Below are 57,149 nucleotides of genomic sequence, written 5' to 3'. Positions count from 1 at the left end.
GCATGAAGTGGAAGTCGCCGTACCTCGTCGAACCGCACGAAAAGCTGCGCCTCGCCCACCGCGAGACCTCCGGCCTGTCAAACTCGCCGTTCGTCTCCAAGAGCGGCGTTCACACGCCGGAGACAGCCGCACCCGTACTGGTCAAGCATCGCGACCGTCTGGCGAAGTTGCAGGAGGTGCTCTACGCCTCGCAGACGCACTCCGTGCTGATCGTCCTGCAGGGCATGGACACCGCCGGCAAGGACGGGACGATCTCGCACATCTTCTCGGGCATCAACCCGCAGGGATGCGACGTGGCCAGCTTCAAGGTGCCCACCCCGCTCGAGGCGCGGCACGACTTCCTCTGGCGCGTCCACGAGAAGACCCCGCCGCGCGGTCAGATCGTCATCTTCAACCGCTCGCACTATGAAGACGTGCTCTCACCGCGCGTGCATAAGCTGATCGACGGGAAGACCGTGAAGACCCGGCTGGATCAGATCAACGCCTTCGAGGAGAGTCTGCACGACAACGGCACGCTGATTCTAAAGTTCTTCCTGCACATCTCGCACGATGAGCAGACGCGCCGCCTGCAGGCCCGCATCGACGACCCGGAGAAGCACTGGAAGCTGTCCGACGCCGACTTCAAGGAGCGTCAGTTCTGGCCGCAGTATCAGGACGCCTACGAAGAAGCCATCAGCCGCACCAGCAGGAAGCACGCTCCGTGGTTCGTCATTCCGGCCAACCACAAGTGGTACCGCAACCTCGCAATCTCGGAGATTCTGGTCGAGGGCATGAAGTCGCTGAAGCTCGAATACCCCAAGCCCACCATGGACGCCAGCAAGATCAAGCTGTAGATCACTGCCTGACCGGATCACTGCCTGACCAGACATCTACCTGATCCAAAAGTTGTCATCCTGAGCGCCGCGAAGGATCTGCTTTTCGACCGGACCAGCATGGCTACCCGTGCGAGACACACTCCTTTTGCTCCGCTCACGATGACAAACTCCTGTGGCAGCCTTACAGCGTAATCAAAACCACGGCGCCAGCCGCCACAGCCATCCCCAGACCCTGCCGCCGCGTCGGCCGTTCCTTCAACGTCCAGGCGGCCAGCAGGATGGTCAGCGCCGGGTAGAGGGACGCCAGCACCGCCGCTACGTCCAGCCGTCCCGCGCGCGAGGCCGCCACGAACATCAGGTTGCCCGTCGTGTCCAGCACCGCCGTCGCGAGCGCCCAGAGCAGCACGCCGCGGTTGATCGTCACCTGCTCCTGGCGCTTCGAGAAGATGGCTAAGGCCAATGTAATCAGCGTGCATATCGTCAGGCTGCCCATGCGCGAGTTAGCCATCGGCCACACGACGCCCGCTTCTCCAGCAAACTTCAATGCGATAAAGTAAACGCCGAAGCCTGCCCCGGCGATCGCCGCCAGCCAGATGGTCCCGGCGGATCCTTCCTCGTCGCCGCCCGCCGCGATCAGCCAGATGGCGACCCCAGCGATCAGGAATCCGCAGACATGCTTTGCGCTCGGGCGGCCATCGGTCCAGATCGAAACCACCGCCGGAAGAGCCGCCGCCAGCAGCCCGCTGAGCGCGGCTGGTATACCCATCGCGCCCCGGTTGAGCGCCACGTAGAACGCAACCAGCGAAGCACCCGCCGATACGCCCGCAGCAAGCCCCCAGTAAAGCGGCGCGCCATGTGGAAAGGGGTCGCCCTCCCAAGCGGCGAAGCCCATCAGTACGCAGAGGCTCACGGCGTGGCTGATCAGAATAACGCGCAAGGCGGCGCTCACCGAACCGCCGGCGCGCTTCACGCCCATGCCGCCCAGAAAGTCGCCGCCTCCCCAGAACCCCGCCGACAGCAGCGCCAGCAGGGCGTTTCCGTGCATCGCCCCGTTCATTTACGGCTGCGGCGTCGTGGCCGGGGTCGCCGGATCCTGCAGATTCCCCCGCACATGAATCTCGGACGAGCTTGGGTAGTAGCCTTCCTTCGCGATCACCTGCAGGTTCGGGCGCAGCACCTTGACTTCGATCTTGCGCATCTTCGTCTCGCCCAGCCCGAACGCAGTGGTGTTGTAGCCGACCGTGTACTGCGTGCGCACCTCTTTGGTGATCTCCGCGAAGCTGTTCTCGATCTCCTTCTGGCGATACGAGGCCACAATCTCGCCGCCGGTCGCATTCGCGTAGACGGGCAGGATGTTGTCGCGCATCATCAGCGGCAGGTGCAGCTTCTCGACGAAGCCCAGACCGGTGACGCTCGAATCGCCCACCAGCGTGGCGTATACGGCGATCTTGTTTGTCTGCAGATACTTGATGACATCCTTCGACTTCGCGACGCTGCCATATTCCTTGCCGTCCGAGATCACGTAGACGACGCGGCGGCGTCCCTTGCCCGCCTTCACGACCGCCTGCGCGGCCGCGAGAATCGCGTCGTTCAGCGGGTGGACCTCGCGCGGCACATTCTGCTGGCCGGATACGCCACCCTGGCCGTGGTTCCCGTTCACCAGAGGATTCGTGTGGGAATCGGCGCCGTTATTGATCATGATGTTCTGGCTCATCGCCGAACCCGCGTCATAGAACATCTGGTCGCGCCCGCTGGTCTTCGACTGCTCCACCACCGCGCTCAACCGCGCGCTCTGTCCGGCGGTAAAGTCCGTCTGCTTCTTCGGCGTGTTGTTGTAGGTGAAGACCGCGACCTCGTCATAGGCCGTGAAAGCGCCCTGCAGCGCGCCTAGCGAGTTGTTCACCTTGTTCATATCGGAGTTCGACATGCTCTGGTCGATCACCAGCGCGACCGAGAGCGGGAACGGGTCAGAGGTGAAGACCAGCATCTTCTGCCGGACGTTGTTCTCATAGATGCGGACATCGCGCCAGGTCAGCCCCGGAACCAGCTTGCCCTTGTTGTCCTTCACCGTGAACGGAACTTCCACGAAGTTGACGGTGCTGCGAATAAAGTACGGCTTGAAGTCGCTATCGGGCTCCGGCTGATCGCCCGGCTGAGCAGCCGGGGATGGCGTCTGCACCGGCGCGGGACTCGACGGCAGTGCGCTGCCCACGGGCGGCTGAAAGGCGTCCGCGGCCGGTGTGGCCGCTGGAGCGGTCGCCGAAGTGGAAGGAGCGGTCGTTCCCGATCCCGGCACAACCGTGTTCAATGCCGGCACCTGCGGCTTCGGCGCGTCCGGAATCGCCTGTTCCTGCTGCGAAACCGCCATCCGGCTCGATAGAACCAGCGCAATCGCCCCTGCCCATACTCTCCGCTTCACGAAAACCCCCACAAGATAAGTCCAACCATCAGACTAGCAGCCTTCTGTTTCTATATCCATTGGACGCACGACTTCGAAATCCGGGTGCCCCACGATCGGCGCTGTCCGATCGCGCCGATCGTGGGGTGTGTCGCTACCCGCCTCCTGTCGCCAAAACGCATGATTCCGTCGTCTAATACAGATATGCGCCTCTCCGCCGTACACGTAGCCGCAGCCCTGCTCGCCGTCTCCCTTGCACCCTGCCTGCACGCGCAGGAGGCTCCTTCGCCCGGCGGCCCGCCCCCGGCCAGCGACGCGCCCAACCTGCAGGTCGAGCACCAGGACGACATCCAGACCATCAAGACCGGCACGACGCTGGTGAATATGTACTTCTCCGTCCGTGACAAGCAGGGCTTCATCACCAACCTGCACAAAGACGACTGCGACCTCTACGAGAACAAAGACCTGCAGACGATCAAGAACTTCACGCAGGAGAAAAATCTGCCGCTGACGATCGGTATCCTCCTCGACACCAGCGGCAGCCAGCAGAACGTACTGCCGCTCGAACAGGAGTCCGGCGCGACCTTTCTGAAGGAGGTGCTGACCCCCAAGGACGAGGCCTTCCTCATCTCGTTCGACATCAACGTCGACCTGCTTTCGGACTACACCAGCAGCCCGCGCGAGCTGAAGCGCGCCATCGACAAGGCGCAGATCAACACCGGCGCCGGAACCGGCTCCATGACCGGCCACGGCCAGGCCCGCGGTACGCTGCTGTTCGACGCCGTCTATCTGGCCGCGCACGACAAGCTGCGCCAGGAGGCCGGCCGCAAGATCCTCGTCCTCTTGACCGACGGCGGCGACCAGGGTTCGCAGGAGACGCTCAAAACCGCGACCGAGGCCGCCCAGAAGGCCAACGCCATCATCTACGTCATCCTCATCGCCGACCGCGGCTTCTACGGCGGCATGAGCATCGGCTACTCCGGCGACCGCGACATGGAGAAGCTCGCCACCGACACCGGAGGCCGCGTCATCAACGTCGGCAACAACGGCAAGAAGCTCGAAGACGCCTTCGCCCAGATTCAGGACGAGCTGCGCACGCAATACCTGCTCAGCTACACCCCAACGAACCTGAAGCTCGACGGCACCTTCCGCACGTTGAACCTGTCGTGCGGCAAGGGATACAAGGTCCAGACGCGCAAGGGCTACTACGCCATCGCAGGCGACGACAACCAGAACTAAGCGGACTCTCGCAAGCCGCCATGCCCCGCCCAGAACGCTTGTCATCCTGAGCGAAGCGAAGGACCTGCTTTTGCCTTTGCTGTTGTTCGTTCTTGCCCGGCGGCTGCAACCCACCCGCTCCTGACAGCTACTTGCAGGTTAGCTGCGCGGTGGCGGTCGTCCTCGCGCTCGAGAGCGTGACCGCGCCACTCGTCGCTCCAACGCAGGTCGCCAGCCCCGTATCGTCCACGGTGACGTGGATCGGGTCGGAGCTGGTCAGCGGCCCTTCGACGGCGATCTGCGGGATCGCACACGTGCCGCCGCCGTAAGCCTCGTAGAACTGCTGCTGATTGCCTGGCGCCGCAGCCAAGTGGTCGGCGGTGGCGGTCGTGGGATTGATCAGAAGGACGGCGGGGATGCAGCCGGAGCTGCCTGCGGGCGCGTTGCCGCAGCCAGTCAGCGCCAATGCAAGAACGATCGCCGCGATCCCCAAGACTTTCATGCACCGAATTCTAGCTTGCGTCGTGTTGGCAGGCAAGAGAAAGTGCGCCCGGCCTAAGCCTCCATCGCTCCGGAATAGACCGCCATCCCCGCCACGGCATCCACGCCCATCGCGTCGAGCTCGTCGATCTCGCGCCGCTCCTTGATGCCGCCCGCGACGATCAACTGCTTCGCCGTACACGCCCGCAGAATCGCCGCGACATCGATCGGAAAGCCGGTCATCGTGCCCTCGGTATCCACATGCGTGTAAAGGAACGACGCGCAGCAGTCCTCCAGCCAAGTCACCGCCTCCTCCGGCGTCAGGTCGACCGAATCCTTCCAGCCCTTCACAGCAACCTTACCCGCCTTGGTGTCGACCGAGAAGCACAGAGCCTCCTCGCCCAGCGCCCTGGTCAGGGACTCGGCAAACTCCAGTTTGATGACCTTGTGCCGCCGCTTTTCGCTCGGGTCTTCCGCGAGACCGAACAGGGAAGACCCATAGATCACGCGCTTCGCCCCGGCGTCCAGCAACGCCTGCCCATCGGCCGCCGTCTTCAACCCGCCGCCCACCTGGCACGGCAGACGCTTGCAGATCATCTCGATCAGCGAGCGGTTGTCGCCCTGCCGCATGGCCGCGTCCAGGTCGATCAGCTGCACCAGCGGATACTTCGAAAACCGCTCGATCCAGTACTCGAAGTCGTCGAACGCGAGCTTCAGCCTCTCGCCCTGCACGAGCTGCACGATGCGCCCGCCCATCAGATCAATCGAAGGTATCAACATCTAGATTTGCTCTCCTGGAATTACCCACCCAGCATGTCATCGTACCGACCCAGCATGTCATCCTGAGCGCAGCGAAGGACCTGCGTCTGTCTTTGTCGTTGCTTTTTTGCTTGTCATTCCCGAAGGGAATCTGCTTTTGTCTTGTTCGCTAACACGGCAGCCTCACACTCACACCAGCCCGCTGCAACTCACCCTTCAAAGCCCGCGAATCCGTAACGCCGAAGTGAAAGATGCTCGCAGCCAAAGCAGCATCCGCCCGCCCATGCCCAAACACATCCACAAAGTGAGCCGCCGTCCCAGCCCCACCCGAGGCGATCACCGGAATCTGCACCGCCGCACTCACCGCCGCGGTCAACTCGCAGTCGAAGCCATTGCGCATGCCGTCGGTATTCATCGAGGTCAGCAGAATCTCGCCCGCGCCACGCTGCTCCGCCTCGCGCGCCCAGTCGACGACCCGCAGCCCCGTAGCCTTGCGCCCGCCGGAGACATATACCTCCGCATCCTCGACACCCAAAGGCCCACGCCGAGCATCGATGGCGACGATCACCGCCTGCGCCCCGAAGCTCGAGCCGATCTCGCCGATCAACTCCGGCCGCGCGATGGCCGCGGAGTTGATGCTCACCTTGTCCGCGCCCGCATTGAAGACCGCCGCCGCATCGTCGGCCGAACGCACGCCGCCGCCTACGGTGAACGGCACAAACAGGGAAGCAGCCGTCCGCTTCACCGTATCGATCAGCGTGCCGCGCCCTTCATGCGTCGCCGTGATGTCGAGCAGCACGATCTCATCCGCGCCCGCCGCCGCGTGACGATGCGCCAGCTCCGCCGGATCGCCCGCATCGATGATATCTACGAACTGAATGCCCTTGACGACGCGGCCACCGCGCACATCGAGACAGGCGATAATTCTCTTGGTCAGCATCTATCCCAGCCTCATCGGTTCCGCATCCGCCACATCCACGCGCTCGCCCTCGCACACCACGCGCGCAATCGGGTCGCCCCGCTCGACGATCGCGCCATGCTCGACGAACCACTCAACCAGCAGGCCCTGACGCGGCGCGGGCACATGAAACTCCATCGCCCCATCGGTCAGTGTAGCCATCGCCTGACCCGTGCCGACCAGCGTGCCCACGGGTACGAGCTGCTGGACGAATGTGTAAGCAGGCTCATCGCCCGTAACCTTCAACTCATAAAGAAAGGGCATCGCTACAACTCCACAAAGTTCTTCAACACCTGCAGCCCGACCGTGCTCGACTTCTCCGGATGGAACTGCACGCCCATCACATTGTCGCGCTCGACGACGCCCGTAAACGCGCCGCCATATTCTGTAACCGAAGCGGTTGCAGACACCAGCGGCGCCCGCCACGAATGCGTGTAATAAACATAGCCGCCGTTGGCCACGCCACGCAGCAGACGCGAGTCCTCGCGGATGCCCTCGAGCGAGTTCCAGCCCACATGCGGCGACTTCAGCTCCGCGCCATTGTGCGTCGCAGGGAAGCGCTCGCAACGGCCCGCGAAATGTCCCAGGCCAGCCGTCTCCGGAGCTTCCGTCGAGCCTTCGAACAACCACTGCAGGCCGACGCAGACGCCAAGGAACAACGTGCCGCCAGCAACGGCCTCGCGCACCGCGCTGGTGATGCCAAGGTCGGCCAGCAACTGCGTCGCCTGAAAGTGCCCAACGCCCGGCAGCACGATCTTCGAGGCCTTGCGCACGACATTTGGATCTTGTGTGACGAGCGTCTCCGCGCCAAGATAATGCAACGCCTTCACGACGCTCGTCAGATTGCCGGCCTTGTAATCGATAACCGCGATCATAGCTCCACCAGGGGCTGCAGATGCGCCATTGCGCGCACGAACAGCCATGTTCCGTTACGACATTCGAGCACGTTCAGACGCCGTAGCGCGAAGTGTTCGATCTCCGTTCCACGATGCGGTTGCAGCGTCATCCACTCGCGCATGAAGACCACGGCCAGCGTGCCGCATACGCGCAGATCCTCGATCTTGAAGCTCAGGCCGAAGACTGCCTCGGCATAGATCGAGCGATACATCTCCATCACGGCCTCGCGTCCAATCAATGTCGGCGCGTCGCCCAGCACAAGCTCATACTCCTCCGCGCACATCTGCATCGACGCTACGAGGTCGCCCTTGACGAGCAGCTCGCAACGCCGTGTCATCAGCGCCTCGATCTCGGCCTTTGCGCTCGCGTGGTCTTCCATGGGTTAGAGCAGTCCCTTCGTGCTCGGCAACATCTCGCGCATGCGTTCGTCGCGACTGCATGCGCCACGCATGGCGCGCGCAAACGCCTTGAAGATCGCCTCGATCTTATGATGGTTGCTGCGCCCATACATCGTCTTCACATGCACGTTCGACTTGGCGCCGCGCGCGAAGCCTTCGAAGAAGTCGGTGAGCAGCTCGGTCTGAAAGTCGCCGACCAAGGGCACATCGACCAGGTCCTCGACCGCGTACGCAGTGCGTCCGCTCAGGTCGACGGCCGCGACCGCGAGCGTCTCGTCCATCGGCATCACGAAGTAGCCAGCGCGCATGATGCCGCGCTTGTCGCCGAGTGCAAGCAGGAACGCCTCGCCCAGCGCGATGCCTACATCCTCGACCGTGTGATGCTGATCGACGTCGAGGTCGCCCGTACACTTCAGTTGCAGGTCGAAGCCGCCATGCCGCGTAAAGAGTTCCAGCATGTGATCGAAGAAGCGTATACCGGTCGAGACCGTGTACGAGCCCTGACCGTCGATGGTCAGCGTCAATGCAATCTGTGTCTCGGTCGTGTCGCGCTTGATCGTGCCTACCCGTACTGCGTCGGTTACCGCGTCCATGCCATCTCCTTCAATACCTCGCGCAAGGCTGCGATGCCGCGCGTTACATGCTCTTCAATGCCGATCGTGATGCGTACAAAGCCGTCGCATCCAGGGTCGCTTGAACGGTCGCGCAGCAGCACGCCCTTCTCGCGCATGCGCGCCACCAGCTCCTTGTGGCGCGGGCCAATCTCGAACAGTACGAAGTTCGCCGCGCTCTTCCAGTAACGTACTCCCAACTCGTCGAGCGCAGCCATCACACGCTCGCGTCCAGCATGAACCTGCGCGATATACCAGTCAAGGTAGGCCTGGTCGCGCAGCGCCTCCGGCAGGCACGCGAGCGCGACACCGTTGACGTTATAGGGCGAGGCCGCCTTGCGGATGTAGCCGATAAGCTCCGCATCGCCGGCGAGCAGACCCAGCCGCAGATTCGCCAGTCCATAGGCCTTCGAAAAGGTGCGGCCGACGACGAGGTTCTTCACGCGGCCGACATCCTGCATCATGCTCTCGCCGTGGAAGTGATAGTAAGCCTCATCCACGAAGACCACGGCCCGCGGCGCCGCTGCGCAGAGAGCCAGCAGGTCCGCGCGGTCGACCGTCGCGCCCGTCGGGTTGTTGGGCGAGGCGACGAGGATGAGCTTCGTCTTAGACGTGATCGCGGCCATGAAGCGCGCCCGCGGAAATGCAAGCGTCTCATCCGACTGCACACGGATCAGGCTGCTCGTCATCAGGCCTACGCTCACGTCGTACATGAAGAAGCTCGGCGTGGCGATCAGCGCCTCATCGCCCTCTTCGAGGAACGTGGTGCAGAGCAGGTGGATGGCCTCATCGACGCCATTGGTCAGCAGCACCTGCGCGGAGTCGAGGCCGAGGTATGCAGCCGTATCGATCTCCGCATGCTCGCGCTCGGGATAGATGGTCAGGCCTTCGGCCGTGATCTGCCGCAGCTTCCCCAGCACCTTCGGAGATGGCGCAAAGGTGTTCTCGTTGAAGTCCAGCCGCAGCATGTCGCGTGCTGCGAGCGGCGGATGATACTCGGGCATCGCCTTCACGCGTGCGCGCGGCTGCGGCGCCGTGGCCGTCGCTTCTATCGGAGCGGATGCCCGCTCCAGCTCGATGTCGACATTGGTCTCATCCACAAAGATGCTCATCGCCTGGCTCCCATCTTGACCCTTACGCTCTCGGCGTGGCCGACAAGACCTTCAGCCTCGGCCAGCGCAATCGCATGCGGCCCCAGCGCCTTCAGGCCCGCGCGGGTGTAGGTCTGCACTGTGATCAGCTTCACATAGTCCATCACGCTCAACCCGCCGCGCACGCGCCCCACGCGGCCCGTGGGCAATACGTGGTTCGGGCCGGAGACATAGTCGCCCATCGACTGCGGGGCATACGGCCCAACGAAGACGGAGCCCGCGTTGCGGACCCACTTCAGATCCTTCACCGAATCGACCGAAAGATGCTCGGGCGCCAGGCGGTTCGTCAGCTCCTGGGCCTCTGTAACCGTGGCGGTTACAAAAATACAACCGCGTGCGCGGATCGAGATCTTCGCCAGCTTGTTCGCCTTGGCTTGGAGCTTCACTTCGTTCGCCACGGCCTGACCCAGCGCGGCGTTACTGGTGATGAGCACCGCCAGCGTCTCCGGATCGTGCTCTGCCTGCGCGACGAGATCGGCGGCAATGCCCGCTGCATGGCCCGTCTCGCTGGTCACGACGATCTCCGTCGGACCCGCGGGCATGTCGATGCCGCACTCGCTCGACAGCATGATCTTCGCGGCGGTGACGTACAGATTGCCCGGCCCGACGATCTTGTCCACTCGTCCGACGGTCGCCGTGCCCAGCGCCATCGCGGCGATGGCCTGCGCGCCGCCCACGCGATAGAACTCCGTCACACCCGCCAGCCACGCGGCTGCAAGCGTCTCCTTCGCGGGCTTGGGCGAGCAGACGACGATGCGCTCGACACCCGCCACCTGCGCGGGCGTGGTCGTCATCAGCAACGTCGAAGGCAGGGGATAGCGCCCGCCAGGAACATAGCAGCCCACGCTTGCGAGCGGTCGTACGATCTGCCCGGTCTTGACGCCGACGGCCGCATCGAGCGTCCACTCCGCGGGCATCTGCGCCTCGGCGAAGGCGCGAATGTTGGCCTGCGCGGTCTGCATGGCAAGCTGCAACTCTGGCGCGGTCTCGTCCCATGCGGCCTGCATCTCCTCGCGCGAGACGAGCAGCGCGTCCTTCGGCCCGAGGCCGTCGAACTTCGCGGCATACCTGCGCAGGCCGGCATCGCCGCCCTTGCGCACATCGGCCACGATCTTCCGTACGACCGGTTCCACTGATGCCGTGCTCACCGCGCCGCGCTGCTCGAGCGACTCGATCAACGCGGCAGCGGTCTTCGCACTTCGTCCAAACGTTCTTACCAGTTTCATCTGTGCCCTTTGCAGTTACAAAACTAAAGAACGACCTTGCTCAGCGGATACTCAACGATGCCGGTCGCGCCCGCGGCCTTCAGCTTGGGGATCACCTCGCGCACCACGCGCTCGTCGAGGATCGTGCTCAGCGCGAAGCCCTCGCCGTTGCTCAACTGCGAGACCGTCGGCGAGCTCAACGCCGGCAGCTCCGCCGTCACGGCGTCCAGAAGGCCGGTGGCGACGTTCAGCAGCAGGCCCACACGGCCCTGCGCTGCGATGGCGGCGTTTAGCATCAGCGAGATGTTGTTGATCTTCTCGCGCTTCCATGCGTCGGCGTAGGCGGTCTTGTTCGCGATCAACTGCGTCTCGGACTCCATCAACACTTCGATGATGCGCAGGCGATTGGCCTTCAAGGACGAGCCGGTCTCGGTCACTTCGACGATCGCGTCGGCCAGCGTCGGCGGTTTCACTTCCGTAGCGCCCCAACTGAACTCGACCGTCACCGGGATGTTCTTCGAGGCGAAGTAGCGCTTCGAAAATTCGACCAGCTCCGTCGCGATGATCTTGCCCGCCAGGTCTTCGGGCTTGTAGTAGGGCGAGTCCTCGGGCACGGCCAGCACCCACTTCACGGTCTGGCGGCTCTGCTTGCTATAGGTCAGGCTTGTGATGCGCTCGACGTCGGACTGGTTCTCCAGCACCCAGTCGTTGCCCGTCAGGCCGGCATCCAGCGCGCCATGCTCGACGTACCGCGCCATCTCCTGCGCGCGCACCAGCATGCACTCGATCTCGACGTCGTCGATCGTGGGGAAGTAGCTGCGGCCATTGGCGAAGATGCGCCAGCCCGCGCGTTCAAACAGGGCAAGGGTTGCGTCCTGCAGACTGCCCTTCGGAATTCCCAGCTTCAGCTTATTTGCCACCTGCGGCCTCCACGGTAATCGGTTTGGTGAAGCAGGAGACAGTGCCCTCGTGGCAGACCAGGCCATCGCCTTCGACCTGCACCTTGAAGAGCAGCGCATCGTTGTCGCAGTCGGTTGCCGCGCTGACGATCTTCAGCCGGTTGCCGCTCGTCTCGCCCTTCATCCACAGCTTCTGGCGGCTGCGGCTCCAGAAGGTTACATAGCCGCTCTCAAGCGTCTTGCGGTAGCTCGTCTCATTCAGAAAGCCGAGCATCAGGATCTCGCCTGTCGCCGCGTCCTGCACGATGCCCGCGACCAGGCCGTCCGTCTTGCCGAAGTCGATCGTCGCATTCCTTACATCCGTCGCATCAGATACCGCATTCATGCTTCCGTCTCCAGACTTGGTTTTACACAGCAAAAAAGGCCCGCTCGCGAGATGCGCGTCAGCGGGCCTTTCGAATCCTGATCGTGCGTTGCTTAGTTCACCGCACAGGACACAGCCGCCAACACGCTCGTCGCATGATGATGGTGGTGGCCACGGTGGTGAAGGCGAACGCTCATTACTTTCAAGGCTAGCCGCGACCCCTGCGCTTGTCAACCTTCCGCCGCTTCGAGGCGGTCGATTCACTGGAAATTTTCATCGAAAATCGGGCGCGGAATCCGGTATCCTGAGTCGCCACAAGTCTCGCCGTTTCATACAAACTCCAGGAGATCGACCCGAAATGCGTATTCTGCGCCGCCTGCTTGCACCCGCCCTCTTGTTCGCTCTTGGAACCTCGTTCGCCGTCGCCCAGGCCGCTGCTCCCGCTCCAGCCGCGCCGGCAAAGCCCACCGTCTCGCAGAAGATCGCCGCCGATAAGGACAAGCTCGACATCAACACCGCCACCGTCGACCAGTTGAAGGCGCTGCCCGGCGTGGGCGATGCCTACTCCAAGCGCATCATCGACGGCCGCCCGTACACCGCGAAGAATCAGCTGACCCAGAAGGGCATCGTGCCGCAGGCGACCTACGACAAGATCAAGGACCTGATCATCGCGAAGCATGTCGCGGCGCCGGCCAAGAAGTAGCCGGTCTTCATCCGGCGCTGGGCCTATCCGGCGCCGGTCAGGGCTTTTGGGGATCGTCGATGGTCACCCGCGTCTCGGAGTCTTCGACCATAACCAGCTCGAACTCCCTGCTGTGCGGGGTGCGGATCATCCAGAACTCGTTGGTGTAGCACTGCAGGCTCTTGCGGCTGTACGGCTCGACCACGCCGAAGTCCTGCGGCTGGCCGGTTCGATCCACGAAGTAGATGTACCGGCGGCCGGCGGTGTTGTTGATGAACAACAACTCCGCCACGTCCGCAGTGGGGTAGACGCCGGTCCCGGCCGTCTTCACGACACGCGCCTCGCGCATGTGGATCACCTTCGGCTGCTTCTGGCCGGAGTAGAACCGGTCAGCCAACGCGTACGCCTCCGGATCGTAGGCCTTCAGCCCCTCCGGGCCGGGCGCGGGATGCGGCGTCTCCATATGGGAGACGTTGCCCTGTGCTCCGAAGTAAGCCGTTGAGATCTCCGCCCAGAACTCGTGCTCATTCGTCGCCGCATAGGCGCCTTTCCACAGACCCTTCGTCATCGACGACTTGTAGACGCGTTCGATCTGCGCCCGCATGCCGGCGTCGAAGCCCGTTCCCATCACGTCGTGCGCAAACTCATGCACGCAGACCTCGGCCTTCGGTCCAAAGCCATCGCCCGGCAGGTGCAGCACATTGCTCTCCGGGCAGGTGCTGTAGATGCCGCCCAGGGCCGCCGCGTAGGAGTCGATATCGACCTTTTCGGCGACGCCCGCCTGCTCGCCGGGATGCGTAAACTTGCGTTCGCCGCGCTCGTCGCGGTACTCCGGCAGGTCGGAGATGATCTGGTACGAGCCTGTGATGTGCATCTCGGCGCCGCGCGCAACCATGTTCGCCCGCACGTTCGGAATATGCGCGAGCATCGTGCGAATATGCGCGCACGTGGCGGGCAGCGCGGCAGGGTCCACCACCGCCGCTGCGCGTACCGGGATGCCGTCGCAGTCCAGATGGCGCGCGTAGAAGTTGAAGTGCGGCGGCGAATCGACCACCACGCCGGGCGGAGACGGAGCTTGTGTATTCGCCCAGAGGCGCTGCACGGCTGCGTCCGGGGCCGCGAGCTGATGGTCGAGATCGAGTTGCTTCTGTGCGTCGGCGAACAGGCCTGCCGTCGATTCGATCCGCCACGCATCGTAGTGCGCTCGCTCTTCGCAGGGGTCCAGCTTGATGGAGCGATTGATCGCTTCGATGGCGTGAGAGAGCTCGCCGTTGCGGTAGAGGACGCGCCCCAGAAGATCCTGCAGGCTGGCGTCCTCGGGATGCGCGGCGGCCTCGGCCTTGATCGTCGCGAGCGCTTGATCGATCGGCCCGCGAGACGCGATGCGCAACTGCTGGAGGTGCGCTTCGGCTGCAGGATCGGCCGCCGCAGTCTTCCGCGCGAGGCATTCGGCGATCGTCGGCGTGGTCTGAGCGTATGCCACCGCCGGACCGGCGAGGGCGCTCCAGAGGACGAGTTGACGAAGAGGCCGCATGGATGGGTGCGAGCAGCATACCGCAAAGGTAACCTTTCGGTGGCGAACTACGGTCTGCAATCGGAACCACACCCGGAACGTTCGATTTCGAACGCGTTTTCCTCGTTCGAAAATGCACCGAAATCGGTTAGAGTGAAGGCTGGCCAGAATAATTTCAAGTTGCTCAGGCCGTCTCGGGAGCCTATGTCCGTCACGCATCTCCATCTCGCGAAGCAAAGTGCGCGTCTCGCCGTTCTCGGGCTGGTGCTGGGCGCGTTGCCGGGCTGCCAGAGCATTGCCGGAAACGCGGTCGTCTCGCAGGTCCGGATCATCGATACCAGCCCGGATGCGCCCGGTCTCGACATCTACGAGGGCTCCGGCGTTCTCGCCTACAATCTCGGATTCGGCACGGCAACGTCCTATGTGCCGATCACACCGGGCAGCTATGCGATCTCCGCCGACGTGGCGAACAGCAAGCAGCAGCTCATCAGCGCGCGCGGCTCGTTCAATGTGAATAACGAATACACCGTGTTGATCGGCAACTACGTGGCCGGTCTTACGGAGACCGTGCTGCAGGATCAGAGCACGCCGGCGCCCAGCGGACAGGTGGCGCTGCGCTTCCTCGACCAGTCGCCGGCGGCGGGCACGCTGGACCTCTACCTCGTCTCGTCGAGCGGCACGCTGCTGACCAGCAAGCCGGTGCTGTATAACGTGGCCTTCGGTTCAAACTCAGGCTATGTGAATGTTTCCGCAGGTACTTACACGCTCGTCGCATTGCCGGCCGGTACGGTCGCCACCTCGACGACGGTCGCCACCTATCTGGGCACGGCGGTCACATACACGGGCGGTTCGGTGCGTACACTGGTGCTCATCAATCAGCCGCTGGCGACCACCCCGGGCCTGCAGGTGATTACAGCTGCGGACTACGATTCGGCTGGCGCAACCTAAATTTCGGTGAAAGCATGGGGTTCCGGCCTCGGAACTCCCCACAAACGGCAACGCCCCAGCCATCGGCCGGGGCGTTGCCGTCTGGCGGTTTAGTAGCGGTAGTGGTCAGCCTTGTACGGACCCTCGACCGGCACGTTCAGGTAACCAGCCTGCTTCTCCGAGAGCGTGGTCAGCTTGACCCCGATCTTCTCCAGGTGCAGGCGGGCGACCTCTTCATCCAGCTTCTTGGGCAGGATGTAGATCCCAACCTTGTAGACGTCCTTGTTGGCCCAGAGGTCGAGCTGCGCCAGCGTCTGGTTGGCGAAGCTGGCCGACATCACGAAGCTGGGGTGGCCGGTGGCGCAGCCCAGGTTCACCAGGCGGCCTTCGGCGAGGATGAAGATGCTGTTGCCGGTATCGAAGGTGTACTTGTCGACCTGCGGCTTGATATTCAGGCGGGAGACCGTCTTGTCGGCGTTCAACGGCTCCATCTGGATCTCGTTGTCGAAGTGGCCGATGTTGCAGACGATGGCCTGATCCTTCATCAGCTTCATGTGCTCCAGCGTGATGATGTCGACGTTCCCGGTGCAGGTGACGTAGATATCGCCGCGTCCGAGCGTCTCTTCGATGGTGGTGACCTCGTAGCCTTCGATGGCCGCCTGCAGCGCGTTGATGGGGTCGATCTCGGTGACGATGACGCGTGCGCCCAGCCCGCGCAGCGACGCCGCGGAGCCCTTGCCCACATCGCCGAAGCCGCAGACGACCGCAACCTTGCCCGCGATCATGACGTCGGTCGCGCGCTTGATGCCGTCGACCAGCGACTCCCGGCAGCCGTAGAGGTTGTCGAACTTCGACTTGGTGACGGAGTCGTTGACGTTGATGGCGGGTACGAGCAGCGTGCCCTTCTCGGCCATCTTGTAGAGCCGGTGCACGCCGGTGGTGGTCTCTTCCGAGACGCCGCGCCACTTGGCCGCGACATCGGTCCAGCGCGTCGGGTATTCGGCGTGAACGTCCTTCAGGAGCTTCTTGATGACCGACTCTTCGAGCGAGCCGGATGCGGAGTTGACCCAGCCATCGCCCTTCTCCATCTCGACGCCCTTGTGGATCAGCAGGGTAACGTCGCCGCCGTCGTCGATGACGAGTTCGGGGCCGAGCAAGCCGCCTTTGCCGTCGGGGAAGGCGAGCGCCTGGTTCGTGCACCACCAGAACTCTTCGAGGGTCTCGCCTTTCCAGGCGAAGACCGGAACGCCAGCGGCGGCGATGGCGGCGGCGGCGTGGTCCTGGGTGGAGAAGATATTACAGCTCGCCCAGCGCACATCGGCGCCGAGGTCGACCATGGTCTCGATGAGCACGGCGGTCTGGATCGTCATGTGCAGCGAACCGGTGACGCGCACGCCCTGCAGCGGCTTGCCTGCGGCGTACTTGCGCCGGATGGACATCAGGCCGGGCATCTCCTGCTCGGCGATATCGATCTCCTTGCGTCCAAAGGCCGCGAGGGAGATGTCGGCAACCTTATACTCGGCTGCGATCCCGGCGGGAATCGCTGTTTCAACTGCTGCTGTGCTCATTCGAAACTCCTCATTGCTTCATCAGTAAACGGTCCAAGAATATCATTCTGGGCTGGGGATTGGACGCTTTGTGTGGCGTTTGGGTGGTGCTGCGAAATCCGCGAGAGTAGCTTGTTGGTGGAATAGAGGTCTTGAACCGAGCCGGCGACGACAAGAGCGCAGTGCGGTGATCTCCACTGCGCTGCGCTCCGGTCGAAACTGCGATCCTGGCTGGCGTTCGACTTCTATCCCAGATGCGACCATCCGCCGACGTCCCCGGCGAGCACTTTCGCCTCCTCCGGCCCACCGCTTCCCGGCTTATAGGGGTGAACGGGCACGGAGCCGTTCAGGATCGGGGCGAGCAGTTGCCAGGACGCTTCCACGTAGTCCTGACGGGCGAAGCGCCGCTGGTTGCCGATCATGGCGTCTTCGAAGAGCTCCTCGTAGGGCAGGGTGTCGTCGGCGCCGGGCAGGGTGGCGGCGAGCAGCTCCACCGGGTGACCGTTCCAGCCGGATCCGAAGTTCTTCTCGGACGCGCCCAGGGCGATCTTCATCTCCGGGCTGACCTGAAAGCGGATGTAGTTCTGTGGCGGAATCTGGTCGGAGAAGATGGCCGGAGCCTCGCACATCTTGGCGACGATCTGCGTCGTGGTGGTCTCGAGCGACTTGCCGGCGCGGATGAGGAATGGCACGCCCTTCCAGCGCCAGGAGTTGATATAGAGGCGCAGCGCGACGAAGGTCTCGACCTTCGAACCCGCAGCGACGCCGGGCTCGTCCAGGTAGCCCTCGAACTGGCCGAAGATCACATCCTCGGGTTTGATGGGCTGGATGCTGCGCAGCACCTTCACGCGCTCGTCGCGGACCAGCTCCATCTCGATGCCCGGCGGCGGCTCCATGGCGATGTTGCTGAGCAGTTGCATGATGTGGTTCTGGACGACGTCGCGGACCGCGCCGACGGCGTCGTAGAACGATCCGCGGCCCTGCACGCCGAACTTCTCGGCCATCGTGATCTCGACCGACTCGATGTACTGGCGGTTCCAGATCGGCTCGAGAAAAGAGTTGGCGAAGCGGAAGTAAAGGATATTCTGCACGGCGTTCTTGCCGAGGTAGTGGTCGATGCGGAAGACGTCGGCCTCGGAGAAGGTGCTCTTGACGATCTCGTCGAGCGCGACGGCGGAGTCGTAATCGCGGCCGAAGGGCTTTTCGACCAACACGCGCGCGCCCTCGGACAGACCGGCCTGCTTCAGTTGCTCCATGACGCGGCCGAAGAGGCTGGGCGGAATGGCGAGGTAGTGGATGGGGTGCTTCGCGCCCGCCAGCTTTTCGCTGAGTTGCTGAAAGGTCTCCGGCGCGGCGTAGTCGCCGTCCACATACTGCAGGACGTTCATCAGCTTCTCGAAGCCGACAGGGTCCAGGCCGCCATGCTCTTCGACGCTCTTGCGCGCGCGGGCCTTCAGGTCGTCGAGGGTCCAGCCGGACTTCGCGACGCCGATAACCGGTATGTTCAGCAGATCGCGTTTGGCGAGGCGTTGCAGGGAGGGGAAGATCTGTTTGTAGGCCAGGTCGCCGGTGGCTCCGAAGAACACCAGTGCATCCGATTTCACTTTATCCACGTTCGAACTCCTTCGCGCATCTATCGATTTGATGCAGGGCTACGCTCAAAGAGTCTATCTGAAGTGTGTTGCGAGGCTAGCCAATTTGGCGGATGCGGGTCGAGATCGCCGGGTCTAGCGGTGCGCGGCTACGCCGTCGTACTCGAACAGATCCTGATGGACGAGTGCGCGCAGCTTGGGGTGCTGCCGGTCGAGGAGCGCGCGGCCAATGGCGAGAACGAATTCCACGCCGGGGTCGAGCAGGGCACTCGCACAGAACGCCCTGCCGGATGCGTCGAAGAGGTTGACCTTCCTGTTTGCGTCTACTTAGGGGCCAGAACTGCCTGCCCGAGGTGGAAGGAGGTGTGGTTCGTGCGGTTGAGCAGGATGGCCAGGCGGTTGCGGTGCGGCTCGCGGGCGAAATCCTCCGGCGAGACGTCGGCGTGGCGCTCCAGCCACTGGGCCGGGGTGAGGCTGTCGAAGCCGGCGAGCAGCGCGGCGTTCACGCCCGCCCAGGCGGAGGTCAGGTCGGCGGTGGAAGGGAGCTCGGCGACGGTCTTATCGGGCGCGGTCAGAAAGATGGCGTCCAGCTCCGGATGCAGGCGCGGACCGAGGCCGAGCAAAGGCAGCATGCGGTCGTGGACGGCGGTGAGGTGTCCCCATAGATAGATGAGGCGATTCTTGCCGGGCGCGAGTTCGGTGTAGAGCCGCTCTTCGCTGGCGCCGGCGAAGAGCTTGTCGGCGCGGCCGGTGACGAGCTTCCAGGTTCCGATGGCGGCAGTCAGCATGCCCGCCTCCGTGGTCGATAGGGTGGTCTGTTCGAGAGGCATAGGCTTTGGATGTGCGGCGGCCAACGGCGACGCACATTTTCCGTGCGGCCGAAATCCATGCCGTGGCCGTGTGGGGAAAGGCGTCATCCGAAGGCGTTGACGCCGCTGACGGCGAACTTATGCCCTGTCACAAGGAGTGCCCAGGGCTGAAGCCCCATAAATCCACCGAAAACCCTACTCCGCCGGATCGTAGTTCAGGTTTGGCCCAAGCCAGCGCTCTACCTCGGCGACGGTCATGCCTTTCCGCGTGTGGTAGTCGGCGACCTGGTCGCGATCGATCTTGCCCAGCGAAAAGTAGCGCGACTCCGGGTGCGCGAAGTAGATGCCGCTGACGCTCGATCCGGGCCACATTGCGTAGGACTCGGTGATCTGCATGCCGGTGTTGGCGCTGACGTCGAGCAGGTTCCACAGCGTGCCCTTCTCGGTGTGGTCGGGGCATGCGGGGTAGCCGGGCGCGGGTCGGATGCCGCGATACTTCTCCTCGATCATCTCGGCGGGGGTGTAGGTCTCGGCGCGGCCATATCCCCACTCGTCGCGCACGCGCTTGTGCAGGCACTCGGCGAAGGCCTCGGCGAGCCGGTCGGCGAGCGCCTCGGTCATGATGGCGTTGTAGTCGTCGTTGTCCGCGCGGAAGCTGTCGCAGAGTTCCTTGACGCCGATGCCGGCGGTGACGGCGAAGGCGCCGATATAGTCCGCGAGGCCGGTCTCACATGGGGCGATGAAGTCCGCGAGCGAGCGGCAGGGCTCGCTGCCTTCGCGGTTCGCCTGCTGGCGTAGAAAGTGGAAGCGGGTCAGCTCTTCGGTGCGTTGGCAGTCGGTGTAGAGAGCGACATCGTCGCCGATGGCCGAGGCGGGGAAGAAGCCATAGACGCCGCGCGCGGTGATGAGCTTTTCGGCGATGATGCGGTCGAGCAGGAGGTTGCCGTCCTCGAAGATCTGTCGCGCCTGTTCGCCGTTGTTCTCGTTCTCGAAGATGCGGGGGTAGATGCCTTTGAGACCCCAGGTGTGAAAGAAAGGCGACCAGTCGATGTACTCGCGCAGCGTGGCGAGGGGGAAGTGGTCGAGCACGCGGGTGCCGGTGAACTCGGGCTGGGCGAGGTCTTCGGCGCGCCATTCGATGGGCGTGCGGCGCACGCGAGCGGCGGCGAGTGGGACGACCTGCTGCTTCGGCGCGGAGTGCTGTTTGCGGATGGCCTCGTACTCGGCGCGGTGCTTCGCGACGAACTCTTCCTTGCCGTCTTCGCTCAGCAGGCTGGTAGTCACCGGCACGGCGCGGCTGGCGTCGAGCACATGCACGACGGGCTGGCTGTAGTGCGGGGCGATCTTGACCGCGGTGTGCGCGCGGCTGGTGGTGGCGCCGCCGACCAGCAGCGGCAGCGTGAAGCCCTGGCGCTCCATCTCCTTCGCGACGTGGACCATCTCGTCGAGCGACGGCGTGATGAGGCCGCTGAGGCCGATCAGGTCGGCCTTCTCGTCCTTCGCGCGCTGAAGGATTTTTTCGGACGAGACCATCACGCCCATGTCGATGACCTCGTAGTTATTGCAGGCCAGCACCACGCCGACGATGTTCTTGCCGATGTCGTGAACGTCTCCCTTGACGGTCGCGAGTACGATCTTGCCCTGCGCCTTGACGATCAGCCCGGCGGCCTCCATCGCGGCCTTCTCGGCCTCCATGAACGGCGTGAGATGGGCGACGGCCTTCTTCATCACGCGCGCGGATTTGACCACCTGCGGCAGAAACATCTTGCCCGCGCCGAAGAGGTCGCCGACGACGCTCATGCCGTCCATCAGCGGGCCTTCGATGACCAGCAGCGGACGGCCCAGCTTCACGCGCGCTTCCTCGGCATCGATCTCGATGTAGCTGTCGATGCCCTTCACCAGCGCGTGCGAAAGCCGCTCCTCGACCGACCCGTTGCGCCACTCTTCCGTCTTCTTCTCTTCGACGGCCGTGCCCGTGCCTTTGAGCTTTTCGCCGAACTCGACCAGCCGCTCGGTCGCATCGGGCCGGCGATTGAGCAGCACATCTTCGACCAGAACCTTCAGCTCCGGCTCGATCTCTTCGTAGACCTCGAGCATGCCGGCGTTGACGATGCCCATGTCCATGCCCGCCTGGATCGCATGGTAGAGAAAGGCCGAGTGCATCGCCTCGCGGACCTTGTTGTTGCCGCGAAAGCTGAAGGAGATGTTCGAGACGCCGCCCGAGACCTTGGCATGCGGCAGATTCTGCTTGATCCAGCGCGTGGCCTCGATGAAGTCGACCGCGTAGTTGTTGTGCTCCTCCATGCCGGTCGCGACGGTAAGGATGTTGGGGTCGAAGATGATGTCCTCGGGCGGCAGGCCGACCTCGTCGACGAGGATGCGGTACGCGCGCTCGCAGATGCGAATCTTCTCGGCGTATGTGGCTGCCTGGCCGTTCTCGTCGAAGGCCATGACGACCACGGCCGCGCCGTATTTCAGAATCTTAGCCGCATTCTCGCGGAACTTCTCCTCGCCCTCCTTGAGCGAGATGGAGTTGACGATGCCCTTGCCCTGCAGACACTTCAGGCCCGCCTCGATGACCTCCCACTTCGAGGAGTCGACCATGAAGGGAGCCTTCGCGACCTCGGGTTCGCTCGCGAGCAACTGCAGGTAGCGCGTCATCGCGGCGACGCCGTCGATCATGCCCTCATCCATGCAGATGTCGATGACGTTGGCGCCGTTCTCCACCTGCTGGCGCGCGATCGCGACGGCCTCTTCGTACTTGCCCTCTTTGATCAGCTTCGCGAACTTCGGCGAACCGGCGACGTTGGTGCGTTCGCCGATCATCATGTAGACGCCGGGCTGCTGGGTGAAGGGCTGCGAACCGGAGAGACGCAACGGTTTGGATTCGATACTCATTTGGTGACAATCTTTCGCGGCGCCTTGCCTTCGAGCGCCTTCGCAATGGCGGCGATGTGTTCGGGCGTGTTGCCGCAGCAGCCGCCGGCGATGTTGATGAGGCCGTCCTTTGCGAAGCCGCCGAGATAGCGAGCCATGTCGGGCGGGCCGAGATCGAAGCCGGTCTCGGACAGCGGATTGGGCAGGCCCGCATTGGGATAGGCGGAGATGGCGACGTCGGCCTTCTCCGAAAGTTCGCTGAGGAACGGGTACATCAGGTCCGGCCCGAGCGAGCAGTTGAGGCCGATCGAGAGCGGCTTCACATGCTTCACGGCGTTCCAGAAGGCCTCGGTCGTCTGGGCGGAGATGAGCGTCTCGCCGCCGCGACCGACGGCTGCCGAGATCATGATCGGCAGTGTGACCTTATCCGCGTCGAAGACCTCTCGAATCGCGACCAGCGCGGCCTTGGCGTTGAGCGAATCGAAGATCGTCTCGACCAGAAGCAGGTCCGACCCGCCGGCGATCAGCGCACGAATCTGGTGGATATAAGCGTCCTTCACCTGGTCGAAGGTCACGACGCGAAAGCCTGCGTCGTCCGCGTCGGGCGAGTTTGAAAGCGAGACCGTCAACGGGCCGATGGCCCCGGCGACGAAGCGCTGCCGGCCGGTCTCGTTCGACACGCGGTCGGCCCACTGGCGGCACTGCTGCGCGGAGGTGTAGTTGATGTCCCAGGCGAGTTGGTTCAGCGAGGCGTCTTCGACGATCTTCTGATAGAACTCCGGGTCTTTGCGGCCGCCATGCTCGCGCGGGTCGTCGACGAAGAACTCGCTCTGCGTGATGCTGGTCGCGCCGAAGGTGTTGGTCTCGAGGATGTCCGCGCCGGCCTCGAGGAAGCGGCGATGGATGTCCATGATCATCTTCGGCTGGGTGAGCGAGAAGAGGTCGCCATTGTTCAGCAGATCTTTGTCGGCGTTGGCGAAGCGCTCGCCACGGATGTCCGCCTCGGCCATGCCGTAGGTGCGGATGGTTGTGCCCATGGCGCCGTCGATGATGGCGATGCGGTCTTCGAGGATCTTCGAGAGCGGATGCTGTACGGCGTCGGTCATATCTCTTTCGATGTGCGGCATGCGGCAAGGTCGCAGATGGGTGCGGCGTGGCGGGCGACGGGGCCGGGGCACATCTTTCGATTATAGCGAGGTGGCTGCAAAGGGATCCCCGGCGCGGCCGGGCGCCCCACTCGAAAGAGGTATACGCTTTCAGCCCGGATGGGGTTTCCGGGGCACGATGCCGGGAGATAAGGTTTCGATAACGCCATAGACGAAATTGTTGGAGCGGCGTCGGACGCGCCGCCGATGGCGTCCCGGCAGCTGCAGGAAAGACGACTTCAGCGACACAAAGGAGCTTCCATGGCCCAGCGAATTGTACAGACGGATGTCGAACTCGTTGCTCTGGCGCAGGCTGGGGTGGAACAGGCGTATGTGGAGCTCTGCGACCGCTACCGGGGCATGGCTTTCTTCGTCATCAACCGCATTCTGAAGAATCGCGAAGACGCGGAGGATGCGCTGCAGGAGACGCTGCTGAAGGTATATCTGCACCTGGGCGGCTTCGATGGGCGCGCGAAGTTCTCCACCTGGCTGACACGGATCGCGATCAATGCGGCGCTGATGTCGCTGCGTAAACGCGTCGCGCACCCCATGCAGTCGCTCGACGAGCTGCAGGCCGACGATACACCCCGCTTCATCGAGCCGGTCTGCCCTCTGCCCGATCCGGAGAGAAGCCTGGCGGAGCGGCAGCGCTATGTCCATCTGAAGCAGGCGATCCGCCATCTGCCGCGTACGCTGCGCGGCGTGACGGAACTGCGCCAGTCCGACGACCTGACGATCTCGGAGGTCGCGGCGATGGCGGGACTGTCGCTGTCGGCGACGAAGTCGCGCCTGCTGCGAGCGCGGATCGAGCTTTCCACGATCCTGTGCCAGCCTGGAAGCGGGCGTGTTCGCATGGATGCAAGAGGGCAGTAGAAATCTAAGCAGAGTGGGTGCTAGGCGTGAGTCGCGCAGCTTTGTCGGGACCAAATTTGCCGCGCAAACAGCTCAACTTTTCTCTGTCGCGGACCCCGTTCATTGCGAGAATGTCGTGAGACGTTAGATCAATAGTCTTCACGATTTCGATCGGTTCGACGAGAATTCTAATCTGCCAGTGATATGGAAGCTTGTCGGCGCTTACCACGCGAACTACTTCGAAGGCTGGACCATAAATCGCTTCGAGGTAGGTCGCATAACTACGAATCTGCTCTTCAGTTCCAACTGACGCTGGTCCGCCTCAATTTCTGCGGCATAAGATTTTGGAGCACCGAATGGGATTTGAACCCATGAATACTGGTTTTGCAGACCAGCGCGTTAGCCACTTCGCCATCGGTGCTCATTGTCCGCCGGCATTCACAAGCCCGGCGGATTCGATTCTATAACGTATCGTCCGTCTACCGGTTGCCGACGCTTACTTGGGCTGCGCCGTCGTACGCAGGTAGGGCTTCACCGTCTTGTAACCGGGGAAGATCTTCGCTGCGTCGTCGTTCGAAACCGCCGCGGTGATGATGACGTCTCCGCCCTGCTGCCAGTTCGCCGGCGTCGCGACCTTGTGCTTCGCGGTCAACTGGATCGAGTCGAGCACGCGGATGATCTCGTCGAAGTTGCGGCCGGTGGTCATCGGATAGGCCAGCGTCAGCTTGATGCGCTTGTCCGGGCCTACGACAAAGACGGTGCGGACGGGCGCGTTGTTGGCCGGCGTGCGGCCCTCGCAGCTATCGCTGTCGTCGGCGGCCAGCATGTCGTACAGCTTCGCGACCTTCAGGTCGAAGTCGCCGATGATGGGGAAGTTGACCGTCGCGCCGCTGACGTCCTTGATGTCCTGCTCCCACTTGCTGTGGTCGCTCACCTTGTCGACCGAGAGGCCGATGACCTTGACGCCGCGCGCGGCGAACTGCTGCTCGAGCGTCGCGACCGCGCCCAGTTCGGTCGTGCAGACCGGGGTAAAGTCCTTAGGGTGCGAGAAGAGCACGGCGTAGCTGTCGCCAATCCACTCGTGAAAGTTGATCGTGCCCTGGGTGGTCTCTGCGGTGAAGTCGGGAGCGATATCGTTGATGCGGAGTGACATGATCTTCTCTTTCTGTCTGTCGGGGCTCATCCCCGGCGTTCGTTTGAGTTGGCAGTCTGACGCAGCGTTTGTAAGGGCCCAAGCAAAAACCCACCCGGCAGTCGCGCCTAGGTGGGTTTCTAAGAGTTTCGAAGACTTCGTCTTACTTCGAATCGCTCAACCACACGCCAGCGCACACTCGTTGCGACAGCAACGGCAGCAGGTACAGGCGGTGGTGAAGTTCATCGTCATAAAAGTTCCTAAACTTTTACCGCCGCCAGTAATCTGGCGTAGAGGCCGTTTTGCCTCGTCGTGCGGTTCTCAAACAATACGACTCAGGAGCTTTCCATGTCAACCCTGCGCCAGGACCGCCTGTTGGACTACGCCCAGGTGGGCGTCTTCGCCGAGCGCCCGCTCGAAGGCAACATGCTTGCCATCTTCACCGACGCGCGCGGCCTGTCGACGGCCGAGATGCAGGCGATCGCGCGCGAGACGAACCTGTCCGAAACCACCTTCATCCTGCCGGATGAAGGGGAGCAAACGAGCGTTCGCGTGCGCATCTTTACCACCGAGGAGGAGCTGCCCTTCGCCGGGCATCCGACGCTCGGCACGGCGAGCTGGCTTTACCTGAACCATCCCACGCTGGCCGGCGCGGACGAGATCGTTCTGCGGCTGAACGTCGGGCCGATCCCGGTGCGATTCCGGCATCCGGCACCGGGAGAGCGGGGCGTCTACGCGACGATGCGGCAGAACGACCCTACCTTCGGCATGATGCACGATCCAGCCGCTGTCGCGCGGGCGCTGGGGCTGGCGCTCGACGATCTCGACCGGACGAAGCCGATCCAGACCGTCTCCACGGGGCTGCCGTTCTGCATTGTGCCTCTCGTGTCGCTTGAGGCCGCCGGACGCCTCCACATCCCGCAGGGCGCCGCGCAGGCCTATCTGAGAGGCACGGACGCAAAATTCTTTTACACCCTAACGCGCGCGGACAAGGCATCCGATAAAGCCGACTGGCACTGCCGGATGCAGTTCGGCAACGGCGAGGATCCGGCGACGGGTTCGGCCTCCGGCTGCGCGATCTCCTGGCTGGTCCGGCACGGTCTGGCGCCGAGCGGCGAAACGGTCGTCTTCGAGCAGGGCGTTGAGATGCAGCGTCCGTCGCGGATCGAGGTCCGCGCGACCGTTCGTGAATGGGAAGTTACAGACGTGTTCGTTTCGGGACGCACCATTCCTGTAGCAAATGGACGCCTTATCCTGCCGTGATGCACCCGATTTACACAGCGGAGGATGCGCGAAACGCCAATGTTGACGCGCTTCTCAGAAAGCGCGGTGGATGAGTAGGTTCTAATCCACAGCGATTTCGCCATTTCTTCGCCAGTTGCGCAGTCGCTTTGCGCTTCGTAATGTTGGGAAGCGTTGAGGGAACGCCGACCGCCCCAAGGGTTGCCGAGGTTCCCGAAGCGCCAAAAGCTTTCGCCTGTTTTCTGACAATTTGAGTTGAGAGAAGCTTGACTGCAAGGTGCAGTCGCGGACCCCGACGCATGCTCTGCTGACTGCATCCGCAGCCGGACGGGAGACCTGCGGCCTACGCCACGCGTACGCCAACGGTGGTTCCCGATCCACCTGCACTCGCAGCCGTGGAACCCCTGCGCCCGGACCCTGTCTGCGAGCGCAACCTGCGCCCGGCTGACGGCCTCTCTCGCACCCGCGGCCTCGCAGACAGCGATTTTTCTGCGCAGCCGGGGGCACTGATCCCGCACGTCTCCCAGTCGAGACGGCGGGAGCGGACAGGAGAGCCTCGCTCTCCGGCCGTTCCCGCCTGTCTCCACCGAGCCGCCCGGGCCCGGACGCCCCCACCTGCGCCGAAGACGCCCTGCCTGCGAGGCCGAGGGAGACATCACGCCGCATCCCGGAGAGTGGGACGCGCCCAGGCCAACCAGCCGGGGACTTACTCTCCGCTCCGGCCTTCAATCCGATCGCACGCGCCAACCCCGCGGCGAAGAAAGTGGAAACCGACCATGCGCCCCAAGAAGACCATCCTCTGCGTTGAAAGCAATGAACAGGTACTCTCCGTCCGCACCTTCCTGCTCGAAACTCGCGGGTACAAGGTGATTGCGTGCGAGACCTCGCGGCAGGCGCTGGACGTGATCCAGCAGTCGACGCCCGGTTCGATCGATCTGCTGCTGACGGACCTGCTGCTGCCGCAGATGGATGGCAACGAACTGGTGCGGCGCGCCAAGCATATACAGCCCGCGCTGCCGGCGATGATCGTCTCGGGCACGGTCAGCTCGTTCGACCGCGCGATCGCGGCGGACGCGTTTCTGCCCAAGGGCGCGTCGAGCGCGGCGGAGCTGCTGGAACGGGTGCGCGTGCTGGTCGCACGCAAGCGCGGCCCGAAGAAGGCCGTTGCACCGGCGCCGGCGTACGACTACGAGCCGATGGTCGCCGATCAGACGACCGCTCGGGCCTCGTAGGGTAGATTTCTTTCGCTGGCCGACGTCGGCGTTCCGGTCTCTATCGCAGCACGGTGTTCAAGCTGAAGACCTTGCAGCGATGCTGCTGTTGAGCCTGCTCGAGCGTGGGCGCGGTAGGCGAGGTGCGGATGACCTGGCAGCATTGTGAGCAGATGGATTCGTTCTCACGGTGTAGTTTGGGGATAAAGTCGCGCAACGGCGGCATGGGCCCGGTACTCCTGTTTCTCAACTTTGCGTGCGGACGTTCACGTTGTTAGACACAGGTAAAGCATGCGGGGTGGTCCGGGGATCGATCGCCCATTGCACATAACGCACGGCTGGAGCGGGGTTGCCAGCCATTTGTAACATCTTTGTATCTAACGAACATTCCGCGTCGTTATGGAACGGCGTGACCCGCGCCAGGCGCCCGGATGAGATCCGGCGAGTCCTGGCAAAAAGGAATCAGGCCTGTCTCCGCAGGCGAAGGCGAAGCTGCGCGGTGGCCTCGCGGTGGCAGGGCAGGCAGAGGGTGCGCAGGTTGTCGAGGTCGCACTGGCCGCCGCCTTCGGCCACGGGCAGGATGTGGTCGGCGTCCCACAGGCTGCGGCGGGCGTGGATGGTCTTCATGCCGTAGATGGAGAGGCCGGCCTCGCGCGCGGCGCCGCGGGAGCGTTTGAGCGCGGCGTAGATGGCGACGGTGTCGGCCTGGCAGAGGGCGCAGAGGCCGCGATCGCGTGCGAAGACCTGGTCGCGGAGATAGCCGGGATCGGTGCGCAGGCGGTGCTGGTGGACGCAGTAGTCGGAGCAGAAGGTGCGCCGGCGTTTGGCGAGGATCTCGAGATCGCACCAGCGGCAGAGCGGCAGGCCGTTCGGTCCGCGGGCGAGGATGTGCGGCTCCACGCGGCCGCCCGGAAGTGTGCGAGGCACAGGCATGCTGCTAACGAGGATATCCGGTTGCGCGCCGGCGGGGGAGTGCCCGGCGCGATGCGTCTACTGCACGTTGAGGGTGACGCTGGTGGTGACGGTGATGGCCGTGCCGCCGGTTCCGGTGGTTCCGCCGAAGGTGACGGTGTAGCTGCCGGCGGTGGTGCCGTTGACGGTAGTTCCTCCGCCGCCGGAGCCGGAGCTCGCGCCTCCGCAGCCGGTGGCCGAGAGCAGACCGGCGGCCAGCAGAAGGATGGGGATGAGCGCGCTCCAGCGGCGGCGCCGGCGCGGCAGCAGGAGCAGCAGAAGACCCGAGAGCGCGACTCCGCCGAAGGCGCCGGTGCGGTTCCACGCGAGGCCGGGGCTGGTGAGGGCGCTGCGTTTGGTGGTGGTCAGGGTGAAGATGTTCGTGCCGGGGGTGGTTGCGTTCACCGTGGCGACGAGGTAGGAGGCGTTGCAGTAGGGCATCACGGTGGCGGCGCTGAAGTTGGCCGTGACCGTACAGGGCGAGGGCGAGACGGTTCCGGTGAATCCGCCGACCGAGGTGTAGGTGGCGGTGTAGGCGTTGCCGGTGGTCGCGCCGGCGGCGACGGTCAGGGTGGTGGGCGAGCTGCTGACGGTGAAGCTCTGACCCGCTCCCTGCGCGACGACGAGGTAGAGGCTGCCGTTCGAGGACTGGTAGTTGATGTCGCTGTTGGTGGAGTTGAAGACAGCCTCGATCTGGTGCGTGCCGGTGACGAGCGACGGCAGCGTATAGCTGAGCGTCCCGCTGGCGGCGCCGAGCGTGGTGAAGGGGAAGGTTCCGAGGATGGTCGTGCCCCCGCCGGTGAGGTAGTCCGAAAGGGTGACCTGGCCGGTGGCGGGGATGGCGGAGCCGAGGCCGGAGACGGTGACCGTGATGGGCGTGGTTTTGCCGCTCGTGACGGTTCCCGGCGTCACCAGGGCGACGGTGGTGGTCGTGAGGGATGCGCCTACGGTCAGGGTGGAGATGGCCGAGGTGGAGGGCGCCCAGATGGCGTCTCCCGAATAGGTGGCCGTGACATGGTGGACGGCCGCCTGGAAGACGTAGACCGCCGAGGTTGCGGTGTAGATGGAGCTGACGCCGTTCGAGAGCGAGCCGACGATGGGGATCGCCGGGCCGTTGACTCCGTCGACGTTGTAGGTGATGGTGCCGGTGGGGCCGACGGTGGGCGTGCCTGCCGTGACGCCGGTGGAACTATATAGGTCGAGGTTCGACTGCAGCGCGATGCTGGAGTTGGTGGTGGCGTAGTAGGCGGCTGCGGGGATGGCAATGATGCTGGTCGGCACGCCCGTGACGATGAGAGGGACCGCGGTCGAGGTTACGCCGTTGAAGCTCGTATCGCCCGAGTAGACGGCCGTGACGCTGTAGAAGCCGGGGATAAGGGTCGTCGGACCGAAGGCAGCCTTGCCGGCGACCACGGCGACGGCGGCGGCGAGGACGTTCGTGCCGTTATAGAAGGTGACGGTTCCGGTGGGGGTTCCGGCGGAGCTGGCGAGGGTCGCGGTATAGGTCACGCTCTGGGTCGGCGGAATCGTCCCGGTCGAGCCCGCCAGGGTGATGGTGGGCGTGTTGGCCGGCGCTGCGGTCACGACGAAGCTGAGCGTCGCGGCCGAGGCGGCGAAGTTGCCGTCGCCGGAGTAGGTGGCGAGGATCGCATAGGTCCCGGCCGTGGGGTAGGCCTGCGCCGGGAGGGTCGCGACGCCGTTGACCAGCGTGACCGGGCCGAGGCTGTTGCCGTTGGAGCTGAAGGTGACCGTGCCGGTCGGGGTGAAGACCGTGTAGGTCGAGCTGATGGTCGCCTTGAAGGTAGCCGTTTGATTCGTATTGATCGTCGTGGGCGTCGCGACGAGGTTCGTCGTCGTGGCCGGCAGGGGCGAGGCGACGGCGTTGATGAGCTTCGAGACGTCGATCGAGCCGAGGCCGGTGGCGAGGTCGTATCCGGTGGTGAGCGCCGCGCCGGAGAGGCCGCCGGTCAGGCCGGAGGTTCCCGGCGTGCTGGTGTTGCAGGTGCTGGCGACGGTGAGCGAGCAGCTTGTGACGCCGCTGGTGGCCGGGGTGGCGTCGTGGAAGACGCCGTTCGAAGTGGTGAGCGCGAGCTGGTAGAGCTTTGCGTTGAACAGGCCCTGGCGAACGGCCGTCTTCTGATTGACCAGCGCCATGATGCCGGCCATCGAAGGCGCGGAGGCGGAGGTGCCACCGAAGCCGGTGACGTAGTTCGGGCAGACGGCGCCCGAGTACGTGAGGCAGGCGAGGTAGGCGTTGTGGCCGGAGGCGGAGAAGGAGACGTCGGGGGTGTCGCGCGCGCTGTCCGCCGGGACGCCGGTTCCCACCTGCCAGGTGGGTTTGGCCGCGTAGGTGCTGGCGCCGCCTCCCCCGCCTTCGACGACATAGGTGGTGACGTTGTTCGTGGTGCTGGAGGGCTCGTTCCAGACTCCTTCGGGGATGTAGCTGAGCGCGGAGAGGTTGTTGCCGGCGCCGTTGGTCGACGACCAGTAGGTAGAGGGGCTGGTGGTGTCGGCGAACTGGGTTCCGCCGACGCAGGTGACGTACGGCGTGCAAAGGACGTTGGTGCTGGCGACGGCGAGGTTCGCGGTATAGGGTCCGCCGGCGGTCATGCAGCCTGCCGACTCGGAGTCTCCCGACGAGACGAAGATCGAGATGCCCTGTCCGGCGGCCTGCGCGAAGAGGGTGTTGAAGCTGTTGAAGGTGGACTGGTTGGAGGTCGCCTCGCAGCTTCCGAAGCTCATATTGATGATGGGATCGTTGAGCGTGTTGACGATGTAGCTGAGCGAGGAGAGGATCTGCGTGTTGAGCAATGAGCTGATGAGGACGAGGTCGGCGGTGGCGCCGGGCGCGGTGCCGATGACGCGATCGACGTCAAGCGTGGCCTCGCCCTGTGCGGAGTCGGAGGTCATGCCGGGGTCGCTGCTGCCAGGGGTGAGCAGGGAGTTGGGCTGCGCGCTGGAGAGGCCAGCGAGGCTCTCGAAGCCGGAGATATCGGCCGCCAGCACGCGCGACGCGCCGATGATGGCGACGTGCTGGCCGCTGCCGTTGATGCCGGCGTTGTAGACCGGGTTCACGTCGTAGATGACGGCGAAATCGGCGGGCAGAATCCAGTGCGTGCCGCCGGAGAGATTAACGTCCGGCGCCATGGAGTTGCTCGCGGTCTGCCGGGTCTGGGTCGGCATCACGGTGTGCGCGGGCTTCAGGTACTCCTCGGACAGGCCGGTGACGCCTAGGATAACGCTGGCAAGCGCGGTGGGAACGGCTGGCTCGGAGGTGGTCGAAAAGACCGTGCGACCCATGTGGTTGAAGCTGTGCAACTGCACGCTGAAGGCGCTGGCGACGCTCGATGCCGCGCCGCTGAAGGTGATGAACTGGCGGGTGGGCGAGACGGAATCCACATGCAGGCCTTGCGATTGCAGCCAGGCGGCGACGGCGTCGGAGTCGGCCTGCGGCACGCCATAGAGTTCGGCCGACTGCTTCGGCGTAAGCCACTGGTGATATCGGGGCGAGGACGCATCCTGCTGATCCTTCAGCAGTTGCTGGAAGGCGGCCTCGAGCGCGGCGGGGCGCGTCAGCGTCACGGTGACGTGATCGAGCTGCAGACTGGGCGAGACATTGCCGAGATCCTGCGCGGTCGCGACCCAGGCGGGTACGTGGCCGGAGAGACGCGTCCGGGCGGCGAGATCCGGATGCGCTGAGACGCGCGCCGATACATCCAGCGCCGGGGTCTGCCCCAGTGCGGCGATCGTACCCATGCAGGCGGTGAGCGTGGAAGCAAGGAGGCCCGGAAAAAGACGCGACACGAGATTTTTCATTGGCATGGAAGTCGGACCACGATACGCGTTGAGACCGTAACGATCAATACTTACTTTGATCGGCAGATCGACGCACAACAGCAGCCCCCCGGCGCGGGACATATGATGGAACCGAGGTGTTTATGTCCAAGACGCAGTCGACGATGGTGGAGCTGGGGACGGTCGCGCCCCCGTTTGAGCTGGTGGATGTAGTGAGCGGCAAGGCGATCGGCCGTGACGATGTCGCCGCCGGAATGCCGGGGCTGCTGGTGATGTTCATCTGCGTGCATTGCCCGTATGTGAAGCATCTGGAGGCGGAGCTGGCGCGGATCGGCGTGGACTACGAGGGCAAGATCGGCATCGCGGCGATCAGTTCGAACGACATTGTCGCCTATCCGCAGGACGGGCCGGACGAGATGAAGGCGCAGGCGGAGCGGCTCGGCTTCCGCTTCCCGTACCTGTTCGACGAGACGCAGGAGGTTGCGCGCAGCTACGACGCAGCCTGCACGCCGGACTTCTTCCTTTTCGATGCGGAGATGAAGCTGGTCTATCGCGGTCAGTTGGATTCGAGCCGGCCGCGGCGCGGAGACGCGGGCAACGACCTGCCGGTCAACGGCGAAGACCTGCGCAAAGCGCTGGATGAGGTGATCGCAGGCAAGACGCCCAGCCCGGACCAGCGGTTCAGCATCGGTTGCAATATCAAGTGGCGGGAGTCCTAAGACGGTTCGACGCCGATCTTCAAGAACAGGCACGGATCGAATCCGTACTGGTCCTTGAAGATCGACGTCAGGTTTTTATCTCTTATCTCTTGCGACTGACAGGAATCTTGTCTACTGGTGCGCGGTCGCATCCGAGCCAAGCTGCTTCACCAGCTTGTTATAGATACCGAGGAGAAGGAACGGCGCGACCCACTGGCCGACGTACAGCGCCTCGTGCTTCTTGCCGCTCTGGTTCAGCGCGATCGACGCGATGATCGAGGTGATCGCGGCGCCGAGGTAGATGCTGGAAGGAATCTGCGAGGTGACCTTTTCGATCGCTGCTGTTACCTGATCTTCTTTCGCTTCGCCGGGCTGTACGCGGTAATCGGTCATTTTGAATCGTCTCCTTGACGGCTTTGCCGTCGTGTAATGAAGAGATGCCTTTTTCGGGGCGCGTGCCGGGGAGATTTGGAACCGCTTTGAGCAGGCGAAAATCCGGGCGGAATTTGTTCGTTTCTCCATGGAGCCTGCCGCCTGAGCGACTCTTCGTGATGAGGCTGCCATGCCAAGCAACAGCATGAATTACGTGAACTCGACTCATTTTGCCGGTATAGGAATATTTGTCGCGTCACGCACAGATCGTCAGCGACTCGGTCACGTCGCCGGATACGATCTCGATCTCGGGCGTGGGGCGATAGGCTGTTCACCCGGACTTGGTAGGATCGGGGTGTGCTGGAACTTTCGACATCGATCCAATATGTGAAGCGCGTGGGCGAGCGCATCGGGGAGAAGCTCGCCGAGCGCGGCGTGGAGACGGTCGAGGACCTGCTCTACCATCTGCCGTTTCGCTACGAGGACCGGCTGAACCCGAAGCCCATCTCGGCGCTGGTGGCGGGGGAGATGGCGTCGGTGATCGGCGAGGTGCGGGGTTCGGGGCTGCTGACGACGCGCACGGGCACGATCTTCGAGGTGACGGTCGGGCAGGGACTCCAGACCGTCAAGTGCATGTGGTTCAACGGGCGGCATCTGGAGGGCAAATTCCGCCTCGGCCAGATGGTCGCGCTCTACGGCAGGATGGAGCCGTCGCGGTCGGGCGGCGCGGGCCGGTTCAAGATGATCCAGCCGCAGTTCGAGCTGCTGCCCTCGCTGAACGGGCCGGCGATGGACCTGGCGATGCTGGAGGTGGGGCGGATCGTGCCGGTCTACTCCACGCTGGGCGGGACGACGCCGTGGGGCGCGAAGCTGACCTCGAAGTGGACCCGGCAGGTGATGTGGACGGTGCTGGAGGAGCTGGCTGGAGCCTCCGGCGAAGAGCAAAAGACAAATACAGGGGTCCTTCGCTCCGCTCAGGATGACGGGCATTTTGCGGAGGGTGAGAAGCAGATCCTCCGCTCCGCGAAGGATGACAACCAAAAAGGCAGGATCGAGAAGGGCAAAGTCGAGGAGACGCTTCCGGCGGCGATGCTGGAGCGGCTGCGGCTGCCGGGGCGGCTGGCGGCGCTGCGGTCGGTCCACTTTCCGGAGGCGGGAACGCAGTTGGTCGATCTCATGTCCGCCGCGACGCCAGGACAGCGGCGGCTGATCTTCGAGGAGCTGTTCTACCTGGAGCTTGGGCTGGAGCTGAAGCGGCGCAAGCTGCGCGAGCGCGTCGGCACGCAGTTTGCCGTGGGCGACGGCGTACGCACGGCGCTGAAGCAGGTCTTGCCGTTTCATCCCACGCGGGCGCAGAAGCGGGTGCTGGGGGAGATCGTCGCCGATATGCGCAAGCCGCAGCCGATGCGGCGGCTGCTGCAGGGCGACGTCGGCAGCGGCAAGACGATCGTCGCGATGCAGGCGTCGCTGGTGGCGATCGAAAACGGCTACCAGGCCGCGCTGATGGCGCCGACGGAGATTCTGGCGACGCAGCACTATCTCTCGGCGCGCAAGCTGCTGCGGGACGTCGTCTCGCCGCGCACGGGCAAGCCGTACCGGGTGACGCTGCTCACCGGCTCGCTCGACATAGCGGAAAAACGGCAGGCGCGAGGCCGCATCCTGCGCGGCGAAACGGAGCTGGTGATCGGCACGCATGCGCTGCTGGAGGAGAAGGTCGACTTCGCCAATCTCGGTCTGGTGATCGTCGACGAGCAGCATCGCTTTGGCGTGCAGCAGCGCTTCAAGCTGATGAAGAAGCCGAATGCCCAGGGCGAGATGGTCGACCCGGATGTGCTGGTGATGACGGCGACGCCGATTCCGCGCACCCTGGCGTTGACCTTATACGGAGACATGGACGTAAGCGTGATCGACGAGCTGCCGCCGGGGCGGACGCCGATCGTGACGCGGCGCACGACCGAGGAGCGCGCCGCCGATGTGTGGGAGTTCGTGCGCAAGCAGGTCGGGCTGGGGCGGCAGGCGTACATCGTCTACCCGGTGATCGAGGGTGCGAAGGACGATCAACCGGAGCTGGACTTTGCGGCTGACGCTCCGGAGGATGCGCCGAAACCGGCCAAGGGCAAGAAACAGCAGGCTTTGTTCGAGAAGGCGAAGCTGCGGTCGGCGACGCAGATGCACGACGAACTGCGCGCCGGGCCGCTGGAGGGTCTGCGGCTGGGGCTGCTGCATGGACGCATGTCGGCCGACGACAAGGAGGTCGCCATGCGGCGGTTTCAGCGCGGCGAGACCGACGTGCTGATCGCGACGACGGTGATCGAGGTCGGCGTCGACGTGCCGAACGCGACGCTGATGGTGATCGAACATGCGGAGCGGTTCGGGCTGGCGCAGATGCATCAGTTGCGCGGGCGCGTGGGCCGCGGGGCGGCGAAGAGCTTCTGCATCCTGATGACGGGCGCGAAGGTGAGCGAGTCGGCCGAGGAGCGGCTGGCCGCGATGACGCGGACGCAGGACGGCTTCAAACTGGCGGAGCTGGACCTCGAACAGCGCGGGCCGGGCGAGTTCTTCGGTACGAAGCAGGCCGGGCTGCCGGAGTTTCGCGTGGCCAACCTCGTCCGCGACCGCGATGTGCTGGAGCTGGCAAAGGTGGAGGCGGCGCGATTCGTCGACGGCGGAGAGCAGGGGATGTCGGCGGAAGAGGCCGCCGGCGTCTGGGATCGGCTGAAGCTGCAGTGGCAGAGGCGGTATGGGCTGGTCGAGGCTTAGCGGCGTCAGGTCTTGCGGGTGGAAGCATGGGGCTGAAGCCCCACGCTTCCACCGGAACCTTCAGCGGGCGAGCGCCAGCAACTCGTTCAGTTCCTTCAGTTGATCCCCGGTCAGCCGCGTCATCATGCCATCGGCCCAGCTCGATACCTGCCCATCCATCTGCTCCAGCAGCCGGAGGCCTTCGCCGGTGATCGCGGCCATCATGACGCGCTTATCGCCGCTGCCGCGGGTGCGTGTGATCCAGCGCGCCTTCTCCATGCGTGCGAGGATGCGCGGCACATCGGGCACCTGCGCCACGAGGCGGTCGCGAATCTCGTACTGACAGAGCCCCGTCTCGCCCGCGCCGCGCAGAATCCGCAGTACGTTGTACTGGGTCGAAGAGAGTCCGTGCGGGCGCATGCGCTGTTCAAGCTCATGCTGCACCACGGCGGCTGTGCGCGCGAGATTCAGCAGGACCTCTTCCTTCACATGAAGGAACGGCTTGGTCTGCTTGATCTCCAACTGCAGCTTCGAGGTCACGGCAATCTCCTGCTTACACGGTATCAACTCCGGCGCTCTCCGTGTGATGCGGATTGCCGCCCGTTTATCCACTGTTCATCGAAATCCTACCGAAATCCACGCTTGCGCGGGCGCTCGGAGCCTCGTACCGTAGCTAAGGCGATGAAATTCCGCCGGGTAACAACCCGCAAATCAGCCTCCCATGCGCCTCTCGCAGATTATTCACAGCAGATCCTCCCATTTTCGGAGGCTCAGGAGGCTCATCGGCCCGATTTGGGGGTATTTACCTAAGCAACACAACCTGTAGATGTTTTACACTTGACACACCCTATAGGGCGGACTAACTTTGCCCTAACGCACCACAGCAGCAGGCGCAAGCAAACGCTCCCGACTCCGGCCCAGCCTCCCCCGGCCGGAACTCCCAGCGATCGAACGCGTTCGACCTTGCATTCCGGGCCTTGCCCGCCAAATTTCACGCTTCAGAAAGAGAACCCCTCACATGGCCGAAACCCTGCACCAGACCCCGGATACCCAGACCGTCGCCGCCCCCGCCCACACCGCTCCCGGTCTGCGCTTCGACCGCCACTTCACCACGCCTGGCGTCAGCCCCTACGACCAGGTGCAGTGGGAGCTGCGCGACGCCGTCATCCAGGACTGGAAGGGCAAGCTCATCTTCGAGCAGAAGAACGTGGAGTCGCCCGTGGACTGGTCGATGACCGCGACCAACATCGTCGCGAGCAAATATCTCCACGGGTTGGTTGGCACGTCAGAGCGTGAGACCGGCGTGCGCGCGCTCATCACCCGCGTGGCCGAGTCGATCCGCGACTGGGGCATCGCCGGCGGCTACTTCGCCTCCGACGCCGACGCCGAGACCTTCTACGCGGAGCTCGTGCATCTGCTGTTGAATCAGAAGGTTGCGTTCAACTCGCCGGTCTGGTTCAACGTCGGCTGCGACCGTCTCGAGCCGAACTCCGACGCGCAGAACTGGCACTGGAATCCGCACACCTGCGCGATCGAGTTCTCGGTGACGGGCTACTCGAAGCCGCAGTGCTCGGCCTGCTTCATCAACTCGGTGCAGGACTCGCTGGACTCCATTTTGACCCTGGCCAAGACCGAGGGCATGCTCTTCAAGTGGGGTTCGGGCGCCGGTTCCAACCTCAGCTCCATCCGCGGTTCGATGGAGACGCTCTCGGGCGGCGGCACGGCCTCCGGTCCGCTCTCGTTCATGCGCGGCTTCGATGCCTTCGCGGGTGTCATCAAGTCCGGCGGCAAGACGCGCCGCGCGGCCAAGATGGTCGTGCTGAACGTCGATCACCCGGATATCGTCGACTTTATCGAGTGCAAGAGCAAGGAAGAGGCGAAGGCCTTCACGCTGATCGCGGCGGGTTATGACGGGTCCGGTCCGGACTCCGAGGCCTACAGCTCGATCTTCTTTCAGAACGCGAACAACTCCGTCCGCGTGACCGACGAGTTCATGTCCGCGGTCGAAAAGGATCAGGACTTCTCCACCCGCACGGTCAAGGATCGCAAGCCGGTCCACACCGCGCCGGCGCGTGAGCTGATGCGCAAGATCGCCGAGAACACCTGGGCCTGCGGCGACCCCGGCATGCAGTACGACACGACCATCAACAAGTGGCACACGAGCAAGAACACCGACCGCATCAACGCGTCGAACCCCTGCTCGGAGTACATGTTCCTGGACGACTCGGCCTGCAACCTGGCCAGCTTCAATCTGCTGAAGTTCGTCTCGCCCGGCGGCCAGTTCGATATCGAGAGCTACCGCCACGGCATCGCCATCGTCACCACCGCGATGGAGATCATCGTCGATTCGGCCGGCTACCCGACCGAGATGATCGCGAAGAACTCGCACGACTATCGCCCGCTGGGCCTCGGTTACGCCAACCTTGGCGCGCTGCTGATGGCCTTCGGCCTGCCCTACGACTCCGACGCCGGCCGCGACTTCGCCGGTACGCTGACCGCGATCCTCTGCGGCGACGCGTACTATCAGTCCGCCGTGATCGCCGAGCAGTGCCCGCCGCTCGCCGCCGCAACCCCTATCTGCAAGGCGACCGAGATCACCGGCGGCGCCTGCCCCGGCTTCTACGTCAACCGTGAGCCGTTCCTCGACGTCATCCGCATGCACCGGGCTGAGGTCAACAAGATCGGCAAGTCGCGGACCAGCGCCGAGCCCTTCCGCGTGCAGAATCTCGACGCGCTGATTGAAGCCTCCGCCGACGCCTGGAACAAGGCGCTCTCGCAGGGTGAGAAGTTCGGCTACCGCAACTCGCAGGTCACCGTCCTCGCGCCCACCGGCACCATCGGCTTCATGATGGACTGCGACACGACCGGCGTCGAGCCCGACCTCGCGCTCGTGAAGTATAAGAAGCTGGTCGGCGGCGGCATGATCAAGATCGTCAACCAGACCGTGCCCAGCGCGCTGACCAAGCTCGGTTACACCGAAGACCAGATCAACGCCATCGTCGACTACATTGACGCAACAGGCACGATCGAGGGTGCGCCCGCCATCAAGGCCGAGCACCTCGCGACCTTCGACTGCTCGTTCAAGCCGGCCAAGGGCACGCGCTCGATCCACTACATGGGCCACATCAAGATGATGGCCGCCGCGCAGCCGTTCCTTTCGGGCGCGATCTCGAAGACGGTGAACCTGCCGCACGAGTGCTCGGTGGACGACATCGCCGAGGCCTACCTCGAGAGCTGGCGCCAGGGCATCAAGGCGGTCGCGATCTATCGCGATGGCTCGAAGGGCACGCAGCCGCTGAACGTCTCTTCCGAAGCCGACAAGAAGAAGGATGCGGATGCGAAGGTCGCCGATGCAGCCGCGCAGGTCACCGCCGATGCCGCCGCCGTCGCCGCGACGCATGCCGCGCTTGCGCAGTCGCAGGCAGAGATCGCCGCGCTGAAGACGCAGCTCGCCAAGCTGGCCGAGGCGTCGATGCAGAACGCCGACGCGCTGGACTCGCAGGCGCCGCCCCGCGCCGTCCGTCACCGCCTGCCGGCCGAGCGTGCGTCGGTGACGCACAAGTTCGGTCTGGGTGGGCACGAGGGCTACCTCACGGTCGGCCTCTACCCGAACGGCCAGCCGGGCGAGGTCTTCATCCGCATGGCGAAGGAGGGCTCGACCGTCTCCGGCCTGATGGACTCATTCGCGACCGCCGTCTCGCTGGCGCTGCAGCACGGCGTGCCGCTGAAGGTGCTGTGCGAGAAGTTCGCGCACACCCGCTTCGAGCCCTCGGGCTGGACGGGCAACGAGCAGATCGGCTACGCGAAGTCGATCATGGACTATATCTTCCGCTGGATCCAGCTCCGCTTCCTCTCGGGCACTCAGCTCGACCTGTTCGCAGGCCTGGCCCCGGCGATCCCGGTGCAGGGAATTGTGGACTCGCCGCAAAGCTCCGTCATCCCGAGCGAAGCGAAGGACCCCCGTATTTCGTCTGCCGCGCCCCAGCATTCCATGCCGGAGCACTACTTCGACGACCGCTCGGCCCCGAAGGGCGGCATCGCCCCGGACCTGCAGGCCAGCAACGGCCTGAACTTCTCCGCCAGCGCCAGCACGTCGCCGCTGTCGCTCGAAGACCGCGGCATCTACCACGCAGCCGACGCCATGAAGGACCTCTACGACATGGGCGACAGCCCCAGCTGCGCAACGTGCGGGTCGATCATGACGCGGAGCGGAAGCTGCTACCGCTGCATGTCCTGCGGCAGCACGAGTGGTTGCAGCTAAAGTATGCGTTGGTTTGAGGGAAGCGGTCGCAAAAGAGCGACCGCTCCTCTTTAAAAGGAAATTTGCTTATGTTAAATGGATTTTGGACCGTGGAATTCGGTAGCAGTGCCGGAATGTTTGGCGGCGGAGTACTGCTTTTGGACAATGGTAAATTGTGGGGCGGCGACGCTGGCTACTACTACGTGGGAACCTACACGGAATTCTCCGATAAATTTATCGTAGATCTAACTCTATTTCCTTTTATTGAAGGCTATATAAGTGTCTTTCGGACGCAGGGACAGGTCATCGAATTAAATCTCGCCGGCGTCATAGACGGTGATAGCGCAACCGCTCAAGGGCACCCGAAGGGAATGCCACACATGAGCTTCGGGGCAAAACTAACTCGCAGGTCGTAAAATAAGACTGCAACGGAGTCATTGATGTCCGATGTCAGCGAAATACTCAAAGAGTTTTTAGTAAAAGAATCCATGTTGGAGGCGTTCGGCAAGAAAGTGCACTCTCTCGTTGAAGAGATTTTGAATCATCGAGACGTTCGAGTTCACTCTGTTAGCTATCGAGTAAAAAAAGCCCAAAAGGTGGAAGATAAAGCAAAGCGAAAGAACTACGAGCGTCTCGATCAAGTCACCGATCAATTGGGTCTTCGAATTATTACCTATTACGAAGATGAAGTTGACCGGGTTGCGGCGCTCATTGGCAAAGAATTTGAAGTTGATCAAGAGCATTCGGTGGATAAGCGAATACAAGAAGATCCCGAGAAATTTACATACTGTCTCTTCACTATGTCTGCTCTATAAATAAAGCCCGTGCAAGCTTAAGCGAATATCAACGATACGCGGGAGAGAAGATAGAAATTCAAATCCGGTCTATCTTGCAGCATGCGTGGGCGGAGATGGAGCATGATTGGTATGACCTTCAAGATCAGTTACCAAGAAACATAAAAAGGCGTTTTTCGAGATTGGCCGGACTGCTTGACCTGGCGGACTCAGAATTTCTGGATATGAGGAAGAAAAAGCTCGAATATGAAAGGTCTGTGTCGGTCCGTCTCGAAGCTCAAGTTCCTGACATGTCAGACGTAGCGATTGATCAAGTTTCTTTAAAGAGCTTTACCGCACAAGATGTACTTGTAAAAGAACTTGACGCCAAGATTGCAAAAATTAGAAACCTAGAGCTGCAAAGTGAGAAAACCCCAGAAAGCTTTCGACCTCAAGTTGAACTTGTCTTAGCTGCGGGTCTCAGGACGTTAGAAGAACTGCGGAACTCGTTGGCGGTCCACCGCGATGCAATCATTGAATATGTAGAGTTATGTAAGAGCATCTGGGATCGCCGCGGAAAACCAGCAAACATTCTTCCGGGCGTCAGCGTTCTTTATTTAGTGGTTATACTCCTTGCAAAAAAAGGCGACCAAGCTGCGCTCGCTGTGTTTAAGAAGGCTCGCCTCGTCGTCCACGATGGGTTTGACGAACAACTCGAAAATGCTCGCAAAGCACTAGGAAATATAAAATCGGAATAAAGTTAGAGCTTTATGCTGTACCCAGATTCGCAGGTTGAATCTAGGACGCGGCGGATGAGCTTGTCCGAAATCCCGTGGACTCGATATACTCTACCCATGACGCTCACCTTGGACCCACAAGCCGAACAGTTCATTCAGCAGGAGATCGACGGTGGCCTCTACGCCAATCCGGCCGAAGTGATCCAGTCCGCGCTCGAACTTCTCAAAGCGGATCAGATCTGGGCGGCTGAGGAGAAGGCCGATCTGGATCGCCGGCTCACTGAGAGCATGGCGCAGATCGACCGTGGTGAAGGCATCCCCGGCGACAGGGTGCGCGACGTGTTGGCGCAGCTTCGGGCCGCTCGCAAGGGATGAGCGGATACGAGCTTTCACCGCAGGCCATCCTCGATCTGCATGAGATTCTCACCTATCGGGAAGAGCACTCGGGCATAGACGCCGCCGAAGAACTCCAGGAGCAGATACTCATCGCTATTGAGCGGCTGGTTGTAATGCCAGGCATGGGGCATCGCAGGAGCGATCTAACTGAGCTACCTTACTTCTTCCACGGAGTGAATCCTTATTTGATCGTGTACGCGCGCGAGACGGACCCGCTTCGAGTGCTTGCGATCGTACATTCTTCACGCAATGTCCGGAGACTCCTGAAGCAGCGCTTTCGTTGAACGGATTGCGCAACTTTAGACGGGAAGTGCGGGTTTGTGGGCTACATGCTCATGGACAGATTGACGAAAATCGTTCACTCCGCACAGCAACTTTCGTCTCCAACCTTGCGTCTGAATGGCTTAGTAAGACCGGAGGCAACATGAAGAATCAACTCCTTATCGCGTCAACCGCAGTTCTTCTGGCCGTTGGATCGGCCGTTTCGTCGCAGGCGCAGATTGTCGTCCGCATTGGACCTCCGCCTCCGCGTGTGGTGGAGACGGTGCCGCCGCCGCCGCCGGAGCATCGTGATTGGGCATGGCATGCGGGTTATCACCGCTGGGACGGCAACCGCTATGTCTGGGTTCCGGGAGCGTATGAGCGTCCGCCGCATCCGCACGCGGTCTGGGTCGAGGGCCACTGGGATCATCGTGGCGGCGGGTACGTCTGGCGCGAAGGCCACTGGCGCTAACCCCACTCCGCAGAGCGTTTTAGTATGGAACGGGCCGATTCGGCCCGTTTCCCATTTTAAATCGAATTCGCTTTATTTCGCATTTCGCCGTCGATTCATGCCGCGCCGGGGCAAAACCCTCGTAGTATAGAAGATGCTGAGCGGCACACCGGTCAAGCAGGGAGTATCAAATGGCATCTGGAACAGTGAAGTGGTTTAACGACGCAAAAGGTTTTGGTTTCATCACCCCGGACGACGGCAGCGAGGATCTCTTCGCGCACTACTCCGCAATCGCCTCGAGCGGTTTCAAGTCGCTGCAGGAAGGTCAGAAAGTGACCTTCGAAGTGACCAAGGGACCCAAGGGCAAGCAGGCTTCGAACATCCAGGCCGCCTAACCCTTTGACCGGAATCATGGCTGCAACCCTCGTGGTTGCAGCCATTTCCATTTAAACCGTATGCTGAATGCATGACCCCTGAAGATCGCGCGCGGCGCATTAAAGTTCTCGTATTCGACGTCGACGGCGTCCTGACGCATGGCGAAATTTCGGCCATCCCCCAGCCTGACGGATCGGGTGTGGAGTTCAAAGGTTTCAGCGCGCACGACGGGCTGGGCATATCGCTGGCGCGGTTGGGCGGGCTGCGTGTGGGAGTGATTACGAAGCGGCAGTCGCAGGCGGTGGCGATCCGGATGCGCGACCTGAAGATGGAGTTCGTCTACCAGGGGCAGGCGCATAAGTTGCACGCAGCGCAGGAGATCGCCTCCAAGGCCGGCGTCACGCTCGACGAGATGGCCTATGTGGGCGACGATATTGTCGATCTGCCGGTGATGCGGGTGTGTGGCTTGGCGATCGCGCCGGCGAATGCGCGTCCGCAGATCAAAGCCATGGCGCACTACATTACGCCGAACGCCGGCGGAGACGGCGCGGGGCGGGATGCGATCGACTACATCTTGACGGCGCAGGGCTCGCTCGACGGGGTCATCGAACAGTACCTGGATGAGGACGACCCAGCGGCTCGGTCGTCGGACATCGGCAGCGGAAGTATGTAGGCGCCGCTCCGGGCCATGTGCTCAGGGAGCGGCGATTCTTCGTCTCTATCTTTGCGGATTCGACCTCCGCCAGGCCGATTGTCTTGGCGGATACCCTGCTTTGGGAAAGACATTTTCGGCAGCGGTTCGACCTCGTATAGTAGTTGCAACATCTTCTATCTTTCATGTTGTACGGGCCCGCGCTTGAGATCGGCCTTCTTCCCGGAGTTTGATGGAAACGCGCCTTGTTCTCGCCGCAGCTTCGATCATTATCACGGGCGGCTGCCTGGCCTTCTTCGCCGTACGCTTCAGCAACCCTTTCCTCAAGGGGCTGGGCTGGCTTGCCGGGTCGTTTGCCTGCGGCACCATCAGCACGACGCTGTTGACGCTGACGGGCAAGGCGCCGGAGTTTCTCACCGGCTTTGTCGCCAACGGGCTGACGATCCTGGCGTATGTCTTTGTTCAGTCCGCTATCCTGGAACTGTCCGAGCGCCGGTCGAAGTTTTCCCGGGTAAGCCTCATTCTGCTGGGCTTGTGGATGCCCACTACCCTGTTTTTCACTTATGTGCAAAACAGTCACCAGATGCGGATCGTCTTCGGCGACCTGCTGGTGGCTGCGCAGGCGGGGCAGAGCGCGTTCTATCTCTTTCGCCGGATGGAGCGTGGGTTGCGCGCGCCGGCCTGGTATACAGGGGCGGTGCTGGCGGCGTTCGCTGCGTTCAATGTCTTTCGCAGCACGGCGGTCGGGTTGCACGGAATCGCCCAGGACATCCTCGCGCCGAGCGAGCTGCAGTTCTTCAGCGTCATCATCTACCTCGGAACGGCCCTGGGCGTGGCCCTCGGCTTTTTCTGGATGACGACGGCGAAGCTCCGCTTCACGCTTGAGCATCTGGCGTCCACGGACTCGCTGACCGGCGCGGCGAACCGGCGAAATTTTCAACTTCTCTGCGAGAAGGAGCTCTCGCGCAGCCAGCGCTCGGGCGAGCCTTTTTCGCTGCTGATGGCCGACATCGACCACTTCAAGGAGATCAACGACAGGCATGGGCATGAGGCCGGCGACACCGTGCTGTGCGCAATCGCGGGCCTGCTGCAGGAGCAGATTCGGCCGAGCGACACCCTCGGGCGCTGGGGCGGCGAAGAGTTTGTGATGCTTCTGCCGGCCTGCGAACTGGAGGGCGCGGCCGCCATCGCAGAGCGTCTGCGCGAGCGAGTCTCCCATTGGTCGGCTCCTTCGCGCGCAGGGAATCTGGACGTTCAGGTGACGATAAGTCTCGGCGTTGCCATGTTTCGCGGACGCGGAGACACGCTGGACGATCTTTTTCGCCGTGGCGACGAGGCGCTCTACCAAGCCAAAGCGGCTGGCAGAAACTGCATTCGGTCTGTGGATTAATCTCTCAATTTAGGCGAACAAAGAACGAATATCGCGCTACAATCATCGCATGACGGTAGCTCCAACCCTCGACGAAGCGACACCGCCGCCTGCGATTCCGGCGTCGCTCGCGTGGGCGCACCCCGTGGTGCAGGAGTGGTTCGTGGGCCGGTTCGGCACGCCGACCGAACCGCAGGAGGCGGGCTGGCCTGGCATTCTGGCGGGGGAAAGCACGCTGATCTCCGCCCCGACCGGCTCGGGCAAGACGCTTGCGGCTTTCCTCGTGTGCATCGACCAGTTGCTGCGAAAGGCGATCGCCGGGACGCTGGGGCCGTCGACGGAGGTGGTGTATGTTTCGCCGCTAAAGGCGCTTTCGAACGACGTACAGAAGAACCTCGACCAGCCGCTGCGCGAGATTCAGCAGCTCGCGCTGGAACGCGGTTATCTGAGCACGGAGATTCGCACCGGCGTGCGTACCGGCGATACGTTGACGAAGGATCGGCTGACGATGCTGAAGCATCCGCCCCACATCCTGGTGACCACGCCGGAGTCTCTCTATATATTGTTGACCGCTGGAAAGTCGCGCGAGAACCTTCGCCACGTTCGGACAGTGATTGTCGACGAGATCCACGCCATTGCGGACGACAAGCGAGGAGCGCATCTGGCGTTGTCGATCGAGCGGCTGGAGGCGCTGGTATGCGGCGAAAACCGGCTGACGCCCGGCGGCTTCCTGATGGGCCACGGCACGCCGCCCTTGCGCATCGGCCTCTCGGCGACGCAGAATCCCATCGAGCTGGTCGCGAGCTTTCTCACGGGCGTTGGGCCGGGGCGCGTGCCGGCAAAGATTGTGCAGGTGGGCCAGCGCCGTCATCTGGACCTCGCTATCGAGGTTCCGTCGGACGAACTGGGTTCGATCGCAACGACCGTGATGTGGCAGGAGATCTTCGACAAGCTGGCTGCCGTGACGGAGCAGCACCGTAGCACGCTGGTCTTCGTCAACACACGGCGGCTGGTGGAGAAGATCTCCTTTGAGCTGGCGGAGCGGCTGGGAATCGAACATGTCGCGGCGCATCACGGATCGCTCTCGCGCACGTTGCGGCTGGACGCGGAGCAGCGGCTGAAGAACGGAGAGATCAAGATTCTCGTCGCGACGGCCTCGCTCGAGCTGGGCATCGACATTGGCGACGTGGACCTGGTGTGCCAGATCAATACCACTCGCGCGGTCGCGGTGGCGATGCAACGCGTAGGACGGGCGGGGCACTGGCGCGGCGCGATCCCCAAGGGGCGTTTCTTCGCCACCACGCGCGACGATCTGATGGAGCAGGCCGCGCTGATCCGCAAGATGCGTGCCGGGGAGCTCGACCGGCTGGAGGTTCCCGAGGCGCCGATCGATGTGCTGATGCAGCAGCTGGTCGCCTGTTGCGGCGCCGAGCCCTGGGACGAGACGGCTTTGTATGACGTCGTGCGGCGGGCCTATCCATATCGCGACCTGACGCGCACGCACTTCGAGGAGTTGCTGACCCTGCTCCATGAGGGGATCGAATCGTCGCGTGGACGCTATGGCGCATACCTGCTGCGCGATCGGGTGCAGGGGCATCTGCATCCGCGGCGCGGCGCGCGGATGACCGCGATCGCGAACGGCGGCGCGATTCCCGACACGAATCTTTTTGCCGTCATTCTGCAGCCGGAGGGCGTGCAGATCGCGACGCTGGACGAACACTTTGCGGTGGACTCCTCGCCGGGCGACGTCGTTCTGCTGGGCAACAATAGCTGGCGGATCCAGAAGGTCGAGTCAGTTGGCCGGGTGCTGGTGGAGGATGCGCATGGCGCGCCGCCGAGCATCCCGTTCTGGGAGGGCGAGGCGCCGCAGAGGACAGCTGTGCTCTCGGACGGCGTCGGTGAGCTGCGCGAGGAGATCTCCGCGCGGACCGCCGGCGTCGCGCCGGCGAGCGTTCGGACGACGAATCCAGAGGTGGCGGCGGCGATTCGCTTCTTGACGGAAGAGTGCGGCGTATGCGCCAGCGGCGCGCTTCAGCTCGTCGCCTACGTGGTGGCCGGGCGCGCTGTGCTGGGAGCCGTGCCGAGCAAGACGACGATCGTCGCCGAACGCTTCTTCGACGATGGCGGCGGGATGCAGTTGATTCTGCACGCGCCCTTCGGCGGGCGGGTGAACAAGGCATGGGGGCTCGCGCTGCGCAAGCGCTTTTGCCGTGGCTTCAACTTCGAGCTGCAGGCCTCGGCGACGGACAACGGGATCAATATCTCGCTGGCCGAGCAGCATTCGTTTCCCCTGGCCGACGTCTTCCAGTTCCTCACGGAGCTGACCGCGCAGGATCTGCTGGAGCAGGCGGCGATCGCGAGTCCGATCTTCAAAAACCGCTGGCGCTGGGCGGCTGGGCGGTCGCTGCAGTTGCTGCGCATGAGCAAGGGCAAGCGAATCGCGCCGCAGATTCAGCGGACGCGTTCGGACGATTTGATGGCGAACGTCTTTCCGCAGGCGGCTGCGTGCTTTGAGACCATCGTTGGCGACATCCAGATCCCGGATCACCCGCTGGTGCGCGAGGTGATGAAGGATGTTCTGGGCGAGGCGATGGACCTCGAAGGGCTGAAGGAGGTATTGCGGGGAATCGCGGCGGGAACGATTCGTTGCCTTGCTGTCGACACCCCCGTGCCGAGCCAGTTCGCGCACGAGCTGATCAACGCGATGCCGTATGCGTATCTCGACGAGGCTGGGGCCGAAGAACGCCGCGCACGGGCGACGACACTGCGCCGGGGTCTGCCTGCGTCGGCGGCCGAGGATGCGGGACGGCTCGACCCGGCTGCGATCGAGACGGTGCGGGCGCAGATCTGGCCGGACCTGCGGGATGAGCATGAGCTGCACGATCTGTTGCTGTCGCTGGTCGCGTTGCCGCTGGCCGCGCTCGATACCGAAGAGGCGCGCGACTGGCCGGTGTTCTACGAGCGGTTGGTGCGGGCCGGGCGGGTGCATACCGTCCTGTGCGATGAGATGCCGTGCTGGGTAGCGACTGAGCGTCTTTCCCAGGCGGCGACGCTGTGGCAAGGCATATCTGCAACGGAAGAGGTTACAAAAGAAAAGGCTGTTCGGCAACTGGTACAGGGATGGTTACAAATTCTCGGACCGGTAACCGCGAACATGCTGGCGCTGCGGCTGAGCCTTCCGGCGTCGGCGCTGCATCAGGCGTTTCTCGCGATGGAGATGCAGGGGCTGCTGCTCCGCGGAGCCTTCGAACATGCGGCGGCGAGCGATCCATTGGATGAGGAGTGGTGCGAGCGGCGGATTCTGCAGCGCATTCATCGGCTGACGCTGGGAACGCTGCGCAAGCAGATCGAGCCGGTGACGCCGGCGGTCTTCCTGCGCTGGCTGCTGGGCTGGCAGCACCTTGCGCCGCAGACACAGCTCGCGGGCGAGGAGGGCGTATTGGCCGCGCTCGAGCAGCTTGAAGGGTTTGAAGCTCCTGCGGTCGAGTGGGAGCGAACTTTGTTGCCGGCACGGGTTGCGGAGTACGATCCGCGCTGGCTGGATGCGCTTTGTCTGGCGGGCGTCGTGGGTTGGGGACGTGTGTCGCCGCATCCGGCCTGGTCGGCGGGCGATGGGGCCGCGCCACGCCGGGTGATCCCGACGAACGCGGCGCCGATCACGTTTTATCTGCGGGAGAGCGCGGACTGGCTGCCGCATGCGCTGGCGGCGCAGTGTGTGGATGAGGGTGTGCTGGCGCGAGCGCTGTCCGCCGAGGCGCTACAGGTGCGGGAGCTGCTGCGGCAGCGTGGGGCGTGCTTCAGCGCCGATCTGCAGCGGGTGACCGGTCTGACGAAGCAGCAGACGCAGCATGCGCTTTGGGAGTTGGCGACGGCCGGGTTGGCGTCGGCCGACGGTTTCGACCAGCTTCGCGCGATGATGGATCCGCGCCGCAAGGCTGCGGTGGTGGAACCGAAGCCGGCGAGTCTGGCGAAACGCGGGCAGGCTCGTACGACCGCAGGCCGATGGTCTTTACTGTGCGACGAGGCGTCTGCCCCGGCAAGCAGGCCGACCCAGCAGGAGGCGATTGCGGCGGCGCGGCGCACGGATGCTGCGCTGGAATCGGCGGCGAGGATGTTGCTTTGCCGCTATGGCGTACTCTTCCGCGATCTACTGGGGCGGGAGTCGAATGCGCCGAAGTGGCGCGATCTGCTGCCGATTTTGCGGCGGCTGGAGGCGCGGGGAGAACTGCGGGGTGGCCGGTTCGTCTCGGGGTTTGGCGGGGAGCAGTTTGCGCTGCCGCAGGCGGTGGAGAGCCTGCGGGCTAGCCGGAGTCAGGCGTCGGAGCGGGAGATTATGGTTGCGGGCGCCGATCCGATGAATCTTGTCGGGATTGCCGTGCCGGGGGATCGGGTCTCGGCCGCGCCGGGGAAGACGGTGCGTTATCGCAATGGGGCGTATGTGCCGGATGCCGAGGCGGTGGTGCGGGCGAAGACAACGCGGGTGAGCGAAGGTTCGTCCGGTGAAAATGAAGTTGCGCCAGCGGCGGCGCGACAGGCGGATGCGCCATTACGATTGTTTCAGTGACCGAACCGATTCAGCCGCGACAGCTCGATGAAGAGGACTTCTACTTCGAAGGGCCTTTTTGTGTGTTTACGGAGAGCTATCACCGGAAGCGCGGGTACTGCTGCGAGTCGGATTGCCGGCACTGTCCTTACCGCGATGCGGAGGGCGATGTGCTCGATGAGGCTCGGCAGACTTGATGTTTCGTGACTGGATGTTGGGGAAAGGCTTCTTCGAGAGCCGTCAGCTGCAAGTTTTTCAGCCGTCAGCCTGACCCATGTCGCTCCGGCTTGTCTTGGTGGGAATAGCCAATAAGGCGGCTACGGTGTGGGTGCGGCCGGTGGTGGGGCCGGCGCATCCGCCGGCGCCGCAGGTGCGGCTGCTGGCGTGACGGCGTTTGGCGTCACGATCAGGGCCATGCGAGGGAAGCTGAAGCTGCCGCCGGCGTCGTCGATCATGTTGACCTGGCAGATGTAGTTGCCTGGCTTGAGCGCGCCCAGCGGGACGTCGAACTGGAAGGTGACGGCGTCACGGTCGGGCGTGTTGAGCGAGGTGGCTTCGATCAGCGGCGTCTCGAAGACTTTGCTGCCGCCGGTCATGAACTCGATGCTGGTGAGCAGGCGAATGCTCTTGCCGGCGGATTTTTGCTGGGCGGGGTCGTAGACCTCGTAGAGGAAGTAGAGGTGCTGGTCCTGGCGGAAGACGTGCGGAATGTTCGGGATCAGCTCCATGCCTTCGCGGACGAGCGGGCTGACGGCGCTGCCCTTTGGAACCTTCTGGTTGTTGGGGATGCGCTGGCTGGCGAGCACGATGGAGCTCATCTTCGGCGCAGCCTTCTTCAGGTCGGGGACGTTCAGGTCGGTCTCGAAGCTGCCCATCTGGCCGGTCTGGTTCTCGCGCACGACGAACTTCAGGTGGTAGTGGCCGGGCGCGAGTGTGAAGCCGGTGGAGTACTGAATGTTCTTCTGCTTGGCGTTTAACGTCGGGTCGAGGTTCAGTTTGACGGTGTCGCGGATGTTGCCGACGGCGATGCCCTGCGCGTTCTTGACCTGGCCGAGGATGTCGAGATTGGCCTTGTCCTTATCGCCGTTTTTGAGGAAGGGAATCTGCGAGCCGGGCACGATGAGGCTGATGGGGACGTAGAAGCGGTTGTCGGCGAGGCGGAAGTAGAGCGCCTGCAGGTAGAGCGAGACGTCGGTGGCGGGCAGGTCGCTGCGCATCTGCTCGGTCAGGGCGAGTTCGCGGTCTTCGTTCTTCTGGTGCTGGAAGTCGGCGGGCGCGTAGTAGCCGGGGCGGTAGTCGAGCTTGACGTCGTTGCGGTTGAGTTTGATGGTGAGGTGGCGGAAGCGGCCGTCGTGCGCGGGGTCGGTAGAGTGGAAGCCGAGGATGTAGTAGGCCTCGGTGTCGTGCTGGACCTGCTGGAAGGCGGGGGCGAAGTCGTTGTTGTCGAAGAAGGCCTTGCCGCCGGTGTCGGCGCTGAGGGTGGCGAGCGTCTCCTGCGAGGCGAAGTTGGAGTCGAGCCGGCTCTGCATCGCCGCGCCGCTGTAGGCGGAGGTGCCGCGCAGGCTGCCGGTGGAGGCGTTGCCGACCGGTGGCAGCGCTTCGAGACCGCGCGAGTCGACGCTGTAGATGGCCATGTTGGCCTTCACGGCGGCGTTGGTGGCGGCGCGCAGACTGGCCTGGTTTTCGACGCCCTGCCGAGTCAGGCCGCCGGAGAAGTAGAGCATGCTCTTGCGCTGGTCGACGCGTTCGAGGCTTTTGGCGATGGTCTGGATGGCGTAGAGCTCGCGGTCGGTGTTGAGCGCGGCGTACTCGCTGTCGTCGGCGGTGTAGGAGCTGGCGTCGTCGGCGGTGCCGTCGGTCGTGCCGTCGCCGCCGGCGGTGAAGCCGGTGCCTTCGCTGCCGTTGTACTTGCCGAGGCCTTTGAGCAGGAGCGCCTTGTCGGCGGTGAAGTCCTGGTCCATGGTCAGGCCGGTGGAGAGGCTGACGAGCGCGACCAGGTCCGCGGGTTGCATCTTCTTGTTGACGAAGTCCTGCGCGCTCTCGACGGCGCGGTCGATATCTTCGGGCTGCATGGAGCTGAGGTCGAAGAGCATGACCATCAGACGATGATCGTGGAGCTGGTCGGGAGTGGCGGCGAGGTTGTGGTTCAGCAGGTCGGCGATGGTGGTCTTGCCGCTGACGGTGGTCTTCTCGGCCAGCACGGCGGCCTGATCGACGTTCTGGTAGTCGAAGCTGGCGACCTTCTGGGGCTTGCCGTTTTCGAAGATGGTGAAGTCGGACGCCTTCAACCCTTTGACGACCTCGCCGGTCTTCTTGTCGCGCACGACGACGTTGGTCAGCACGATGTCGGTCCGCACCTTCATGACATACATCTGCGGCTGACCGTTCTGCGTGGGATCGGTCTGCTGCGCGGCGAGCGGGGAGACGGCGAGCAGGCAGGCGAGCGCGCTGGCGATCAGGCTGCGGCCGGGAGTGGGACGGGTTCTGTATGCGTGCGTCATCGGTGCTCCATCTACCCAGAGCTCAAAGCCCTGTTTCTTGCCCTCGATGATTCATGAGGCTGAAGCCCCATGCTTCCACCGAAACTGCTAAAACCTGAAGCGGCCGTTGAACTGCAGTGAGCGGCGCGCGCCTACGCCGCTGACCTCGCCGAAGGTGGGCGAGTTGAGCGTCGTGTTGATGGATGTGTACTGCACGGTGTTGAAGACGTTGGAGGCGGTGACGCGGCCTTCGAACGAGCGTGTGCCGCCGAAGGTGACCGTGCGCGAGAGAGCGGAGGAGATCGTGACCGAGCCGGGGCCTTCGATGTCTCCGCGCGAGGCCGTACCATAGGTTCCAATGGCGGGCGCCGAGAAGGCCGCCGGGTTGAACCAGCAGGAGTCGTAGTTCGCCAGGCAGGATGGGCCGCCGCGCCGCAGGTGGCCGGGACCCTTCACCGGGACGCCGAAGTTGCGATTTGGACGCAGGGAGCCGGTTGCGCCGGAGGCTACTTCCTGCGGCGTGCCGGAGTAGTGAGGCGTGTTGTAGGTGCCGGTCGAGAAGGTGTACGTGCCCGAGAGGTTGTAGCCGTCGAGGAACTTCGACCAGAAGCCGCCCGCCGCGAGGAAGGCACGGTTGGGTCCGAACGGCAGCTCCAGCACCCAGTTGCCGCTGACCTTGTGCCGGACGAGGAACTGGCTGTTGCCCTCCTCGGCGTTCAGATCGAGGTCGTTCTGCGCGACGACGGTGGCGCTGCCGCCGATCGACGAAGCGTTGTCGAGGGAGTGGCCGTAGGTGTAGGTCGCCTGGATGCTGATGCCCTTCTGCTGGCGCTTGCGCAGGCTGATGGCGAGGATGTTCGAGCGCGAGTAGCCCTGCGAATCCTCGTAGTTGAAGGGCTGGGCCGAGGCGTCGAGCAGACCGGTGGCCGTCCGGTTCGGCGCGCGGACGATGTCCAGATCGCCGCCGACCGAGGCGTTGTAGTCGATGTTAAAGACCGTCTGCAGCGGCAGAGTCTTCTGCATGCCGAGGTTGAAGATCTGCACATGGCCCAGGCGGTAGTCCTTGTTCACGCTGTAGTTGTTCTGCGTGGTGACGGTGGAGCAATTGAAGGGATGCGCCAATGTCAGATAGTTTTGGCCAGCGGGCAGAGTCGGGAGCGGGGTGGTGCTGCCGACGGTGGCTGCCGAGACGCAGCCTGTCGTGCCGGAGCCAGCGGAGGTCGGGACGGAGTTGGTCTGGGTGAGCGCGAAGGGGGGCTGGAAGGCGAGCTGGCGCGCGAACGAGGCGTACTGCCCCGTGTTGAAGTTCAGCCCGTAGCCGCCGCGGATGACGAACTCCTTGGTCAGCTTGGGGAAGTACTTCGACGGCACGCGGTAAGCGAAGCCGAAGCGCGGCGAGTAAAGCGTGTGGTCCGGGTTGACGAGCGAGGAGTTGAACTTGCCCTGGTACGTGCCCACCTGGCCCGGCTGCACGGCGTCGACCGCGGTGAAGTTGGCGTTGTGGTCGAGGTTGACCATGCGGTTGTTCTTCTCGGAGTAGGGTCCGAAGTACTCGTAGCGCAGGCCGTAGTTGAGCGTGATGCCGCCCTTTAGCCGGAAGTCGTCCTGCAGGTACCAGTCGTAGACGTTCTCGCGCAGGTAGATCTTGTTCAGGCTGCCCTGGATGCTCGAGGCCTGCGGCAAACCGAGCAGGAAGTCGGCGAAGCCGGAGCCGGTGGCGTAGCCCGAGAAGGTGAGCGTGCCCAGCGGGTTCGAGCCGCCGTAGCTGTCGGCGTGGACGCGGCGGTAGTCGAAGCCGGCGCGCATGTTGTGCCGCTTGTGGCTCCAACTGACGAAGTCCGAGAAGCTGATGGTCTGGCCGATGCTGTCGCTGGGCGCGGACTGGCTGACGCCGTTGAATCCGGTGAACGAGAGGTTGGGCAGACCGTAGAAGAACGGGTTGGCTTCGAGCGGGGTGGAGATGCCGAGGTTCACGGCCGGACTGTTGGAGCCGTTCGTGAAGTAGTTGCGCCCCATGCTGTGCGAACGGTTCCAGGTCACGGAGGCGTTCTCGGTGAAGCGGCCCTTGCCGATCGTGTAGCCGGCCGTGACGCCGTAGCCGTTCGACTCCGACGCGCCGCCGAGCGGAAGGAAGATATTGCGGTTGTCGCTGGCGGAGTGCGTATAGCTGCCGTTGAAGTTGATGTTCTGGCGCAGCGGCTGCGGTCCGTTGCCCTGCTGCTGGCGGCGTCCGCCGCCAAAGGTGGGCGCCGCGCCGAGGTTGCGCACGTAGCGCAGCGAGGCCTGCGTGCTGTTCGAGCCGGCCGTCGTCACGGTCTGGTAGTTGTATCCCTGCGCGCCCACGTTGGCCACGTTCGGCGCCGGGTAGTATCCGCTGGCGAGCAGCGCCTGCGCGACGGGCGAGATGCTGGAGCAGGTGGGCGTCGCCACGGTGCAGATCGTGTCGTTGGCAAAGGGCTGGCCGGTCTTCGGATCGATCAGGGTAACGCCGGAGCCGGTGAAGTTTCCGGCTCGCTCAGCGACGGTCGGAACGATGCCGTTCAGAACGGACGGGCTGATGCCGCGCGTACCGGTCACATTGACGAAGACGAACTGCTTCGTATCCGGCTTGAGCAGGCCCGGGATGTACGGCGTGCCGGTAAAGCTGACGCCGAAGGAGTTCGTATAGTTGCCGGGCTGCGCGGTTGGCAGGCCTGCGACGGAGAAGGGCGCCGCGTTCAAAGCGCCGTTGCTGCCGGTCCAGAAGATTGCGCCGTGCGGCTGCGCGGGATTGAATCCGCGGAATCCGCCGCCCCCACCCCCGCCGCCTCGTCCGCCCCCACCACCGCGTCCGCCGCCACCGCCTCCGCCGCCGGGTCCGCCGAATCCACCACCGCCCATGTACGGGCTGAGCATGCCGGCGACCGCGCTCATCATGTCGGTCCCCTGGGCGCCCTGCGCGCGGGCCTGGGACATGGCGTCTTCGATGCGCTGGCGAACCTCATCCTCGTTCATGCCGCCGAGCTGGTTGGTCTGGCCCTGCTGGCCGCTGACCGCGACCGACTCCGCCGAGGCGACGTCCGCGCCGAGCCCGCCGAGCGTCGGCTGCTGCACCCCGGTGGCGCCGCCGCCCGCGCTGGCGTCGGTCTGGGTGTTGTCTCCGGTCATCGAGAGCGACTGCATGCCGCGGGCAAGCGCGCTGGCGGTTGCGGTGGCCGTCGCGCCCGTGGCGGCTGCGGCCTGCGCGGCCGCGCGGGAGGCGAGCTCGAGGCCGAGGTCCGCGACCTGGTCGGTCGCCTCGGCGGTGATGCGAACCTCCTGCGTCGCGGGCGCGAACGCCGCCAGCTCGGCGCGGACGACATAGCGGCCGGTGCGCGGAATGGTCATTGCATAGGCGCCGTTTACGTCGGTCGTCGTGGCGTACTTCTTGCCGGTCAGCGTGTTGGTCGCGGTGACCGAGACGCCGGGCAGCGCCACGGGACCGGCCTTGACCGTGCCGTGAATCGTGCCTCCGCCGGTGGTGGTTGCCGTTGGGACCGGGGCTTGGACCGGCGCCTGCGCGGGGGCTGCATCCTGGCCGAGCGCGAACGGAGAGCAGGTAAGCGCGACTCCTGTGAATGCAACATGGAGAACTCCCGAGGCTCGAAACTTCACGTTCTTCTTCCTCATGCCTTGGGCTCCGCCGCCGAGTCGGCTGGAGTCGTGCCCGCGGGAGCCGCGCCGTCCTGATTGCGGCGCCGGCGCTGAATGCCTGCCGCGGCCGAGTCGGCCACGCGCACCTCGGTCGGGATGAAGACGCCGCCCTTGATCGCCCCCGGTCCGGCGACGACATCGCCCACCTTGAGGTCGGCAAGGGTGATGCTCTCGCCGCCGCCGCCCTGCTGGCGTTGCTGTCCATCGGCGGGGGGATTGCGGCGCGGACGGTCGGGATTGTTGCCGCCTCCGCCTCCGTTGCCGCCACCCATGCCGGGACCCATGCCCATCATGCCCATGCCGCCGCGTCCGCCGCGCCGGAAGCTGGTGTCGTCGTCCAGGCCGATGACCTGGGTGACGCCGTCCTCGCGCAGGATCGTGAGCTTCAGCGCGTCGGTGTCGATCTTCGTCACCTTGCCCGCGATGTAGGTCTTGCCCATGGCCTCGCGGGCTTTCTTGAGCTGCTCGGCGTCGACGACCTGGAGGAACGCCGCGTGGAGAGTCTTGTTCGGCGCGTCCAGCACGCCCATGGCGCCGAGGCCGTCCTCGGCCTTGACGTCGGCCAGCTTCACCTGCTCGCGTCCCTTGCGGATCTGCGTGTTCGGCGTGGTGACGACCTGGTAGACCTCGCCCTCCTGCGTCTTCACGGTCAGGTGTTCGGGCGCGACGGCGGTAACGGTTCCGCGGATCATCTGTCCGCCGGGAATGCCGCCCTGCTTGCCGCCGCCGGCTGGCGGTCCACCCTGCGGCGGGCCGTCCTGGGCGGGTCCACCCTGGCCGAGGCACGCGTGTGCCGTTGCAAGTACGAGGATGCCGAGCGTCGCCGCCCTCAGATATCTACCCAGGGTGTCAGTCAACATGGACGTTCTCCCGAAAACCGTCTCCGAAAATTGCCGCATACCCTTACAGACGGTGACTCCCCGGGAAAGACTCTGTGGGTTGAAGGATATTTTGCCGGTCGCG

49 protein-coding genes and 1 tRNA gene are annotated in these 57,149 nt (G+C 63.8%); 21 read left to right on the top strand and 29 right to left on the bottom strand.

The features are described from left to right. Window positions 1-2: 2 nt before the first annotated feature. Window positions 3-833: a polyphosphate kinase 2 family protein gene (locus tag CHB87_RS12365; RefSeq protein ID WP_089408765.1), complete on the top strand. Its 831-nt coding sequence runs from the start codon at window positions 3-5 to the stop codon at window positions 831-833. A gap of 163 nt (window positions 834-996) precedes the next feature. Here CHB87_RS12365 and CHB87_RS12360 read toward each other — a convergent pair whose 3' ends face one another. Together CHB87_RS12360 and CHB87_RS12355 are read right to left on the bottom strand one after the other, a co-directional pair. Next, on the bottom strand, window positions 997-1,860 hold the full coding sequence (locus tag CHB87_RS12360) for a DMT family transporter (protein WP_245817968.1): 864 nt from the start codon (window positions 1,858-1,860) through the stop codon (window positions 997-999). Between the two features lie 12 nt (window positions 1,861-1,872). After that, window positions 1,873-3,234 (bottom strand): VWA domain-containing protein, encoded by a 1,362-nt coding sequence (locus tag CHB87_RS12355; RefSeq protein WP_089408763.1) that lies wholly within the window; start codon window positions 3,232-3,234, stop codon window positions 1,873-1,875. Window positions 3,235-3,417: 183 nt separating this feature from the next. On the opposite strand from CHB87_RS12355, the gene CHB87_RS12350 reads away from it, so the two are divergent. Beyond that, complete coding sequence (locus CHB87_RS12350; protein WP_089408762.1) at window positions 3,418-4,452, top strand: VWA domain-containing protein; 1,035 nt, start codon at window positions 3,418-3,420, stop codon at window positions 4,450-4,452. 127 nt (window positions 4,453-4,579) lie between these two features. Here the strand turns inward: CHB87_RS12350 and CHB87_RS12345 are convergent, their stop codons facing one another. From CHB87_RS12345 to hisI, 11 genes are all read right to left on the bottom strand, one after another. Further along, window positions 4,580-4,933 carry a hypothetical protein gene (locus CHB87_RS12345; RefSeq protein ID WP_142988325.1) on the bottom strand — a complete coding sequence of 118 codons (354 nt, stop codon included), beginning with the start codon at window positions 4,931-4,933 and terminating at the stop codon, window positions 4,580-4,582. A 53-nt stretch (window positions 4,934-4,986) separates the two neighbouring features. Further along, window positions 4,987-5,691 carry a 1-(5-phosphoribosyl)-5-[(5-phosphoribosylamino)methylideneamino]imidazole-4-carboxamide isomerase gene (locus CHB87_RS12340; RefSeq protein WP_089408760.1) on the bottom strand — a complete coding sequence of 235 codons (705 nt, stop codon included), beginning with the start codon at window positions 5,689-5,691 and terminating at the stop codon, window positions 4,987-4,989. A gap of 148 nt (window positions 5,692-5,839) precedes the next feature. Beyond that, window positions 5,840-6,610, bottom strand: coding sequence for an imidazole glycerol phosphate synthase subunit HisF (gene hisF, locus CHB87_RS12335; RefSeq protein WP_089408759.1), 771 nt, complete (start codon window positions 6,608-6,610; stop codon window positions 5,840-5,842). Further along, on the bottom strand, window positions 6,611-6,892 hold the full coding sequence (locus CHB87_RS12330; protein WP_089408758.1) for a biotin/lipoyl-containing protein: 282 nt from the start codon (window positions 6,890-6,892) through the stop codon (window positions 6,611-6,613). A 2-nt stretch (window positions 6,893-6,894) separates the two neighbouring features. Then, window positions 6,895-7,503 carry an imidazole glycerol phosphate synthase subunit HisH gene (gene hisH, locus CHB87_RS12325; RefSeq protein WP_089408757.1) on the bottom strand — a complete coding sequence of 203 codons (609 nt, stop codon included), beginning with the start codon at window positions 7,501-7,503 and terminating at the stop codon, window positions 6,895-6,897. Then, window positions 7,500-7,904 carry a YybH family protein gene (locus tag CHB87_RS12320; protein ID WP_089408756.1) on the bottom strand — a complete coding sequence of 135 codons (405 nt, stop codon included), beginning with the start codon at window positions 7,902-7,904 and terminating at the stop codon, window positions 7,500-7,502. The genes hisH and CHB87_RS12320 overlap by 4 nt, the downstream gene beginning before the upstream one ends. A 3-nt stretch (window positions 7,905-7,907) precedes the next feature. Continuing rightward, window positions 7,908-8,516, bottom strand: a complete 609-nt coding sequence (hisB, locus tag CHB87_RS12315) for an imidazoleglycerol-phosphate dehydratase HisB (protein WP_089408755.1) — start codon at window positions 8,514-8,516, stop codon at window positions 7,908-7,910. Further along, window positions 8,504-9,646, bottom strand: coding sequence for a histidinol-phosphate transaminase (gene hisC, locus CHB87_RS12310; protein ID WP_089408754.1), 1,143 nt, complete (start codon window positions 9,644-9,646; stop codon window positions 8,504-8,506). Before hisC ends, hisB begins: the two co-directional genes overlap by 13 nt. Next, window positions 9,643-10,911, bottom strand: a complete 1,269-nt coding sequence (gene hisD / locus CHB87_RS12305; RefSeq protein ID WP_089408753.1) for a histidinol dehydrogenase — start codon at window positions 10,909-10,911, stop codon at window positions 9,643-9,645. The genes hisC and hisD overlap by 4 nt, the downstream gene beginning before the upstream one ends. Window positions 10,912-10,934: 23 nt before the next feature. Continuing rightward, complete coding sequence (hisG, locus tag CHB87_RS12300) at window positions 10,935-11,810, bottom strand: ATP phosphoribosyltransferase (RefSeq protein WP_089408752.1); 876 nt, start codon at window positions 11,808-11,810, stop codon at window positions 10,935-10,937. Beyond that, entirely contained in the window at window positions 11,800-12,174 is a 375-nt protein-coding gene (gene hisI / locus CHB87_RS12295) for a phosphoribosyl-AMP cyclohydrolase (protein WP_089408751.1), read from the bottom strand. Before hisI ends, hisG begins: the two co-directional genes overlap by 11 nt. A 337-nt stretch (window positions 12,175-12,511) precedes the next feature. Between hisI and CHB87_RS12290 the strand changes: the two genes are divergently transcribed. Continuing rightward, a complete protein-coding gene (locus CHB87_RS12290; RefSeq protein WP_089408750.1) occupies window positions 12,512-12,856 on the top strand; it encodes a ComEA family DNA-binding protein in 345 nt (114 codons plus the stop codon). A 37-nt stretch (window positions 12,857-12,893) separates the two neighbouring features. On the opposite strand, the gene CHB87_RS12285 is transcribed toward CHB87_RS12290, so the two are convergent. Next, window positions 12,894-14,369 (bottom strand): hypothetical protein, encoded by a 1,476-nt coding sequence (locus CHB87_RS12285; protein WP_089408749.1) that lies wholly within the window; start codon window positions 14,367-14,369, stop codon window positions 12,894-12,896. A gap of 183 nt (window positions 14,370-14,552) precedes the next feature. On the opposite strand from CHB87_RS12285, the gene CHB87_RS12280 reads away from it, so the two are divergent. Next, entirely contained in the window at window positions 14,553-15,296 is a 744-nt protein-coding gene (locus CHB87_RS12280) for a DUF4397 domain-containing protein (protein ID WP_089408748.1), read from the top strand. An 89-nt stretch (window positions 15,297-15,385) separates the two neighbouring features. Here CHB87_RS12280 and ahcY read toward each other — a convergent pair whose 3' ends face one another. From ahcY to CHB87_RS12255, 5 genes are all read right to left on the bottom strand, one after another. Continuing rightward, complete coding sequence (gene ahcY, locus CHB87_RS12275) at window positions 15,386-16,843, bottom strand: adenosylhomocysteinase (protein WP_089408747.1); 1,458 nt, start codon at window positions 16,841-16,843, stop codon at window positions 15,386-15,388. 224 nt (window positions 16,844-17,067) lie between these two features. Continuing rightward, complete coding sequence (zwf, locus tag CHB87_RS12270; RefSeq protein WP_089408746.1) at window positions 17,068-18,435, bottom strand: glucose-6-phosphate dehydrogenase; 1,368 nt, start codon at window positions 18,433-18,435, stop codon at window positions 17,068-17,070. Between the two features lie 302 nt (window positions 18,436-18,737). Continuing rightward, window positions 18,738-19,244 carry a DinB family protein gene (locus CHB87_RS12265; protein ID WP_245817967.1) on the bottom strand — a complete coding sequence of 169 codons (507 nt, stop codon included), beginning with the start codon at window positions 19,242-19,244 and terminating at the stop codon, window positions 18,738-18,740. 174 nt (window positions 19,245-19,418) lie between these two features. Continuing rightward, window positions 19,419-22,121: a methionine synthase gene (gene metH / locus CHB87_RS12260; protein ID WP_089408745.1), complete on the bottom strand. Its 2,703-nt coding sequence runs from the start codon at window positions 22,119-22,121 to the stop codon at window positions 19,419-19,421. After that, window positions 22,118-23,206, bottom strand: coding sequence for a homocysteine S-methyltransferase family protein (locus CHB87_RS12255; protein ID WP_089408744.1), 1,089 nt, complete (start codon window positions 23,204-23,206; stop codon window positions 22,118-22,120). The genes metH and CHB87_RS12255 overlap by 4 nt, the downstream gene beginning before the upstream one ends. 300 nt (window positions 23,207-23,506) lie before the next feature. On the opposite strand from CHB87_RS12255, the gene CHB87_RS12250 reads away from it, so the two are divergent. Next, window positions 23,507-24,118, top strand: coding sequence for an RNA polymerase sigma factor (locus CHB87_RS12250; protein ID WP_176441723.1), 612 nt, complete (start codon window positions 23,507-23,509; stop codon window positions 24,116-24,118). Window positions 24,119-24,442: 324 nt separating this feature from the next. Here the strand turns inward: CHB87_RS12250 and CHB87_RS12245 are convergent. Together CHB87_RS12245 and CHB87_RS12240 are read right to left on the bottom strand one after the other, a co-directional pair. Then, window positions 24,443-24,518, bottom strand: a tRNA-Cys gene (locus CHB87_RS12245). Between the two features lie 75 nt (window positions 24,519-24,593). Next, the gene (locus tag CHB87_RS12240; protein ID WP_089409077.1) at window positions 24,594-25,250 is read right to left on the bottom strand and encodes a peroxiredoxin; all 657 of its coding nucleotides are present in this window, start codon (window positions 25,248-25,250) and stop codon (window positions 24,594-24,596) included. Between the two features lie 327 nt (window positions 25,251-25,577). Here CHB87_RS12240 and CHB87_RS12235 point away from each other — a divergent pair, with 327 nt between their 5' ends. Both CHB87_RS12235 and CHB87_RS12230 read left to right on the top strand, forming a co-directional pair. Then, window positions 25,578-26,492: a PhzF family phenazine biosynthesis protein gene (locus tag CHB87_RS12235; RefSeq protein WP_089408742.1), complete on the top strand. Its 915-nt coding sequence runs from the start codon at window positions 25,578-25,580 to the stop codon at window positions 26,490-26,492. A 755-nt stretch (window positions 26,493-27,247) separates the two neighbouring features. Next, a complete protein-coding gene (locus CHB87_RS12230; protein WP_089408741.1) occupies window positions 27,248-27,703 on the top strand; it encodes a response regulator in 456 nt (151 codons plus the stop codon). Between the two features lie 40 nt (window positions 27,704-27,743). On the opposite strand, the gene CHB87_RS22275 is transcribed toward CHB87_RS12230, so the two are convergent. The 3 genes from CHB87_RS22275 to CHB87_RS12220 form a co-directional block, all read right to left on the bottom strand. After that, the gene (locus CHB87_RS22275; RefSeq protein WP_176441722.1) at window positions 27,744-27,908 is read right to left on the bottom strand and encodes a hypothetical protein; all 165 of its coding nucleotides are present in this window, start codon (window positions 27,906-27,908) and stop codon (window positions 27,744-27,746) included. A gap of 236 nt (window positions 27,909-28,144) precedes the next feature. After that, on the bottom strand, window positions 28,145-28,615 hold the full coding sequence (locus CHB87_RS12225) for an HNH endonuclease (RefSeq protein ID WP_089408740.1): 471 nt from the start codon (window positions 28,613-28,615) through the stop codon (window positions 28,145-28,147). Between the two features lie 57 nt (window positions 28,616-28,672). Further along, on the bottom strand, window positions 28,673-32,437 hold the full coding sequence (locus tag CHB87_RS12220; RefSeq protein WP_176441721.1) for an Ig-like domain repeat protein: 3,765 nt from the start codon (window positions 32,435-32,437) through the stop codon (window positions 28,673-28,675). Window positions 32,438-32,571: 134 nt separating this feature from the next. Between CHB87_RS12220 and CHB87_RS12215 the strand changes: the two genes are divergently transcribed. Continuing rightward, window positions 32,572-33,147, top strand: a complete 576-nt coding sequence (locus CHB87_RS12215) for a thioredoxin family protein (protein ID WP_089408738.1) — start codon at window positions 32,572-32,574, stop codon at window positions 33,145-33,147. A gap of 111 nt (window positions 33,148-33,258) precedes the next feature. Here the strand turns inward: CHB87_RS12215 and CHB87_RS12210 are convergent, their stop codons facing one another. Next, window positions 33,259-33,519 carry a hypothetical protein gene (locus CHB87_RS12210; RefSeq protein WP_089408737.1) on the bottom strand — a complete coding sequence of 87 codons (261 nt, stop codon included), beginning with the start codon at window positions 33,517-33,519 and terminating at the stop codon, window positions 33,259-33,261. A gap of 336 nt (window positions 33,520-33,855) precedes the next feature. Here CHB87_RS12210 and recG point away from each other — a divergent pair, with 336 nt between their 5' ends. Beyond that, entirely contained in the window at window positions 33,856-36,258 is a 2,403-nt protein-coding gene (recG, locus tag CHB87_RS12200) for an ATP-dependent DNA helicase RecG (protein ID WP_245817966.1), read from the top strand. Window positions 36,259-36,318: 60 nt separating this feature from the next. Here the strand turns inward: recG and CHB87_RS12195 are convergent, their stop codons facing one another. After that, window positions 36,319-36,777, bottom strand: a complete 459-nt coding sequence (locus tag CHB87_RS12195; RefSeq protein WP_089408736.1) for a MarR family winged helix-turn-helix transcriptional regulator — start codon at window positions 36,775-36,777, stop codon at window positions 36,319-36,321. Window positions 36,778-37,255: 478 nt separating this feature from the next. Between CHB87_RS12195 and CHB87_RS12190 the strand changes: the two genes are divergently transcribed. From CHB87_RS12190 to CHB87_RS22750, 12 genes are all read left to right on the top strand, one after another. Beyond that, a complete protein-coding gene (locus tag CHB87_RS12190) occupies window positions 37,256-40,498 on the top strand; it encodes a vitamin B12-dependent ribonucleotide reductase (protein WP_089408735.1) in 3,243 nt (1,080 codons plus the stop codon). Between the two features lie 68 nt (window positions 40,499-40,566). Beyond that, a complete protein-coding gene (locus tag CHB87_RS12185) occupies window positions 40,567-40,893 on the top strand; it encodes a GrlR family regulatory protein (protein ID WP_089408734.1) in 327 nt (108 codons plus the stop codon). A 24-nt stretch (window positions 40,894-40,917) separates the two neighbouring features. Beyond that, window positions 40,918-41,292: a RelA/SpoT domain-containing protein gene (locus CHB87_RS12180; protein WP_089408733.1), complete on the top strand. Its 375-nt coding sequence runs from the start codon at window positions 40,918-40,920 to the stop codon at window positions 41,290-41,292. A 95-nt stretch (window positions 41,293-41,387) separates the two neighbouring features. Then, window positions 41,388-42,008 carry a hypothetical protein gene (locus CHB87_RS12175; RefSeq protein WP_245817965.1) on the top strand — a complete coding sequence of 207 codons (621 nt, stop codon included), beginning with the start codon at window positions 41,388-41,390 and terminating at the stop codon, window positions 42,006-42,008. Window positions 42,009-42,104: 96 nt separating this feature from the next. Further along, window positions 42,105-42,362: a ribbon-helix-helix domain-containing protein gene (locus CHB87_RS12170; RefSeq protein WP_176441720.1), complete on the top strand. Its 258-nt coding sequence runs from the start codon at window positions 42,105-42,107 to the stop codon at window positions 42,360-42,362. Beyond that, the gene (locus CHB87_RS22885; RefSeq protein ID WP_089408730.1) at window positions 42,359-42,667 is read left to right on the top strand and encodes a type II toxin-antitoxin system RelE/ParE family toxin; all 309 of its coding nucleotides are present in this window, start codon (window positions 42,359-42,361) and stop codon (window positions 42,665-42,667) included. The genes CHB87_RS12170 and CHB87_RS22885 overlap by 4 nt, the downstream gene beginning before the upstream one ends. Before the next feature lie 140 nt (window positions 42,668-42,807). After that, window positions 42,808-43,116 (top strand): YXWGXW repeat-containing protein, encoded by a 309-nt coding sequence (locus tag CHB87_RS12160; protein ID WP_089408729.1) that lies wholly within the window; start codon window positions 42,808-42,810, stop codon window positions 43,114-43,116. A gap of 170 nt (window positions 43,117-43,286) precedes the next feature. Then, a complete protein-coding gene (locus tag CHB87_RS12155; protein ID WP_089408728.1) occupies window positions 43,287-43,490 on the top strand; it encodes a cold-shock protein in 204 nt (67 codons plus the stop codon). A gap of 71 nt (window positions 43,491-43,561) precedes the next feature. Further along, window positions 43,562-44,143 carry a KdsC family phosphatase gene (locus tag CHB87_RS12150; RefSeq protein WP_089408727.1) on the top strand — a complete coding sequence of 194 codons (582 nt, stop codon included), beginning with the start codon at window positions 43,562-43,564 and terminating at the stop codon, window positions 44,141-44,143. 211 nt (window positions 44,144-44,354) lie between these two features. After that, a complete protein-coding gene (locus CHB87_RS12145) occupies window positions 44,355-45,512 on the top strand; it encodes a GGDEF domain-containing protein (protein ID WP_089408726.1) in 1,158 nt (385 codons plus the stop codon). Window positions 45,513-45,561: 49 nt separating this feature from the next. After that, complete coding sequence (locus CHB87_RS12140) at window positions 45,562-50,055, top strand: DEAD/DEAH box helicase (protein WP_089408725.1); 4,494 nt, start codon at window positions 45,562-45,564, stop codon at window positions 50,053-50,055. Continuing rightward, on the top strand, window positions 50,052-50,231 hold the full coding sequence (locus tag CHB87_RS22750) for a DUF5522 domain-containing protein (RefSeq protein ID WP_089408724.1): 180 nt from the start codon (window positions 50,052-50,054) through the stop codon (window positions 50,229-50,231). Before CHB87_RS12140 ends, CHB87_RS22750 begins: the two co-directional genes overlap by 4 nt. Before the next feature lie 120 nt (window positions 50,232-50,351). Here CHB87_RS22750 and CHB87_RS12130 read toward each other — a convergent pair whose 3' ends face one another. The 3 genes from CHB87_RS12130 to CHB87_RS12120 all read right to left on the bottom strand — a co-directional run bounded on the left by CHB87_RS12130 (window position 50,352) and on the right by CHB87_RS12120 (window position 57,046). After that, window positions 50,352-52,535 (bottom strand): VWA domain-containing protein, encoded by a 2,184-nt coding sequence (locus CHB87_RS12130; RefSeq protein WP_089408723.1) that lies wholly within the window; start codon window positions 52,533-52,535, stop codon window positions 50,352-50,354. An 87-nt stretch (window positions 52,536-52,622) separates the two neighbouring features. Then, the gene (locus CHB87_RS12125) at window positions 52,623-56,162 is read right to left on the bottom strand and encodes a carboxypeptidase-like regulatory domain-containing protein (RefSeq protein ID WP_089408722.1); all 3,540 of its coding nucleotides are present in this window, start codon (window positions 56,160-56,162) and stop codon (window positions 52,623-52,625) included. After that, the gene (locus CHB87_RS12120; protein WP_089408721.1) at window positions 56,159-57,046 is read right to left on the bottom strand and encodes a hypothetical protein; all 888 of its coding nucleotides are present in this window, start codon (window positions 57,044-57,046) and stop codon (window positions 56,159-56,161) included. Before CHB87_RS12120 ends, CHB87_RS12125 begins: the two co-directional genes overlap by 4 nt. Window positions 57,047-57,149: the final 103 nt, after the last annotated feature.

The sequence above is a fragment of the Granulicella rosea genome (assembly GCF_900188085.1).
Taxonomy (GTDB): domain Bacteria; phylum Acidobacteriota; class Terriglobia; order Terriglobales; family Acidobacteriaceae; genus Edaphobacter; species Edaphobacter rosea.
The sequence above is the reverse complement of the archived record's forward strand: the minus strand, read 5'-3'. Positions and strand labels throughout refer to the sequence as shown.

Coding starts and splice junctions, on each gene's coding strand:
- CHB87_RS12365 (WP_089408765.1), top strand. CDS start 3: ATGAAGTGGAAGTCGCCGTACCTCGTCGAACCGCACGAAAAGCTGCGC.
- CHB87_RS12360 (WP_245817968.1), bottom strand. CDS start 1,860: ATGCACGGAAACGCCCTGCTGGCGCTGCTGTCGGCGGGGTTCTGGGGA.
- CHB87_RS12350 (WP_089408762.1), top strand. CDS start 3,418: ATGCGCCTCTCCGCCGTACACGTAGCCGCAGCCCTGCTCGCCGTCTCC.
- CHB87_RS12345 (WP_142988325.1), bottom strand. CDS start 4,933: ATGAAAGTCTTGGGGATCGCGGCGATCGTTCTTGCATTGGCGCTGACT.
- CHB87_RS12340 (WP_089408760.1), bottom strand. CDS start 5,691: ATGTTGATACCTTCGATTGATCTGATGGGCGGGCGCATCGTGCAGCTC.
- hisF (WP_089408759.1), bottom strand. CDS start 6,610: ATGCTGACCAAGAGAATTATCGCCTGTCTCGATGTGCGCGGTGGCCGC.
- CHB87_RS12330 (WP_089408758.1), bottom strand. CDS start 6,892: ATGCCCTTTCTTTATGAGTTGAAGGTTACGGGCGATGAGCCTGCTTAC.
- hisH (WP_089408757.1), bottom strand. CDS start 7,503: ATGATCGCGGTTATCGATTACAAGGCCGGCAATCTGACGAGCGTCGTG.
- CHB87_RS12320 (WP_089408756.1), bottom strand. CDS start 7,904: ATGGAAGACCACGCGAGCGCAAAGGCCGAGATCGAGGCGCTGATGACA.
- hisB (WP_089408755.1), bottom strand. CDS start 8,516: ATGGACGCGGTAACCGACGCAGTACGGGTAGGCACGATCAAGCGCGAC.
- hisC (WP_089408754.1), bottom strand. CDS start 9,646: ATGAGCATCTTTGTGGATGAGACCAATGTCGACATCGAGCTGGAGCGG.
- hisD (WP_089408753.1), bottom strand. CDS start 10,911: ATGAAACTGGTAAGAACGTTTGGACGAAGTGCGAAGACCGCTGCCGCG.
- hisI (WP_089408751.1), bottom strand. CDS start 12,174: ATGAATGCGGTATCTGATGCGACGGATGTAAGGAATGCGACGATCGAC.
- CHB87_RS12290 (WP_089408750.1), top strand. CDS start 12,512: ATGCGTATTCTGCGCCGCCTGCTTGCACCCGCCCTCTTGTTCGCTCTT.
- CHB87_RS12285 (WP_089408749.1), bottom strand. CDS start 14,369: ATGCGGCCTCTTCGTCAACTCGTCCTCTGGAGCGCCCTCGCCGGTCCG.
- CHB87_RS12280 (WP_089408748.1), top strand. CDS start 14,553: ATGTCCGTCACGCATCTCCATCTCGCGAAGCAAAGTGCGCGTCTCGCC.
- ahcY (WP_089408747.1), bottom strand. CDS start 16,843: ATGAGCACAGCAGCAGTTGAAACAGCGATTCCCGCCGGGATCGCAGCC.
- CHB87_RS12265 (WP_245817967.1), bottom strand. CDS start 19,244: ATGCCTCTCGAACAGACCACCCTATCGACCACGGAGGCGGGCATGCTG.
- metH (WP_089408745.1), bottom strand. CDS start 22,121: ATGAGTATCGAATCCAAACCGTTGCGTCTCTCCGGTTCGCAGCCCTTC.
- CHB87_RS12255 (WP_089408744.1), bottom strand. CDS start 23,206: ATGACCGACGCCGTACAGCATCCGCTCTCGAAGATCCTCGAAGACCGC.
- CHB87_RS12250 (WP_176441723.1), top strand. CDS start 23,507: ATGGCCCAGCGAATTGTACAGACGGATGTCGAACTCGTTGCTCTGGCG.
- CHB87_RS12240 (WP_089409077.1), bottom strand. CDS start 25,250: ATGTCACTCCGCATCAACGATATCGCTCCCGACTTCACCGCAGAGACC.
- CHB87_RS12235 (WP_089408742.1), top strand. CDS start 25,578: ATGTCAACCCTGCGCCAGGACCGCCTGTTGGACTACGCCCAGGTGGGC.
- CHB87_RS12230 (WP_089408741.1), top strand. CDS start 27,248: ATGCGCCCCAAGAAGACCATCCTCTGCGTTGAAAGCAATGAACAGGTA.
- CHB87_RS22275 (WP_176441722.1), bottom strand. CDS start 27,908: ATGCCGCCGTTGCGCGACTTTATCCCCAAACTACACCGTGAGAACGAA.
- CHB87_RS12225 (WP_089408740.1), bottom strand. CDS start 28,615: ATGCCTGTGCCTCGCACACTTCCGGGCGGCCGCGTGGAGCCGCACATC.
- CHB87_RS12215 (WP_089408738.1), top strand. CDS start 32,572: ATGTCCAAGACGCAGTCGACGATGGTGGAGCTGGGGACGGTCGCGCCC.
- CHB87_RS12210 (WP_089408737.1), bottom strand. CDS start 33,519: ATGACCGATTACCGCGTACAGCCCGGCGAAGCGAAAGAAGATCAGGTA.
- CHB87_RS12190 (WP_089408735.1), top strand. CDS start 37,256: ATGGCCGAAACCCTGCACCAGACCCCGGATACCCAGACCGTCGCCGCC.
- CHB87_RS12185 (WP_089408734.1), top strand. CDS start 40,567: ATGTTAAATGGATTTTGGACCGTGGAATTCGGTAGCAGTGCCGGAATG.
- CHB87_RS12180 (WP_089408733.1), top strand. CDS start 40,918: ATGTCCGATGTCAGCGAAATACTCAAAGAGTTTTTAGTAAAAGAATCC.
- CHB87_RS12175 (WP_245817965.1), top strand. CDS start 41,388: ATGGAGCATGATTGGTATGACCTTCAAGATCAGTTACCAAGAAACATA.
- CHB87_RS12170 (WP_176441720.1), top strand. CDS start 42,105: ATGACGCTCACCTTGGACCCACAAGCCGAACAGTTCATTCAGCAGGAG.
- CHB87_RS22885 (WP_089408730.1), top strand. CDS start 42,359: ATGAGCGGATACGAGCTTTCACCGCAGGCCATCCTCGATCTGCATGAG.
- CHB87_RS12160 (WP_089408729.1), top strand. CDS start 42,808: ATGAAGAATCAACTCCTTATCGCGTCAACCGCAGTTCTTCTGGCCGTT.
- CHB87_RS12155 (WP_089408728.1), top strand. CDS start 43,287: ATGGCATCTGGAACAGTGAAGTGGTTTAACGACGCAAAAGGTTTTGGT.
- CHB87_RS12150 (WP_089408727.1), top strand. CDS start 43,562: ATGACCCCTGAAGATCGCGCGCGGCGCATTAAAGTTCTCGTATTCGAC.
- CHB87_RS12145 (WP_089408726.1), top strand. CDS start 44,355: ATGGAAACGCGCCTTGTTCTCGCCGCAGCTTCGATCATTATCACGGGC.
- CHB87_RS12140 (WP_089408725.1), top strand. CDS start 45,562: ATGACGGTAGCTCCAACCCTCGACGAAGCGACACCGCCGCCTGCGATT.
- CHB87_RS12130 (WP_089408723.1), bottom strand. CDS start 52,535: ATGACGCACGCATACAGAACCCGTCCCACTCCCGGCCGCAGCCTGATC.
- CHB87_RS12125 (WP_089408722.1), bottom strand. CDS start 56,162: ATGAGGAAGAAGAACGTGAAGTTTCGAGCCTCGGGAGTTCTCCATGTT.
- CHB87_RS12120 (WP_089408721.1), bottom strand. CDS start 57,046: ATGTTGACTGACACCCTGGGTAGATATCTGAGGGCGGCGACGCTCGGC.